The organism is Ensifer sp. Root954 (assembly GCF_001429005.1).
Taxonomy (GTDB): domain Bacteria; phylum Pseudomonadota; class Alphaproteobacteria; order Rhizobiales; family Rhizobiaceae; genus Ensifer; species Ensifer adhaerens.
This window is the reverse complement of sequence record NZ_LMJM01000014.1, coordinates 139,490-197,160: the sequence shown is the minus strand read 5'-3', so window position 1 is coordinate 197,160 and position 57,671 is coordinate 139,490. Positions and strand designations below refer to the sequence as shown.

Genomic DNA, 57,671 nt, shown 5'->3' with positions numbered 1-57,671 from the left:
GCCCCGATCGGAGAGAGAAGTAATGGTGTCGATTGTCCGCAAAGCGGCCCTCCTGGCCGCCGTTTCGACAAGCTTGCTGCTTGCACCGCACGCAGTACTGGCCGAAACGATCTTCGGCGCAATGGCCAAAGCCTACGCAAACAACCCTGACCTGAACGCCGCGCGGGCCGGCCTCAGGGCGACCGACGAGAGCGTGCCGATTGCCAAGTCCGGCTTTCGCCCCCAGGTGGCGGCATTCGCGTCCGGAACGCTTTCGACCATCGACAGAGAAAAGACCCTGAGCGAAGACCTCCACCAGGGACAGGTCGGCATCACCGTAAACCAGATGGTGTTTGACGGCTTTCAGACGCTGAACAATGTGCGCGCCGCTGAATCGAACGTCTTTGCGACCCGCGAATCGCTGCGCGCCAACGAGATATCGATTCTCCTTTCGGCCGCGACCATCTATTCCAACATCGCGCGCGACCAGCAGCTCGTATCGATCCGCAAGCAGAACATCGCCTTCCTTCAGGAGCAGGTTAACGCGGCGAAAGCCCGTCTCGATGTGGGCGAAGGCACCCGAACGGACGTGAGCCTCGCCGAAGCCTCGCTCGCCAACGCCCAGTCGCAGCTTATCGTCGCCGTCGCTCAGTTGAAGCAGAGCGAAGCGACCTATGTACAGATCGTCGGCGATGTGCCGCGTGGCATCAAGCAGGCTTCGCCGGCTTCGAAGGCCCTGCCGCGCACGCTCGATCAGGCCGTCGCGACCGGTCTGCGCGAAAGCCCGATCATTCTGTCGGCGCAGTACTCCGTTGATTCGGCCGGTTATCAGGTCAAGTCGGCGGAAGGCACGATGCTCCCCGGTGTGACGCTGCAGGGCCAGGTTGGCCGCACCACCGGCAATGCCAGCCAGTTCGATAGCAATGCATCGAGCATTACGGCTCGCCTCGAAGTTCCGATCTATCAGGGTGGCGCCGAGTACGGCCAGATCCGCCAGGCCAAGGAACGTCTCGGCCAGCAGCGCATCCTCGTCGATTCGGCGCGTGCGGCGGTACAGCAGACTATTGTCTCCGCCTATGCTCAGCTGGAAGCCGCGATTGCGCGCATCTCCGCCAACAAGGCGCAGATCTCCGCCGCCAAGCTGGCTCTCGATGGCGTGATCGAAGAGCGCAAGGTCGGCCAGCGTACGACACTCGACGTGCTTGATTCGCAGCAGGACGTGCTTCAGGCACAGGAACTTCTGGCCGTTGCCCAGCGCGACGCGGTCGTTGCGAGCTATTCGCTGCTTGCTGCCGCCGCGCGGCTGACCGTGAAGGATCAGGGCCTGCAGGTTGCCGAATACCGTGCCGAAGAGCACTACGAAGTGGTCAAGGACAAGTGGTTCGGTCTGCGAACCGTTGACGGTCGCTAAGGCGTCCGTTCGCATCATTGAGTACCTGCCAACGCCTCGGGTCTTCCCCGGGGCGTTTCTATTTTTTCCCCTGAAAACAAATCTGTGCAAGAATCCTTAGCGTTGATTCGTGGCGTATGTTTCGTTCGCGAACTCACTTAAGGTTTGTCGGAAATCGGCGCATGTCCAGTTTTGGGACACATGTCTGCCGCGTCAAACGAGGATGGAAATGGCACAGCTCAATGTCGCGCGTGAACCGTCGATGGATGAAATCCTGGCATCCATTCGCAAGATCATTGAGAGCAACGAACCCGGGCAAGCCGGATTTGCGCCGCAGGAGCAGTTCGAGGACGAGGGCAACGACGAGATCGAGCTGACTATCGACAGCGAGATCGAGACGATCGCCTTTGGCCGACGCGATGAGGCGCCCAAGGCCGCGTTTGTCGAACCGGTCGTGGACAGCCAGGCCGGGCTGTCGGAGCCGTCGCCGGCAGCGCAGCCGCCGCTTTCACTTGCCGATGTCGCAGCACGGGTTCGCGCCGCGTCCGAGCGTCATACGACGAGCTTTGCCGGACGTGAGGTGCCGCCTGCGCCGCAGGTCGTCGCTATTCAGGACAGTCCGGTCGTCACCTCGCGCATGGCAGCAGTTTCCGCGCCGAAAGCGCCGGTGATCGAGCCCGTTGCTGCAGTTGAGGCGCCGGCAGAGCCGGAAGTCGTAGCGCCGCCGCCAGTCGAACTCCCGGAAGTTCTAAGCGCGGTTCCGCCGGTGGCCGCCGTCGTTCCGCCGGAAGCGCCCGCGCCGGAGACGGCGCTTGCCGCGATCGTCTCGCCGGAGGTCGGCCGCAAGGTCGCTCAGTCGTTCGGCGATCTTGCCCACGCAGTGGATCAGGAATCGCGGCGTTCCTTTGATGAAATTGCCGAAGCGATGCTACGGCCGATGCTGCAGGAATGGCTCGATGACAATCTGCCGACGCTTGTCGAGCGGCTCGTCCGCGAGGAAATCGAACGCGTCGCGCGCGGCCCCCGCCGCTAAATGCCGAATCCGAACACGAAAGAAGCCGCGCGATCGTCGCGGCTTTTTGCGTTCGTGTTGACTTGCACCGGCCGTTCCGGTTTACAAGACGCTGACATCAATCTCGTAAATTGGCTCCAAAATGCTTGATAAGACCTACGATTCCGCATCCGTCGACCCGCGTATCGCCAAGAAGTGGGACGAAGAAAACGCGTTTCGTGCAGGGGCGGGTGCCAAGCCCGGCGCCGACAGTTTCTGCATCGTGATCCCGCCGCCGAACGTGACGGGTTCGCTGCACATGGGCCACGCGCTCAACAACACGCTTCAGGACGTGCTCGTGCGTTTCGAGCGCATGCGCGGCAAGGACGTGTTGTGGCAGCCGGGCATGGACCATGCAGGCATCGCCACCCAGATGGTCGTCGAGCGTAAGCTGATGGAGAGCCAGCAGCACCGCCGGCAGATGGGCCGCGAAGCCTTCATCGAGAAGGTCTGGGAATGGAAAGCCGAATCGGGCGGGCTCATCTTCAACCAATTGAAGCGTCTTGGCGCGTCCTGCGACTGGTCGCGCGAACGCTTCACCATGGACGAAGGGCTGTCCGAAGCCGTTCTCGAGGTCTTCGTTTCGCTCTACAAGGAAGGCCTGATCTACAAGGATAAGCGCCTGGTCAACTGGGACCCGAAGCTTCTGACCGCGATTTCGGACCTGGAGGTCGAGCAGCACGAGATCAACGGCAACCTCTGGCACCTGCGCTATCCGTTGGAGCCTGGCGTAACCTTCGATTACCCGGTCGCCTTCGATGAAGACGGCAAGGCGACCGAGTGGGAAAAGCGCGATTACCTCGTCGTCGCCACGACGCGTCCTGAAACCATGCTCGGAGACAGCGGCATCGCGGTCAATCCGGAGGATGAGCGCTACAAGCCTTTGATCGGCAAGCACGTCATTCTGCCGATCGTCGGTCGCCGCATTCCTGTCGTTGCCGACGACTATGCGGATCCGACCGCCGGCACCGGTGCGGTGAAGATCACGCCTGCGCATGATTTCAACGACTTCGACGTCGGCAAGCGCGCCGGTCTGCGCGCGATCAACATCATGACGATCGAAGGCCGCATCACGATCAAGGACAACGAGGATTTCCTCGAAGGGCTCAGCGATCCGGCTGCCCTGCACGGTGCCTGGGACGAACTCGAAGGCAAGGACCGCTTCGAAGCGCGCAAGATCATCGTTCGCATCTTCGAAGAGGCGGGCCTGCTCGACAAGATCGAGCCGCACAAGCACATGGTTCCCCATGGCGACCGTGGCGGCGTGCCGATCGAACCGCGTCTGACGGAGCAATGGTACGTTGACGCGAAGACGCTGGCCAAGCCCGCGATCGCCGCCGTCAAGGAAGGTCGGACCAACTTCGTTCCAAAGAACTGGGAGAAGACCTACTACGAGTGGATGGAAAACATTCAACCCTGGTGCGTTTCGCGCCAGCTGTGGTGGGGGCACCAGATCCCGGCCTGGTACGGTCCGGACGGTCAGGTCTTCGTCGAAAAGACCGAGGAAGAGGCGTTGCACGCGGCGATCCAGCATTATCTGGCGCATGAAGGCCCGATGAAGGCCTATGTCGAGGATCTGCTCGAGAACTTCAAGCCGGGCGAAATCCTGACGCGTGACGAAGACGTTCTCGACACCTGGTTCTCCTCGGCGCTTTGGCCGTTTTCCACGCTCGGCTGGCCGAACGAGACGCCGGAACTGGAGAAGTACTATCAGACCGACGTGCTGGTCACCGGTTTCGACATCATCTTCTTCTGGGTTGCCCGGATGATGATGATGGGCCTGCATTTCATGAAGGATGCCGACGGCACTCCGGTCGAGCCTTTCCATACGGTCTATGTCCATGCGCTCGTTCGCGACAAGAACGGCCAGAAGATGTCGAAGTCGAAGGGCAACGTCATCGATCCGCTCGAACTGATCGACGAATACGGTGCTGACGCCTTGCGCTTCACGCTGGCGATCATGGCGGCCCAGGGGCGTGACGTGAAACTCGACCCGGCCCGCATCGCCGGCTACCGCAACTTCGGCACCAAGCTGTGGAACGCGACGCGTTTTGCCCAGATGAATGGCGTTACCAGCAGCGATGGTTTCATTCCCGAAACCTCATCGCTCACCGTCAACCGCTGGATCCTGACGGAGCTGTCGCGGACCATCCGCGACGTCACCGAGGCGCTCGATGCCTATCGCTTCAACGACGCGGCCGGCAGCCTCTATCGGTTCGTCTGGAACCAGTTCTGCGATTGGTACCTCGAACTGCTGAAGCCGATCTTCAGTGGCGAGGACGAAGCGGCAAAACGCGAGTCGCAGGCCTGCGTCGCCTACGTTCTCGACGAGATCTACAAGCTGCTGCACCCGTTCATGCCGTTCATGACGGAAGAGCTCTGGGCGCAGACGGCAGGCGAGGGCCAGGAGCGTTCGACGCTGCTGTGCCACGCCGAATGGCCGGCGCCGTCCTATGCTGACGACACGGCGGCCGACGAGATCAACTGGCTGATCGATCTGGTTTCGGGCATTCGTTCGGTCCGTTCGGAGATGAACGTCCCGCCGGCGGCAACCGCGCCGCTGATCGTTGTCGGTGCCAACAACCTGACGCGCGAGCGCCTGCAGCAGCATGCCCAGGCCATCGGTCGTCTGGCGCGCGTCGAGCATATCGACCACGCCACTGTTGCGCCGCGCGGCAGCGCCCAGATCGTCGTTGGCGAGGCAACGGCCTGCCTGCCGCTCGGCAACCTGATCGACCTTTCCGCCGAGAAGGCCCGACTTGAGAAGGCGATCGCCAAGGTGGAAGCCGAGCGCGAGCGCATCCTCGGCAAGCTGGCCAATGAGAAGTTTGTCGCCAACGCAAAGCCGGAACTGGTCGAAGCGGAACGTGAACGCCTCGTAGAGCTCGATCTCCAGAAGGAATCGCTGAGCGTTGCGCTGACGCGCGTCGCCGAGGCCGGTTGAGGCCGTTAATCGACGGATTCAACGAGAGGGCGTTCAAGAGAATGCCTGACCGTCAGAAATCGAAATCCGCGGCAGAAATGCCGCGGATTTTTTATTTTAGAAATGCAAGATAGACTTCAGCCTATCGAGATTTGGCATTGATTCGATCAGTTGAATCTGCTGCGCGGGTCATTAAGCGCGCGTGGCGTTTCAGCGGAACTTCAACGGAGTTTTTCGCTGTTCTACCGCAAAAAGCGATAATGTTGTTCAGGCGACACAGGTTTTCGATGGTTTGGAAATCCATTCTAATTCAGTGGATTTCATCCATGATTTTGGAAAAATGGTTCCGATCTGGCGCCATTGTGGCTAAATCATGAGAATCTTACGTAAATTCTGTGACCGATCGAGCCTGCTAACTGCTAGATCTCGCATTTGCGATTTCACGGGATCGTGAGAATACTTCGGCCCACACGACATGAGGTGGAATGTCGCAGTTTTGCAGTGCAGGGGGAGGAGCTGGATGGCTCACATGAATTTAAAGCGGGGTGTTCTGTCGGTAGCAGCGGGTTTGCTGTTTGCCTCCGCCGCGCACGCGGGCGGTCTTGAGCGCGGCGGTTACAACATCGATCTGCTGTTCGACCCGTCGGATTATGCGGGGGAAGCGTCGGCGACCTACGTCAATCCGCAGCGCGAATTGAAGAACGTCCGTGATACCGATACCGGGAACACCAACATCCTTACCGGGACTTTTGGTGGCGGCAATCTCAACAACAGACCGAATACTGCTGACGACACCGAGAGCTACTGGGTTCCGCGCGTCGGCGTTAAGGCGGCCTTTGGTGACAGCGTCGACTGTATGGCTGACTACTCCCAGCCCTGGGGTGCCCACACCAATCCGGGGCAGAACTGGGCCGGTGCCAACAGCAATATCGAAACGAAGGTAGAGAGCGACAACTACGCCGCGACCTGCTCCTACAAATGGGACATGGGGCCAGGCCAGTTCCGTGTGATCGGCGGCGTCTTCTATCAGGAAGTCAACGGCTTCAAGGAACGGCTGGTTCAGGATTATACAGGCACGCCGCTCGCTGGTGCCTTTACCGGCATTGGCAGGCTCGAGCTTGGAGGGCATGGCTGGGGCTGGCGCGCAGGTGCTGCCTACGAAATCCCCGAGTATGCCTTGCGAGCGAGCCTCGTCTACAACAGTGCTGTCGATCTGGATAACCTCTCGGGCTTCATCGACCTTCGCCAGTTGGGCTTCGTTGTACCGGGTGTGGGCCTTGTGACCGGTACGAAATACGACGTAAACGGTGCGGCTTCGATGCCGGACTCGCTGGAACTCAAGCTGCAGAGCGGCTTTGCACCCGGTTGGGCGGCATTTGGCTCGGTGAAGTGGACGGACTGGAGCCAGCTTCAGGTCCTGAAGTTCTGCCCCGCCACGGTCTCCCGTACTACGCCATGCACGAGCCTTGATCTTCTCTACCGTGACGGCTGGACGATCACCGGCGGTGTCGGCCACAAGTTCAATGATCAGTGGAGCGGCGCCGTCAGCCTGACCTGGGACCGCGGCACCAGCCACGGTTATGGAACGCAGACCGACACCTGGACGCTGGGAACCGGTGTTTCCTACACGCCGACCGAGAACCTTGAGTTCCGTCTTGCTGGTGCTGTCGGCATCATGACCGGCGGCAGTTCCGGTGCGGTGAAGTATGGTGACGACGTCATTGGTGACGACGTTTCCTACGATTTCGACGACGACTTTGTCGGTGCCATTTCGACATCGATCAAAGTGAAGTTCTGATCCTTCGTCATCTGATCCTGCAAGGCCCGGTTTTACCGGGCCTTTCTTATGTGTGGAGCCTCTTAACCACGCGTCCGCACTGTCCCGCAATGTGACGATTCAGCAACACTTTTAATGCTAGAGTTTGCTAGGATCAGACTCGTTCCGGCTATGTCCATTTCCCGCCACAAACAGGGAGCAGCGATATAGGGACAAGCCTGCAATGTGAGTGCGATACCTGCAGCGTTTGGGGTGAAATGAAACTTGGATCGATGACCGTCATGAGAAATGTGGCCTCCGGCACGCCAGTGCAAGTGGTCCATCAAAATGACTGCTTCGGGGACTATGTCGAAGTTTCATTGTGGAAAGGTTGCGCCGACTTTGTCGGCGGAGTTGGTGCAGTTCCCGGCGGCGGGTCGTCCGGGCTTGTGTGTTTGCAGCGGTGATGGGTTCGGCGTGGCCGGCTGGAACGGAAGAATTAGACTGTGATGCTTGCGGGTGAACTAAAGTCACTAAAGGTTGCGATACTCGGCGTGTCGCTGGCGGTCTGTGGGACCTTCGCCATGCCGGCCTACGCTTTTGATCCCGGTGCGGGCGTCACCAAAGAATCAGGTCCGTTCGCGCTCTTCAAGTTCGGGTTTTCCGCCTACAAGAATGGCCGCAAGGACGAGGCTGTAGAAGCTTACAAATACGCGGCCGAGAAGGGCCACACCGGATCCCGCTGGGCCCTCGCCAACATGTACGCCTATGGCGACGGCGTCGCCGAGAACGACCTTGAAGCCTTCAAGATCTATAGCGAAATCGCCCAGGAGGGCGTGGAGCCAGGCTCGGAAGACACCGGTTACTTCGTCAACGCGTTGATCTCCCTTGCCGGCTACTATCGTCGCGGCATTCCCGACAGCCCGATCAAGTCCGACATGTCCCAGGCGCGCCAGCTTTATTTCCAGGCGGCATCGACCTTCGGCGTCGCCGAGGCGCAGTTCCAGCTCGCGCGCATGCTCTTGTCGGGCGAGGGCGGTAGCGTGAACGTTCAGCAGGCCAAGAAATGGCTCAATCGTGCGCGCAAGAGCGGTCACGCCGGCGCCATGGGCGTCTTTGGCAATGTGATTTTCCAGGAAGGCCAGACCGTTCGTGGTCTCGCGTTCATGACTGCGGCACTCGACCAGTGTTCGCCGAAGGATCGGCCCTGGATGCAGTCGATGCAGGAGCAGGCCTTCTCGCTTGCCAGCGAGGACGATCGACGCACGGCAATCGCACTGTCGCAGAACCTGCACATGCAGGGCGACGACGACTGATTGTCATCGTCGAGCGGTCCCCGAACCGCCGCCGGCCCAGGGACCATTCTCCACACACTAAGATCTGGAAAAACGCGCCTTAAGCGGGCGCGAACGCAAACGTCCCGATGACGGGCACGTGGTCCGAAGGCTTCTCCCAGGCGCGGACATGCTTGTCGATGGATGTCGACACCAGCCGATCGGTCGCCTCCGGCGACAGCATCAGATGATCGATGCGGATGCCGAAATTTTTCGGCCAGCAGCCGGCCTGATAATCCCAGAACGTATAGAGCGGCACAGCGTCCGACGTCGCGCGCACAGCGTCGGTGAAACCGAGGTTGCGCAGCCGGCGAAATGCCGCGCGCGTTTCCGGCAGGAAGAGGGCATCGTTCTGCCAGACCTTGATATCCCAGCAGTCGTGTTCCTCGGGGATGACGTTGTAGTCGCCGGCAAGGATGAAGGGTTCTTCGAGCAACAGGCGCTGCTTCGCATAGGCCTCAAGCCGGCGCATCCAGGCGAGTTTGTAGGGATATTTCTCGCTGTCGACGGGATTTCCGTTCGGAAGGTAGAGCGAGCAGACGCGGATCACGCCGCCTTCGACCGAGAAGACACCTTCGATGAAACGTGACTGTTCGTCCGTATCGTCACCAGGCAGGCCGCGATTGACCTCGTCCGGCCGCAGCTTGGAAAGCAGCGCGACGCCATTGAAGCCCTTCTGGCCGTGTGTTTCGACATGATAGCCAAGCGCCTCGATCTCGAGGCGCGGAAAGCCGTCGTCGACCGATTTGATCTCCTGCAGGCAGACGATATCCGGTCCGCTTTCCTTCAGCCAGGCCAGCAGGCTGTCGATTCGCGCCTTGACGCCATTGATGTTCCAGGTGGCAATCTTCATGGCTCGAAACGCCCTTCCATGTCGGTTAAGTCCTTGGCGGGGTCATTTCTAGCCGCTCCGGATTCTTTTGACAAATCCGTTACCTGCGGGTTTTCAACAGCGCGCGAGCAGCACCGACGCTTCCCATGAGGGGGCAGCGGTCGATACGGTATACGCTGCAGGCGTCGAATTGATTCCGCCCGTTGGCGGGCTATAGTCCCGCCCATGATCGATCTCGTGCAGAATTATTGGCCGCATATCCTGGCGCTTTTGTCCTTCGCGCTGGGCATTCCTGCCGCCATTCATGCCGCGATGACGAAGGACGACGTGCGCGCCGCGGCGGGCTGGGTCGGTGTCGTCCTGCTTTCGCCGATCGTCGGCGCGCTGATCTATGCCGTTGCCGGAATCAACCGTATCCGGCGCTCCTCGATCGGCTCGCAACGCGCTCTGTTGCGCGGGCAGGGGCCGGATCAGTTCGGCCGCTTCGACGTTTCGGATGCCGACATATCGGTGCAGTTCGGAGAACGATTTGCGGCGATGAAGATCCTCGGCGACCGCGTTTCACGCCATCGTATGTGCACGGGCAACCGTATTTCGGTGCTCGCCGGCGGCGATGCCGTCTATGCCGCGATGCTGGAAGCGATCGCCGGCGCCCGGCGCTCGATCCTGCTCGAAAGCTATATCTTCGATCGCGACGTCATCGGCCTGCGCTTTGCAGACGCCCTGATCGCGGCGGTGGCGCGGGGTGTCGAGGTGCGGGTGCTGATTGACGCCGTAGGCGCGCGCTACTCGGTGCCGAGCATTGTCGGTCATCTTGAGGCGGCGGGCGTTCCGACGGCGGTTTTCAACGGCAACATCATCATGGGGCTACGGCTGCCCTATGCCAACCTGCGCACGCACCGCAAGATCCTCGTGGTCGACGGTCAGGTTGCCTTTGCCGGCGGCATGAACATCCGGGTGGGCTTCACCAGCGAGATCGCCGGTCAGGCGCCGGCACAGGATACGCATTTCCGCATGGCCGGACCGGTGGTCGCCGATATCTTCCAGGTCTCGTCCGAAGATTGGCAATTCTCAAGTGGCGAGGTTCTGGCGGGCCCCGCATGGGCGATCGAAGAGGCACCGCTGCCGGCGGATGGGCCGTCGGTACTGATGCGCGCCGTGCCATCCGGACCTGACGCCACCAATGAGACCAATCACAAGATGCTCATGGGGGCGTTTTCGGTCGCGCAGAAGAATATCCGCGTGATGTCACCCTATTTCCTGCCGGACCGCGAACTGATCAGCGCGCTCGTCACCGCCGCGCGCCGCGGCGTCGAGGTGGATATCATCGTTCCCGCAGTCAACAATCTGCTGCTGGTCGACAGGGCGATGACTGCGCAGTTCGATCAGGTGCTGAAGGGCCATTGTCGCGTCTGGCGGGCGAAGGGCGCCTTCAACCACTCCAAGCTTTTGACCGTGGACGAGCGTTGGGCCTATGTCGGGTCCACCAATCTCGACCCGCGCTCCCTGCGCCTCAACTTCGAGTTCGACCTTGAGGTTCTCGACCATGGCTTCGCCGAGGCGATCAATGGCACGATCTCCGACATTCTCGCATCAGCCGAGCCGGTCACGCTCGAAAGGTTGCGCAAAAAGTCGTTCGCGGATCGATTGGCGAACCGCATTCTCTGGCTCGGATCGCCCTATCTCTGACGCAAACGGCTCCGTTCGTTGTTGAAACGGAGCCGGCTAAGAGAGACGTGGGGCGCTGGCGTCAGATGGAGAAACTCGTTCCGCATCCGCAGCTTGCAACCGCGTTCGGATTCTTGATCTGAAACGACTGGCCGAGCAGGTTGTCGACGAAGTCGATTTCCGAGCCGCCCATATAGACGAGCGACAGGCTGTCGATCAGGACCTTGGCTTCGTTCTTTTCCAGCACCAGGTCGTCGTCATTGCTGCTGTCGACCAGGTCGAACTTGTAGGAGAAGCCCGAGCAGCCGCCGCCCTCGACGGACACTCGCATGGCGTTGTTGTGGCTGTCGGAACGCAGGATCGTGGCGATCCGCTTCGCTGCAGCGTCCGAGAGGGTCACGGTTTCATGCGTCATATCTGCCTCCTGCCGGGGTCAAGAACCGGAGAGAATTGCCCTGTGTTAAAGCATGCGATCTGGTCGGTTTCGGGGCCTCTTTCAAGACCCGCGGCCAAGCCGTTGCTTCCGCTTGCGGAATCGGTCGATCTTGCATCACGCGTTTCCGTAGCTTTCACTATAGGTATGAAGGCTTGAATGTCCCGTCAATGGGACGACGAATTAGGTGGAAGATGACATTCGACAAAAATGCGCTCGGCTTCGGTTATGGTGAACATGCGCCGTTCGCGTCGAATCCCTGGATGACGCGCGGCAGGCTCTTTCCCGAAGCGACGAGCGCGACGCGCTCCGATTTTCAGCGCGACCGCGACCGCATCGTGCACACCACTGCGTTTCGCCGCCTGAAGCACAAGACGCAGGTCTTCATTGCCGCTGACGGCGATCACTACCGCACCCGCCTGACGCACACGATCGAGGTGGCGCAGATCGCCCGGGCTCTGGCGCGCGCGCTCAAGCTCGACGAAGATCTGGCCGAAGGCGTCGCTCTCGTGCATGATTTCGGCCACACGCCCTTTGGCCATACGGGAGAGGATGCCCTTCACGAGATGCTGAAGCCCTATGGCGGCTTCGATCACAATGCCCAGTCGCTGCGCATCGTCACCAAGCTCGAGCGGCGCTACGCCGAGTTCGACGGGTTGAACCTGACCTGGGAGAGCCTGGAAGGCCTGGTCAAGCACAACGGGCCGTTGCTGACCGCGGACGGTGAGGGCACGCGAGGGCCCGTGCCGCAGCCGATCCTCGACTATTGCGCGCTGCATGATCTGGAACTGGCGAGTTTTGCGAGCCTCGAAGCGCAGGTCGCGGCCATTGCTGACGATATCGCCTACAACACCCATGATATCGATGACGGTCTGCGGGCTGGCTATCTCACCTTCGAAATGCTCGAAGACGTGCCGTTTCTCGCGCGCCTGATGCGCGAGGTCCATGACCGTTATCCCGGTCTTGAAAGCAGCCGCTTCACGCATGAGATCATGCGGCGTCAGATTACCGCGATGGTCGAGGACGTCATCGGCGTCGCGCAGCAACGGATCGGCGAGATAAGGCCGCAAAGTGCTGCCGATGTGCGCCAGGCCGGCACCGTGATGGCAACCTTCTCTGAGGAGATGGGCGAGACGGACAAGCAGATCAAGCGCTTGCTGATGACCCGGATCTACCGGCACCCGGAAGTCATGCGCGTGCGCGAAAATGCAGCCTCGATCGTCTGCGATCTCTATCATGCCTTCATGGACGACCCGCAGCTGATGCGTGAGCACTATTGGATCGACCAGATTGCCGGCATGGCGGAGCCGGCGCGGGCGCGGCACGTCGGCGACTACCTCGCCGGCATGACCGACACTTTTGCGATCAGCGTGCACAAGCGCTTGTTTGACCATACGCCCGATTTGCGCTAGGGACCCCCCGCCCGGAGGCTTGCGGTTCGGCCGAACCGAGCCTCCTTTTTGAGTTTTGCGCCGGTCACTTGTGGCCGGGAAAAGCGGACGGATCAGATGAATCTCTTCACGGACTTCGAATCAAGAATTAAGGACATTCTCGAAACGCTTGAAAGCGTTCGAGAAAAGCGATCCGAGCTTGACTTCGGCCGTGTCAATGTCGAGCCGCCACGTGATCCGAGCCATGGTGATGTTGCGACCAATGCTGCGATGGTGCTGGCAAAGCCGCTCGGCATGAATCCGCGCGCGCTTGCCGAACTCATCGTCGAGAAGCTCAAGCAGGATCCGGAAGTCACCGACGTCTCCGTCGCCGGTCCGGGCTTCATCAACGTCCGCCTTTCTGTTTCCTACTGGCAGAAGCTGCTGTCAGGCATGGCGCGTGCGGGCGTCGACTACGGCCGTAGCGCTGTCGGTGGTGGCCGCAAGGTCAACGTCGAATACGTATCGGCCAACCCGACCGGCCCGATGCATGTCGGCCATTGCCGCGGAGCCGTTGTCGGCGACGCGCTGGCCAACCTTTTGGCCTTCTCCGGCTATGAGGTCACGAAGGAATACTACATCAACGATGCGGGGTCGCAGATCGACGTTCTCGCGCGGTCCGCATTCCTGCGTTATCGCCAGGCGCTGGGCGAAGAGATCGGCGAGATCCCGCCGGGCCTTTATCCGGGCGACTATCTCGTGCCAGTCGGCGAGGCGCTCGCCGACGAATTCGGCACGAGCCTCAGGCTGATGCCTGAAGACAAGTGGATGCCGCTCGTCAAGGACCGGACGATCGACGCGATGATGGCGATGATCCGCGAGGATCTCGCGGCGCTGAACGTCAATCACGACGTCTTCTTCTCCGAGCGCACGCTGCACGCGAACGGTGCTGCCGCCATCCGCACGGCGATCAACGACCTGACCTTCAAGGGCCACGTTTACAAGGGCACGCTGCCGCCGCCGAAGGGCCAGCTCCCGGAGGATTGGGAAGACCGCGAGCAGACGCTGTTCCGCTCGACTGAGGTCGGCGACGATATCGACCGGCCGCTGATCAAGTCGGACGGCAGCTATACCTACTTCGCCGCCGACGTTGCCTACTTCAAGGACAAGTTCGACCGCGGCTTCGACGAGATGATCTATGTGCTCGGTGCCGACCATGGCGGCTACGTCAAGCGCCTTGAGGCGCTGGCGAGGGCCGTCTCCGGCGGTTCGTCGAAGCTTACGGTTCTGTTGTGCCAGCTGGTCAAGCTCTTCCGCGACGGCGAGCCGGTGAAGATGTCGAAGCGCTCTGGCGACTTCGTCACGCTGCGCGATGTCGTCGATGAAGTCGGCCGCGATCCGGTTCGATTCATGATGATCTATCGGAAGAACTCGGAACCGCTCGACTTCGATTTTGCTAAAGTAACAGAACAGTCGAAGGATAACCCGGTCTTCTACGTGCAGTATGCGCATGCGCGCTGCCGCTCGGTCTTCCGCCAGGCCGCGGACGCATTCCCGGATCTGAACCTCGAATCGGTCGATCTCGCCAGTGCCGTTCTGGGCCAGATCACGGATCCGACGGAGCTCCAGCTCGTCGCCAAGCTCGCAGAATATCCGCGAGTCATCGAGGCTGCGGCACTGGCTCAGGAGCCGCATCGCATCGCGTTTTACCTGTATGATCTTGCCGCCGCCTTCCACGCACATTGGAACAAAGGTAAAGAGAATCCGGAATTACGTTTTGTTAACGATAAAAATAGAGAATTAAGTACTGCCAGACTCGGGCTGGTGCATGCTGTCGCTTCGGTATTGAGATCCGGCCTGTCTATTACAGGCACCTCCGCACCGGAGGAAATGCGATAAGTATTGTCACCATTTTCCCACAATGCACTGGCACAGCGATACAGGCAATTGTGAGTGGAGAGCATGGCAGACAAACAATTCGCACGAAGCGGGCCGGCTGAATTCGATGTATTGGCAGACGATGATCCGTTGGCCGAACTCGCCCGGATCGTCGGTTACGATGCCCGGCCGGCCGTCCAACAGTTGCAGGAACTGCAACGACACCAGGAGGCGGTGCGTCAAGATCCCGCCTTCGATCTCGAAGACGAGCTGCTTCGCGCGTTCGACAGCTACGACGCGCCGCGGTCCGCGCCGCAGCCGGCTCCAATCCAGCCGGCTCCGATCGAAGAGCCCCGGTTCGAGCCGGTAGCCGAACACGTCGTCGTTCACGAAGAGCCGGTGGCGGAGCCCGTCGCCGAGCTTGACGAGCCGGTGTTTGTCCAGCCCGAACGCGTCGAAGCGGCGCCAGCCCCCGTCGCTGACGAGGACTATGCCGAGGTTCACGCCTTCTCCGTGGCGCCGCAGGTTGCCGAAGACGGCAACGCCGAGGCCGTCGTCGACGAGCCGGCGTTTGACCTTGAGCGCGAACTCGAGTTGTCGCTTGGCGAAGCCGATCTGTTGTCGGACGACATTGCCGAGGTTGCGGTGCACGTCGAACCGCAGGATATCGATCCGCGTGATCAGTTCGTCGATGCATGGCAGGCGCCGGCCGTCGAAGCCGCTCCGGTCTTGGCCGAGCCGGCTCCGGTTGCGGATGCATTTTCGGCCTATGAACAGCCGCGCTTCGATGTCGCGGCCGAAGAGCGCGAAATTGAGCCTCCCTATCAGGAAGACGTGGTCGCAGCTCAGGCAGTCGTCGAGCAGGATGCTGGCCGCGACGATCTTCTGGCGGACATCGAACGGTTCCCGGTTCCGCCGGTCTCAGCAATGGTTGCCGCTGCGGTCCAGTCGCATCCGGCTCTCCATGTGGAAACACAGCCCGTCGTGGCGCCGGTGGTCACGCCAGCGCTTGCCACTGCCGCTCCGATAAAGAAGAGCCCTTATCCCTTTACGCCCACCTTCAGCCGTGCGACGCCGGTTGCGTCCGCCTCGGGCGCCAGCCAGCAGCGTGCCTTTGCCGGCCCGTTGGTATCGTCTGTCGCAGCACCGGTGGCCGCTGTCGCAGCGCCGGTTGCGGCAGTAGCTGCTGCCCCCGTTCAGGTCGCGGAACCCTTGGTCGAGCTGGCCAAGCCAATTGCGCAGCCGGAGCACGAGCCGAGCTTCGACATCGAGAACTTCGAAATTGAGCTCTCCGACGAGGCACTGAAGCTCGACTTCGCAGACGTCACCGTAGATGAGCCGGTCGTAGCTGCCGTCGTGCCGCAAGCACCGGTGCGGCCGGTCGCGCAGGCGGCCGTTCCGCCGCGCGAGCCGGAGCGGTTCGTCGAGCCTTACGTCGCTCCCGCGCCGGTCGAGCGCCAGGAAGCACAGCCCGAGAGCACGCTGCCCTTCGATCCGTCGATGATTGCCGAAGCCGAGAACGGCGTCGCCCCGATCGCGGATATGGACGTGCCGCAGCTGCCGGTTATAGAGACCGAGAAGCCGGTCGCTTATCCGGCCGACTACGATCTCGACATCGACGCGGAAATGGCCCAGCTCTTCGGAACGCCGGCTCCGGTCAAGGAAAGCCGTCCGGCGGCCGTCGAAAAGGTGGAGCCGGCCCGTCCGGCACCGGCCGCTGCCGCTGCTCCGGCCTTCGGTCAGGGGTCGCTTGACGATTTCGACGAGTTTGAAAAGGCGATGGAAGAAGATTTCCGCCGCTCGATCGTCGAGCGTCCGGCGGTTGCCCGCGATGCCGAACGGCTTTCAGCGGCGCAGACCCAGCAGGATGCCGGCGAATACCGCGAATATGGCACCGGCCGTCGCTCGCAGCGCACGATGCTGCTGGCAGCAAGCGTTGCCGGCGTCATCATCCTTGGTGGCGCTGCCGTCTACGCCTGGATGGGCGGTAGCGGCGCGGTCAGCTCGGCCGAAGGCCCGAAGATCATTCTGGCCGACAAGGCCCCGGTCAAGGTCGTGCCCGAGGAAAAGGGCGGCAAGACCGTGCCGAACCAGGACAAGGCGGTCTATGACCGCGTTGCCGGTGCTCAGGCTGGTGCCCCGCAGCAGGAAGCCCTGGTGTCTTCGACCGAGGAGCCGATGGATGTCGTCCAGAGGACGCTGACGCCGGAGACCCTGCCGCTCGAAGGCAGCAACGAGGCCGAAACCCTGCAGACGGCATTGCCCAACGAAGAGGACGGCGATCGCCTGCTGCCGGATGGCGCGAACGGCGAGACCGCTGCCCAGGAAGAAGACAAGACGCCGGCCGTCGCACCGAGGAAGGTGCGCACGATGATCGTCAAGCCGGATGGAACGCTGGTTGCTCGCGAGGAGCCGGTTGCAGCACCGGCAACCGATGTCGCCGGCATGACCCAGCCGTTGCCCGCAACGCCTTCGAACGAAGTCGCAGCTGCAGGCCAGGCTGCAGCCAACACCGACCAGGTTGCGCTTGCCGCAACGGGTAACGCCAACATCGAACAGGTTCCGGTGCGCAGCGTCACGACGACGGCTTCTGCCGGTGGCGACAAGGCGCCGACGCCGCAGACCCGTCCGGCCGCACAGCCTGCCGAAATCGCCCGTCCGGCGGAAGAGCAGGCCGCTCTCCCGGCTGAGACGCAGCCTGCGCAGCAGGTTGCCACGGCATCGGTTCCGGCCGGTGGCTACTTCATCCAGGTCGCATCTCTGCCGTCGGAAGCCGAGGCGCAGAAGTCCTACAACAGCCTTTCGAGCAAGTTCGGAAGCGTCATCGGCGGCCGCGGCGTCGACATCCGCAAGGCGGAGATCGCCGGCAAGGGTACCTACTACCGCGTCCGCATCCCGGCCGGTTCGAAGGACGAGGCCAATGCCCTTTGCTCCAAGTACAAGGGCGCTGGCGGAAGCTGCCTGGTTACCAAGTAAACGGGCATAATGATCGAGTTGACGAAGGGCGCGGCCGAGGAGGCCGCGCCTTTCGCGTTTTCGGGCTTCCGATTGCCCCATGACCTTGTGCATGAGTGGGGGGGCGCTGTCTTTGTGGCTTCGCGCCGGGCAGCCCGCGCTCTATGCTTTTGGGATGAGCGAATCAAAAGCATTTATCTCCGGCTGCAAGGGCCTTTCCCTCACGAGCGACGAGCGCGATTTCTTTGCAGGAGAACGCCCCTGGGGCTTCATCCTCTTCGGTCGCAACATTGGCGAGGAGCAGCAGATCTCGGATCTGGTGGCAGCCCTTCGCGACAGCATCGGCAATCCCAATGCGCCCGTGCTCATCGACCAGGAAGGCGGACGCGTTCAACGCATCCGCCCGCCGCTCGTTCAGCAGTATCCGAATGGCGCGGCGATCGGCGAAATCTACCGCCGCGACGCGGAGCTCGGTCTGCGCGCCGCCTGGCTGATGGGACGCCTGCATGCCTTTGACCTGATGCGCTTCGGCATCACCGTCGATTGCCTGCCTGTGCTCGACGTGCCCGTGCCCGGCAGCCACGACGTCATCGGCAATCGCGCCTATGGGCACGATCCCGAGACCGTCACGGCAATCGGCCGTGCGATGGGCGAGGGACTGAAGGCCGGCGGCATGCTGCCTGTAATGAAGCATATGCCGGGCCACGGACGCACCTTCGTCGACTCGCACCACAACCTGCCTGTCGTCAGCGCCACATTCGACGAGCTTGCCGCGAGCGACTTCCTGCCCTTCGTTGCGATGAAGGACGAGGTGATGGCGATGTCGGCGCACATGGTGTTCACCACGATCGATCCGGACAATCCGGCGACCACCTCTGCGAAGGTCGTGCGCGAGATCATTCGCGGCCATATCGGTTTCGACGGCCTGCTGATGTCGGATGACGTGTCGATGAACGCGCTTGCCGGCGACATGACGACCCGCGCGCGCAACATCATTGCCGCGGGACTTGATCTCGTCTTGCATTGTCATGGCATAATGGAGGAAATGAAGGCCGTCGCGGATGTAGTCCCGGTTCTGGCCGGCGAAAGCTTGCGCCGGGCGCGGGCCGCCGAAGCCGCGTTCCGCGCGCCTGACGATGCGAGCGAAGTCGATCTGCGGGCGGAGTTCAATGCCCTGTTTGCAACCGTCTGAGGCAAACTGAGGCTGACGGCAAACAGAGACTGAAGGAAAGGATCGGGCTGCCAGTGAGCAATGCGGGCGAAAGACAAGGCAAGCCTGCGTCGAAGGCGCCGATGGAGCCCTTGTGGCAGGACGAGACTGCCGAGCGCGGACTGCATGAGGAAGCGCTGGTGGTCGACATCGCCGGCTTCGAAGGTCCGCTCGACCTGCTGCTGCATCTCGCCCGAAGCCAACGCGTCGACCTTTCGCGCATTTCCGTCCTGGCGCTCGCCGAACAGTACATCGCCTTTATCGAACGCGCGCGCAGCATCCGCATCGAGCTTGCGGCCGATTACCTCGTCATGGCGGCGTGGCTCGCCTATCTGAAGTCGCGGCTGCTGATCCCGCAGCAGGCGAAGGATGACGGTCCTACCGGCGAGGAGATGGCCTCGGCGCTGGCCTTCCGGCTCAAGCGGCTGGAAGCGATGCGCGAGGCGGCGACGCGGCTCATCAACCGAAACCGGCTCGGCCGGGACGTTTTCGTCCGAGGCGCACCGGAGCATATCGTCACTGAGAGGAAATCCGGTTTCGACGCTTCGCTCTACGATCTGCTGAGCGCCTATGCGGGCCTGCGCCAACGACAGGCGATCACCCAGGTGACAATCGAGAAGCGCCACGTCTGGTCGCTGTCCGATGCGCGGCTGATCCTGGCCCGCATGATCGGTGGTCTCGACGACTGGACTGCGCTCGATCATTTTCTCGTGCGCTACATGACGACGCCGAAGGAGAGAGCGACGGCAATCGCCAGCTCCTTTGCCGCGTCGCTCGAAATGGTTCGCGAGGGCCGTCTGGAGATCCGCCAAGAGGAGGCCTTCGCGCCGATCTATCTCCGGCGCGGACCAAATCCGATCGATGCGGAGACTCTCGCCGAGATGGAGGCAGCCCGTGGCTGAAGCCCAGAAGTACCTGCCTGGCGTTCCCGACGAGGAGGACGAGATCGAAACGGCATCCCTCGACCCCCGGCTGGAGCAGGAAGCCGAGCGGATCGCCGAAGCCCTGGTGTTCGCTTCGGCGCAGCCTGTGTCCGAGGCCTATATCGAGAGCCGGTTGCCGCGTGGCGCCGATGTCCGCACGATCATGCTGCGGCTTAAAGCCGTTTACGCGACGCGCGGCGTCAACCTCGTTCAGGTGGCCGACCATTGGGCCTTCCGCACGGCCGCCGATCTCTCTTTCGTCGTTCAGACCGACGAACAGGAGGTCCGCAAGCTTTCAAGGGCAGCCCTCGAGGTTCTGTCGATCATCGCCTACCATCAGCCGGTTACGCGCGCCGAGATCGAGGATATCCGCGGCGTGCAGACCTCGAAGGGTACGCTCGACGTGTTGATGGAGGCGGGCTGGGTCCGGTTCCGCGGGCGCCGGCGCACACCGGGGCGTCCGGTGACCTTCGGTACGACGCGCGACTTCCTCGATCACTTCGGGCTTGAGGAACTGCGCGACCTGCCGGGCATCGAGGAATTGAAGGGCGCCGGGCTGCTCTCCGGCCGCGTGCCTTCGAACCTCAACATCCCCGTTCCGACCGGCGACGACGAACTGGCCGAGAACGAGGATCCGATCACCCAGCTCGACCTGGAGGAACTGGGGCTCTTGACACCGAAGGGCGAAGAAGCCGATTAGAAAAACCTGATTATAGATATCGGCTTTCCATGGCGTCGGGGCTCGCTGACCCTGCGCCACTGGTGTCAAGGAATGCAAGAGCATGGTTTCAGATCCGCAGGACGCTCCCGTCATGACCACGCGACGGACAGCGGGCGTCTCCTTCGCGGCGAGCCTGACCTTCGAAGATATTCACCACAGCTATCACGCCAAGGAAACGATCAAGGGCGTCAGCCTGGCGGCAAAGGCCGGCGAGGTCCTTTGCCTGCTCGGGCCTTCGGGATCCGGCAAGACGACCCTGCTGCGCATCGCCGCGGGTATCGAGAGGCAGAGCGCTGGGCGTCTGATGCTTAATGGCCAGGAAATTTCCGGCCCCTCTGTCTTCCTGCCGCCGGAAAAGCGTGGCGTCGGGCTGATGTTTCAGGACTTTGCGCTTTTCCCGCACATGACGATCCGCGACAATGTCCGTTTCGGTCTGACGGCGATCCCCAAGAAGGAAGGTCTGATCCAGGCGGATGCGGCGCTCGAGCGTGTCGGCCTGTCGCACTATGCCGATCTGTATCCGCACGTGCTTTCCGGCGGCGAGCAGCAGCGCGTAGCGCTTGCCCGCGCGCTCGCGCCGCGCCCGGCGGTGCTGCTCATGGACGAACCATTTTCCGGCCTCGACTCGCGCCTGAAGGATTCGATCCGTGCCGATACGCTGGCGATCCTCAGGGAAACGCGGGCAACGGCTATCGTCGTCACGCATGACGCCGAAGAGGCGATGCGCATGGCGGATCGCATCGCGCTCCTGAAGGACGGGCGCCTTGTTCAGGTCGGAACGGCCGACGAACTCTACCGCGAGCCGAGGGATCTTTTTGCCGCCGGCTTCTTTTCGGAGATCAACGTCTTCGATGCGCAGGTTCGTGACGGCCGCGTCGAAACGCCGGTCGGAAGCGTTGCAGCCGGCCCCCATCCGGAAGGCAAGCGCCTCTCGGTGGCCGTCAGGTTGTCTGGAGTGCGCGTCGGCGAAGAGGATGGCGACATTCCCGCCCGCATTCTCTCCCGTCGCTTCATCGGCGTGGTCGAGCTTCTGGAGCTCGCTGTGCCGCGTTGTGAGGAGGTGGTTCGGGCGCGCATCAGGGCGGACCGATTGCCGCATGGATTGCGTGATGTAATGCTTTCAGTTAACGAGCGGGATATATTACTGTTTGAAAAAAGCAGTTCGGCATCTTAGGTTCTGTCACAACGAGACGCGTGCTTGAGGCACGCCTGAAAATTGACATGTGATAGAGCCTAAATCGGGGAAGGCTCAGAGGAGTAAGAGCATGGGTTCGTTAAGCATTTGGCACTGGCTGATCGTTCTGGTCGTGGTGCTGCTCTTGTTCGGTCGCGGTAAGATCCCCGAACTGATGGGTGACGTTGCTAAGGGCATCAAGAGTTTCAAGAAGGGCATGTCCGACGATGAGGCGGCTGCTACCGACAAGACGCTCGACAGCAAGACCGTTGACCACAAGTCTGACGAAGTTCGCTAACAGTCTGGTGTCGGTGAAGCCTGTCCGGTGTCCATACCGGGCTGGCGGCATCAAGGGTTTGCAGGACATATCGCATGCTTGATATCGGCTGGACCGAGCTCGTCGTCATCGCAATCGTTCTGATCGTGGTTGTCGGGCCGAAAGACCTTCCGCCAATGTTGCGGGCTTTCGGCCGCATGACCTCGAAGATGCGCGGCATGGCATCGGAATTCCGTCAGCAGTTCGATGAAGCGCTGCGCGAAGCGGACCTTGACGAGGTTCGAAAGACCATCAGCGACGCGCAAAGTCTCAATCCGGCCAATGCGTTGCGCGATGCAATCAATCCGCTGCGCCAGATGGGCAACGATATCAAGGCGGACCTGCAGAAGGCGGCCACACCCGACCAGCCTGCGACACCGAACACCGTCGATACAGTTTCCGCCGTTGCGCCGGCCGCGGTCGAAGCCAAGCCCGCAGATGCGGTTGCCGCTGCGGCAATCGGTTCGGCCAATCGCCAGATCGAGCGCGCAGAGGTCGCATCCGTACCGGCGGAAAAGCCGAAGCGTACGACCAGGACGAAGGCCGATGCGACGCCGGCTGTAAAGAAGGCCGCGCCCAAGTCGACAACGGCAGCGCCCAAGACGGCAACAGCTGCATCCAAGTCGGCCACGGCAAAGTCTGCTGCCAAGGCGCCCGCGAAGCCGGCCGCTGAAAAGAAAAAAGTGACGCCGACAGTGGCAGAGCCTGCTGCCAAGACGTCAAAGCCGCGCACCAGTGCGCGCAAGAAAGGTGAAGCATGAGCGGCGATATCGAGGACCGGCCGCAGCCGCTGATCGAGCATCTGATCGAATTGCGCAAGCGCCTGATGTGGGCCATCGGCGCGTTCTTCGCTGCGTTCCTCGTCTGCTTCTACTTCGCCAAGGGCCTGTTCAACCTTCTGGTGCTGCCGTTCAAATGGGCCGTGAGCTGGGCGGGCCTCAACCATCGCAATGTCGAGCTCATCTATACGGCGCCGCAGGAGTTCTTCTTCACCCAGATTAAGGTCGCGATGTTTGGTGCGCTGGTCATCGCCTTTCCTGTAATCGCGGCACAGATCTACAAGTTCGTTGCACCGGGGCTCTATAAGAACGAGCGCGCGGCGTTTCTGCCGTTCCTGGTCGCGTCACCGCTCCTGTTTCTGCTTGGCGGCGCGCTTGTCTATTTCTTCTTCACCCCGATGGTGATGTGGTTCTTCCTGGCCATGGAGCAGGGCGGTGGCGAAGGGCAGGTGGCCATTCAGCTCCTGCCGAAGGTCTCGGAGTATCTCAGCCTGATCATGTCGCTGGTCTTCGCCTTCGGCCTTGTCTTCCAGCTCCCGGTCATCACCACGCTTCTTGCCCGCGTCGGCTTCGTGAGCTCGCAGGGTCTTGCCGAGAAGCGCAAATACGCGATCGTGATCGCCTTCGTTGTCGCGGCCGTGCTCACGCCGCCGGACCCGATTTCCCAGATCGGCCTTGCGCTGCCAGCCATCCTTCTCTACGAAATTTCGATCTATACGGCGCGACTCGTCGAAAGGCAGCGGGCAGCTGACGCGCTCAAGAGCGAGGCTGCCGAGTCGCAGGAAGGATCTTCCGGAGAGGTCGGCCCCGCCAAGGGCTGAGCATTCGAGATTTCGCGCCGTGATCTGACCAACGCGTGGAACGAAAATGCTTGATATCAAATGGATCCGTGAGAATGCCGAGATGCTGGACGCCGCCCTGGCGAAGCGGGGCGCGGAGCCTTTGTCGGCATCTCTGATCGCGCTCGACGAACGCCGCCGTACGAACCTTCAGGCGCTGCAGGACATGCAGTCGCGCCGCAATGCGGCCTCGAAGGATATCGGCGCGGCCATGGCGCAGAAGAATGCCGAGCTCGCCGATAAGCTGAAGGCCGAGGTTGCCGACCTGAAGAACGCCATGCCGGCGCTCGAAGAGGACAGCCGCAAAATCGAGGCCGAGCTCAACGACGCCCTGTCGCGCATTCCGAACATCCCGCTGGACGATGTACCCGTCGGTGCCGACGAGACCGGCAACGTCGTCAAGAGCGTGGTTGGCAAGAAGCCCACCTGGAACCACCAGCCGCGCGAGCACTTTGAAATCGGCGAAGCGCTCGGGCTGATGGATTTCGAGGGTGCGGCCCGCATTTCCGGTTCGCGCTTCACGATCCTCAAGGGCCAATTGGCGCGGCTCGAGCGCGCGCTCGGCCAGTTCATGCTCGACCTGCACACCCAGGAACATGGTTACACCGAAGTGCAACCGCCGCTTCTGGTGCGCGACGATGCGATGTATGGCACCGGCCAGCTGCCGAAATTTGCCGAAGACCTCTTCCGCACCACGGATGGCCGTTGGCTGATTCCGACGGCGGAAGTGCCGCTGACCAACATCGTCCGGGAGCAGATCCTGGAAGGCGAAAAGCTGCCGCTGCGTTTCACCGCGCTGACGCCGTCCTTCCGCTCGGAAGCTGGTTCTGCCGGTCGCGATACCCGCGGCATGCTGCGCCAGCACCAGTTCAACAAGGTGGAACTCGTCTCGATCACCGATGCCGAAACGTCCGTTGCCGAACACGAGCGCATGACCGCCTGCGCCGAGGAGGTGCTGAAGCGCCTCGGCCTGCATTACCGCGTCATGACCCTTTGCACCGGCGACATGGGCTTTGGCGCCCGCAAGACCTACGACCTCGAGGTCTGGCTGCCGGGACAGGATACGTTCCGCGAGATTTCGTCCTGCTCGGTCTGCGGCGATTTCCAGGCGCGCCGCATGAACGCCCGCTACCGCACCAAGGAAGACAAGGGAACCCGCTTCGTTCACACGCTGAACGGTTCGGGCGTTGCCGTCGGCCGCGCGCTCATCGCCGTCATCGAGAACTATCTGAATGACGATGGTTCGATATCGGTGCCGGAGGTGCTGGTCCCCTACATGGGCGGCCAGACGCGCATCGAAAAGGTAGCCTGAGCGAACGTCGAGGGGAGTGCGGCATCATGCGGATCCTGCTGACAAACGATGACGGCATTCACGCCGAGGGCCTGTCGGTACTTGAACGCGTCGCCCGGACGATTTCGGACGATGTCTGGGTCGTCGCGCCCGAAGCGGACCAGAGCGGCCTTGCCCATTCGCTGACCCTGTCGGAGCCATTGCGGCTGCGGCAGATCGCGGAAAAGCGCTTCGCACTTCGCGGCACGCCGACCGATTGCGTCATCATGGCCGTCCGCAAGGTACTCGATCGCAAGCCCGATCTCGTGCTGTCCGGCGTCAACATTGGCGCCAACATGGCCGACGACGTGACCTATTCCGGTACCGTCGCCGGCGCCATCGAAGGAACGTTGCAGGGCATCCGCTCGATCGCGCTGAGCCAGGCCTACAATCACGCCGTCGGAAAGACCGTACCGTGGGATGTCGTCGAAATGCACGCGCCGGCCTTGGTCCGCAAGCTGATGAAGGTGGATCTGCCCGACGGCACGCTGCTCAACGTCAACTTCCCCAATTGCTCGGCGGACGCTATTGCCGGTACGGAGGTGACGTCGCAAGGCAAGCTCGACTTCGGCCTGTCGATCGACGAGCGAACCGATGGCCGCGGCTTTCCCTATTTCTGGCTGCGTTTCGGCGAACGCTTCGGCGATTTCCGCGCCGGAACCGACATTCACGCCCTGCGTGAAAACATGATCTCGGTCACGCCGCTCAAACTCGACCTTACCGACTACAGTGTCCAGGATCGCCTGGCGCGGGCGCTCAACGAGGGAGCCGTTGCTTGAGTGCGCGGGTGACCGAACAGGAAGGCTTTGCCAAGATGGTGCTGCGTCTGCGCGCCGAAGGCATCACCAACCATGATCTGTTGAAGGCGGTTGAGCAGACGCCGCGAAGCCATTTCGCGCCGCCGCAGTACCAGGCCGAAGCCCATTCGCAGCGGACGATCCCGCTCGATTGCGGTTCGTTCATGGAGGGATACGACTTTGCGGTCCGTCTGCTGCACAGTCTCAATCTGAAATCCGGCCAGCGTGTTCTCGAAGTCGGCACCGGCAGCGGCTTCACCGCCGCGGTCATGGGACGCGTTGCCGAGCGGGTGCTGACGATCGACCGCTATCAGACGCTCGTCGGCATGGCCCAGAAGAACCTCGAAAAAACAGGTGTTCGCAATGTCATCGTCCGGCATGCCGACGGCAGTGCCGGCGTGCCGGGTGAGGGCACCTTCGACCGGATCCTGATCACCGCCGCCTTCAACAGTCTGCCGCGCATGTTTTCGGATCACCTCGTTTCGGGCGGCACCCTGCTGGTTCCGATCATGATGAGCGAGACCCATTGCCGGGTCGTGCGCGTCAGCCGCACGGGCAGCCGCTTCGATCGCGAGGATCTGTTCGACGCGCCTTACCTTCCGATCGTGCAGCAGCTGGCGTCGTTTCTCTAAATATTGAATTCCCGTCCGCGCGGGTGAGGAGCGCCGGTCGCGCCGGCGTCGACTACTAACGACCCCTTAACTTTCTCCAGTCTCGCGCAAGCTTCGCGCCATACGCCTGCCGTGCACGGACAGGGTTCCGCCTGCGAGTCGTCGCTTGCCTTGCGACGTCGGCGGACACCGGTCGCGAGGTACGGAGACGGCACATGCAGATCGCGAACAGGTTGACGGCGGCAGCATCCGGCGACGGGCTGAACAATCTTGCCGGGCGCAATGCCGGCCAGACGAATTCCGCAGGCAAGGATGAGCAGGCGGCACAGGCGCTTGCCGCGACCTTCTTTGATCCGACGCCACGCATCTCGCTTTCGGCCGATGCCCTGCTTTATCTAGGCCAGACGAAGAAGGGATCCGACGGCCAGCCGGCACTCACCCGCGAGGAATGGAACAACCGCCTGTCGCCGCAACTGGCCTCGCGCGAATACCAGGCCTTCGGCAAGTTTCTCGATTCCGGCGATCACCAGGCCTATTACAAGAACTTCATCGACTACTACGACGGCCTTCGTCCGGAGGACCAGAACAGTTTGCGCTATTTCGGGACACGCGAGGCGGCGGTGGCCGGTCTGCGGTCGCTCGAATATGAAGAAGCAAGTGGTGCGGACGGAGACGCGGCGTTCCAGACTTTGGTGAGCGTCCTGCTCGACGAAGACAAGACGGCGCAGTCCGAAACCCTGGCGCAGCCGGCCGGTCGCCAGATTTTTGCCTGGGACCTGACGAGCATCAGCTACGAAGAAGACCAGACGGAGCGGCGATCCGTGTCCGAGATCGAGCGCCTCTATTCCGAACTGATCTAGCGCTAGGCTCCTCGTGCCCGGGCGGCAGCTGTGACGCTGCCTCTAGCATGCCCTTGACGGGCGACGGTCGACCTATGGTTAGCATTTGGTCAAATTAGTCCTTTGGTGGGGTCTGCCTTAACCACGCGGTAACTCTAATACGCTTTAATCAATCCACATCGAGTTGCGTTCGGAGTGGGTAAGCGTCATGCGTAAGTTTGTATCTCCCGGGGTTGGAAAGTCGACGATCCGCCTTTGCGTGGCGGTCCTGCTGGCAGGCGTCGCAACAGGCTGCAGTTCGGATGCAAGCCGGTTTGACGGCCTGTTCTCCCGGTCCGACAACATCACCACAAATTCCATCCCCCGAGACGCAACGCCGGTCCCGCGCGGCGATGTGTCCGTGGGTCAGATGGCGGCAGCGCCGGTTGATAACCGTGGTTCAGCCCTCGGTCAGCCCTATCCGGCGGCAGCCGGGCAGGGTGCCTACGATCCGGTAAACACGGCCTCCACGCCCGTATCCAACGCCCGCGTCGCCTCGACCCCGATCTCCGTTCAGCGCACCACTCTGGCTGACCCGAGCGCTGCTGGAAACCAGCGCGCCGAAGCCCAGCCGTTCCCGGCAGCACGCCAGCAGGCCGCACTCGCCACGCAGCAGACGCTTCCCGCAACGGTCAAGGAAACCGCAAGCAAGAGCGGCTGGACGACGCAGAACGCTCCGACGATCATGGTTCGCCCGGGTGACAATGTCGCCGTTCTCTCCAAGCGTTTTGGTGTCCCGGAAAAGGAAATCCTGAAGGCCAACGGTCTGCAGTCCGCAGCGCAGGTCGAGACCGGTCAGCGTCTCGTCATCCCGACCTTCGGCGTCGCAGGCAGCGCTGCCAAGGCGGCAGCCACGAACTCGATCGCCGATCTCGATGGCAACAGCCGCCAGCCGTCGCCGCTGCCGGTCAATCAGCGCGACGTTGCAATCCTGCCGGGTTCGGCCCAGTCCCGCGAAAAGGGTGAAGGCAAGTCTGACGTCGTTGCAGACAAGCCGGCAACGAACGGCGAGGGCGCCGGCGGTGGATCCTACACCGTCAAGCCGGGCGACTCGCTCAACCGTATCGCCAAGACGACGGGCGTATCCGTTGCCGCCCTCAAGCAGGCAAATGGCCTGACGGCCGAATCGATCCGCGTCGGCCAGACGCTGCAGCTGCCGGGCGCAAATGGTGCCGCTCCGGATCAGCTCAAGACGGCCTCGGTTCCCAAGAAGGCCGAGCAGCCGCAGGTTGCGTCGCTCGACAAGAACAAGCCGGCTGAATACCAGGCGCCGGTTGCTAAGCAGAGCGTCAGCGAAGTCGCCAGCAAGACGACGGATATCGACGACGATTCTCCGAAGTCGACCGGCATCAGCAAGTACCGCTGGCCTGTGCGCGGCGCAGTCGTCGCCGGCTACGGCGCCAATGTCGATGGCAACCGCAACGACGGTATCAACATCTCGGTGCCCGAGGGCACGCCGATCAAGGCGGCTGAAAACGGTGTCGTTATTTATTCGGGCAGCAGCCTGAAGGAACTCGGCAACGCCGTCCTGGTGCGCCACGACGACGGCACGGTCACGGTTTATGGTAACGCTTCCGAACTCAAGGTTCAGCGCGGCCAGAAGGTTCAGCGCGGCCAGACGCTCGCTGCTTCGGGCATGACCGGGCGGGCAAGCCAGCCGCAGGTTCACTTCGAGGTGCGCAAGAATGCCACCGCGGTAAACCCGGCGACCTTCCTCGAATAGTCTCGATCGGTCGCAAAGCCGATCCGGATCCGATGTTTGCACCGCTTGCCCTCTCGGGCAGGCGGCGCTTTCTATTTCAGGATGTCGGCAAGGCGTGCGGTTCGCGACGCGCCCGGTTACCCGTCGAGCCTGTGGCGCAGGCGGCCGGCGAGATCCTGGATGAACTGCCAGGCGACACGGCCGGACCTTGCGCCACGGGTCGTTGCCCATTCCAGCGCTTCGGCGTGCAAGGTGTCGCGATCGAGCTTGAAGCCATAGTGCGCGGCATAGCCGTCGATCATCGCCAGATAGTCGTCCTGGCTGCACTTGTGGAAGCCGAGCCACAGGCCGAAACGGTCGGACAGCGAAACCTTCTCCTCGACCGCTTCCGACGGGTTGATCGCGGTCGACTGCTCGTTCTCCATCATATGCCGCGGCAGCAGGTGGCGCCGGTTCGAGGTGGCGTAAAGGAGCACGTTGGAAGGGCGTCCCTCGACGCCGCCGTCGAGCACGGCCTTCAGCGACTTGTAGGACGTATCGTCGTGATCGAAGGACAGATCATCGCAGAAGACGATAACCGGGACCGGTGCCGACTTCAGAATGTCCATCAGCGCCGGAAGCGTGGCAATATCTTCGCGATGCACCTCGACCAGCTTGACCGCAACACCGGTGTCGCGCGCAACCTGCGCATGAACCGATTTTACCAGCGAGGATTTGCCCATGCCGCGTGCGCCCCAGAGAAGCACGTTATTGGCCGTGTAGCCCTCGGCAAAGCGCAGCGTGTTGTCGAGCAGGATGTCACGGACATGGTCGACCCCGGTGATCAGGGACAGTTCGATGCGGTTCGGCTTGGCGACCGGCTGCAGATGGTGTGTCGCCGGGGCCCAGACGAAGCACTCGGCAGCGGTCCAGTCGTTCGCTGCAGCGGCGGGTCCGGCCATGCGCTCGATCGCCGCGGAAAGCTTCTGCATTTCCCTGATGAGAACGTCGATCTTGGCTTCCGGCATATGTCTCTCTCCACTCGCTGAATCAGGTGTTTGGCCGTGCCGTCATGATTCGAGGCGGCGTGGCCCTGGTGTTTACCGTAACCGCGTCGCGGCCAGGTCCCACCAGAAACCCGGTAGCACGCAGGTTTACGCTGGAAAAGGTCACCGAGGCCCGCGCGAGGGGTTCTCCTCTTGTGTAAATTGTGTCAGAGGCACAGGAACGGGTACGGGTGCCCGCGGCTTTGCAGAGCGGCGGGGCGTCCCTATATTCCGGCCGATTTGGCGCGGAGGAACCGCCGATATTTGAACTCAAGGAGTGATCGATGTTCATTACCGAAGCTTTTGCGCAGACTGCCGGCGCCCCTTCCGCCGGCGGCGCGGACATTCTCATGTCCATCCTGCCGTTCCTGCTGATTTTCGTCGTTATGTATTTCCTGATCATCCGTCCGCAGCGCGCTCAGATGAAGCGCCGCGAGGAACTCCTGAAGAACATCCGTCGCGGTGACCAGGTCGTGACCGGTGGCGGCATCGTCGGCAAGGTCACCAAGGTCGTTGACGACAGCGAACTCGAAGTCGAAATCGCCGATGGCGTGAAGATCCGCGTCGTCCGCAGCGGCGTGTCGGAAGTTCGCGTCAAGGGCGAGCCTGTCAAGGAATAAGGCAGGAACAGCCACCACCAGCCGAGCAACTGGAGCGTTTGAGGCATGCGCAGATTACCGCCGTTGAAACGTATCCTCGTCTGGTTGGTGGCACTTGCCGGCATCGCCTTTGCGCTGCCGAACGTTCTAAGCCGGGAAGAGGCAGCCGAACTTCCGTCTTGGCTGCCCCATCGCCAGGTGGCGCTCGGGCTCGATCTCCAGGGTGGCTCCCATTTCATGCTGCGGGCGGCGCGCAGCGACATCGTCGCTGAACGGCTCGAGACGATCGCCAACGAGGTCGGCAAATCGCTGCGCGATGCCGACATCGCCTATATCGGCCTTTCCGGCGAAGGCCAGTCGATCGCCTTCCGCGTTCGCGACCGGTCGCAACTCTCTGCCGCTCGCGAGCGGCTGAGGCCGCTGACGGCGCCCGTCGATATCGGGGGGTTCGGCTCCGAGCCGATTTCCGAGGTCGTTTTCGACAGTGCAGAACCGGATGAACTGGTTCGCCTGCGCCTCACGGACGAAGGCATCGACTACCGGCTCTCGCTGGCCGTGGCGCAGTCCATCGACGTCGTGCGCCGCCGCGTCGCCGAAGTTGGCGCCATCGAGCCGCTGATCCAGCGCCGTGGCGATGACCGGCTGATCGTGCAGGTGCCTGGCCTCGGCGATCCGCAGCGGTTGAAGGATCTGCTCAGCCAAAGGGCCAACCTGGCCCTGCGGATGCTGGATACCTCCGTGCCCGTGCAACGCGCCGTGGAGGGCCAGCCTCCGTCCGGCACGGAAGTCCTATATTCCTTCGACGACCCGCCAGTGCCCTATCTCGTCGAAAAGGCACCGCTGCTTGCAGCGGCGAATTTTGTTGCAGCCCAGCCGGAACCTGATGCTTCCGGCGAAAGCGCGTCGGTCGCCATCAAGATCGATACCGCTTCGCAGCAGCGTGTTGCCGCCCTTGCGGCGCAGCAGCCGCCAAAGGATGCAGCGATCGTTCTCGATGGACAGGTCATCGCGACGCTCAAGCTGTCGGAGGCTGTCAACGGCGACACCTTGCGCATCTCCGCAGACCTGCCGACCGAAGGTGCGACCGACCTTGCCGCTCTCGTGCGCACAGGGCCACTCGCGACGCCCCTGACCTTCGTCGAAGAGCGAACGGTCGGCCCCGGCGTCGGTGGCGACGCCATCGCAGACGGCCTGAAGGCGGGTCTGGTTGCGGCTGTCGCAGTCGCCGCATCGATGATCTTTTTCTACGGCGTCTTCGGCGTCTTTGCGGTCATTGCGCTCGCCCTGAACATTGTCCTGATTATCGCGGCGCTTTCCCTTTCGGGCGCGACGCTGACCCTTCCGGGCATTGCCGGCATCATTCTGACGATCGGCGTGGCCGTCGATTCGAACGTGCTGATCTACGAGCGCCTGCGTGAAGAGGTTCGCGGCGCCGAGCCCCTGCGGCGCACCATCAACAACGCCTTTTCGCGTGTCTTCAGCAGCATCTTCGATGCCAACCTGACGATGCTGATTGCGAGCGCCATCCTCTTTTATCTTGGCTCCGGATCGGTGCGCGGCTTTGCCGTTACGCTTGCGATCGGTAGCGTGACGACGCTCTTCACCGCTTACACGGTCACCCGCCTGATCGTGAAGCGCTGGCTGCGCCAATGGAAGTCGGAACGCTTGCCGAAGGGTATTAGGACCGGCCGCTTCAGCGACCTGGACATCCGCTTCATGCGGATCCGCAACCCGGTCTTCATCCTGATGGCGGCGCTGTCGCTCGCCTCCGTCCTGCTGCTTGCCGGCATCGGGCTCAATCTCGGCGTCGACTTCAAGGGCGGCTCGATCATCGAGCTGCATTCCAAAGGCGGACCGGTCGATGTCGCCGATCTTCGCGCGCGCCTCGACGAGCTGAATTTCGGCGAGGTCCAGGTGCAGCAACTCGGCTCGGGCGAGGACGTTCTGGTGCGGGTACCGTCGCAGGAGGCGGGAGACAACGCCGAACAGACGGCCGCCGGCGTCATCCGGTCGGAACTTTCGGACGAGTATGATTTCCGCCGCGTCGAGGTGGTCGGCCCCGTCGTATCCGGCGAACTGACACGCGCCGGCACTATCGGGCTTGCTGTTTCGTTCCTTGCTATCCTGCTCTATGTGTGGCTGCGCTTCGAGTGGCGCTTCGCCGTCGGCGCGATCATTGCCACGACGCACGACGTCCTGCTGACGATCGGTTTCCTCGTGCTGACCGGCATCGAGTTCAATCTCGGCAGCATTGCCGCGGTTCTGACGATCGTCGGCTACTCGCTGAACGACACGGTCGTCATCTACGATCGCATCCGCGAAAACCTTGCACGCTACAAGCGCATGCCGTTGTCGGTGCTGATCGATACGTCGATCAACCAGACACTGTCGCGCACCATCCTGACAGCGCTGACGACCGTTCTGGCACTGACAGCGCTTTATCTCTTCGGTGGCGGCCTTATCCGCGCCTTCAGTGTTACAATGCTGTTTGGCGTTATCGTCGGAACGATCTCGTCCATTTACATCGCCGGGCCGATCCTCATCCTCTTCAGAAAGCGCACCGACCACATTCCGGGGGACGAGAACGCCTCCGGCGCGGATACGGGTGCGGCGGGCGCGGCAAAGGGTGCTGTTTGAAATGCCTAAGGGAATTGAAATTCGCGAAGCCCATTTTCCGGGACGTGCGCCCATCGATGCCTACGGCAATGGTGGCTTTCGCTTCGCAGACATGTCGCATCGTGGCTCGATCCTGATGCTGCCCTCGGGCGTCTATGCATGGGACGTCGCGGAGGGCGATGCGCTGACGGTCGAGAAGTTTTACAAGGTCGTCGATGAGGCGAAGGACATTGAGGTGCTGCTGGTCGGCACCGGCAAGGACATTCGCCCGCTGCCGGCCGATGTGAAGACGGCTTTACGCGCCGCCAACATATCGTCGGATCCCATGAGTACCGGGGCCGCTGTCCGCACTTACAATGTGATGCTGGCCGAATCGCGCGCAGTCGCCGTCGCACTGATCGCAGTCTGATCGGGCCTGGGGAAGACGACGTGCACGACAATTCTGCCCAGATTCTGGCTGACCTGCGGGACACGGACCGCGACCGCTATCTCGCCTGCCTGCTTGCGCCGGCCGACAAGCAGCCCGCGCTTGCCGCACTCTATGCCTTCAGTGCGGAGATCGCCCGCATCCGCGATCTCGTGCACGAGCCGATCCCCGGTGAGATCCGCATGCAATGGTGGCGGGACCTCATCGGCAACGACGCGTCGACCGGAGAAGGGCATCCGCTCGCTGAAGCGCTCCTTGGCTGCATTCGCGCGCATCGGCTGCCGGTCTCCGTGTTCGAGAACATGATCGATGCCCGGATCTTCGATCTCTACGACGATCCGATGGAAGACCGTTCGGCGCTCGAGGGCTATGCCGGCGAGACCGCCTCGGCGCTGATCCAGCTCTCATCCCTGGTCCTTGATCCAGAGAATGCCGCGAAATCGGCCGAAGTCGCCGGTCACGGCGGTGTCGCGCAGACGGTCGCGGGCCTCCTCATGCTGTTGCCGCTGCATTTGCGCCGTGGCCAGGTCTACCTGCCGGCCGAACTGCTGCGCGCCACCGGTCTCGATCGCGAAACGCTGATCGCCGGCGAAGACAGCGCCGCGATCAGCCAGGCGATCCGGGCCTTCGCGGGCTTCGGGCGAGATCATCTCGCCAGGGCGCGTGCGCAAATGGCAGCGATCGCGCCGTCGAATTTCCCCGCCTTCATACCGCTTGCGCTTGTCGAGCCTATCCTCAACCGCGCGGAGGCTGCGGGCGCCGGGCTTCTGCAGAAACCCATCCGCCCGGCCCAATGGCAACGGCAATGGTGGATGTGGCGCGCGGCACGGCGCCGCCGCTTCTGATACGTCAGAGGTTCGGTCTGCTCGGGGCTTTGGCGCAGACGCACACGCCGTGACGACAAATTGGCGCAAGCCTCGCAGCGTATAGAAGCGCTTTATCGGCGTCATGCCGAGCGAAGGGGAGCGCCCGCGGATGCTTTGGTTATTGCTCATCGCCGTCATCGTCTTGGTCGGCGCATTCTACATGTGGATGAACGCCCGCGCCGAGCGGGACTGGGACAATCCCGATGCCGGCTCTGCGATGGTGGAGTTCGGCCGTGCCTTTCCGGACGAGGCGATCCGGGCGCTGCACTCGACGGCGGACCGCACGGCGATCTTCCTGCGGCTGCATGACGGCAAGGCGGGCTTCATCCAGTCGCACGGCACCCACTATGTCTGCCACGTGATCCAGCCCGGGAAGGTTCGGGTCAATAGCTCCGAGACCGGCCGAGGCCTCATCGTGCATTTCCCCGATTTTGCTTATCTCGACAACGACTTCGAGTTTCAGAGCGCCGGCGAGGCGGCCGAGGTTTCGCTCTGGCTGCTTGGCAGCTTCAGTCCGAAATCGGAGTTCGAGCAGCCCGCCGCCGAGCCGCCGCATACGGCACAGGCGACCGAGTAGCTCTCACCGCGTTCTTCCATAAGAAAAGGCCCGCCTGCATCACTGCAGGCGGGCCTTTTGTCGTGGAACAAATGCGTGTCCGCCTGTCAGGCGGACTTGCCGAGCCAGGCGGCGCAATCGGCGAGCGCGCGCGACGCCGTCGCCTGCTTCTTGGCGACTGCCTTTTCCTTGCCACGGAAGCGCTTGACGCCTTCCGGCTTGGTGATCGCGCCCGGATCGAGCGGCGGGAACAGGCCGAAATTGACGTTCATCGGCTGGAACGAGCGCTTGCCCGGTTCATCGTCGGAAACGATGTGGCCGCCGGTGATGTGGTTGAGCAATGCGCCGAAAGCGGTGGTCGCCGGCGGGGTCGCCAAAGTCTCGCCTTTGCGTTCGGCGGCGGCGAAGCGGCCGGCGAGCAGGCCGATGCTGGCGCTTTCGACATAGCCTTCGCAGCCGGTGATCTGTCCGGCAAAGCGCAAGCCCGGCCGCGACTTCAGCGTCAGCGTTCCGTCGAGCAGCGTCGGCGAGTTGATGTAGGTGTTGCGGTGCAGGCCGCCCAGACGGGCGAATTCGGCATTCTCGAGGCCGGGAATCATGCGGAAGACTTCGGCCTGAGCGCCATACTTCAGCTTCGTCTGGAATCCGACCATGTTGTAGAGCGTGCCGAGCGCATTGTCCTGGCGCAGCTGTACGACGGCATAGGGCTTGACGGTGGGGTTATGGGCATTGGTGAGGCCCATCGGCTTCATAGGCCCGTGGCGCAGCGTCTCGCGGCCGCGTTCCGCCATCACCTCGATCGGCAGGCAGCCGTCGAAATAGGGCGTGCCTTCCCATTCCTTGAAGCCGGTCTTGTCGCCGGCGATCAACGCATCGACGAAGGCATTGTACTGCTCCTCGGTCATCGGGCAGTTGATATAGTCCTTGCCGGTTCCGCCGGGGCCGACCTTGTCGTAGCGCGACTGAAACCAGCAGATGTCCATGTCGATCGTCTCGGTATAGACGATCGGCGCGATGGCGTCGAAGAAGGCGAGCGCATCGGCGCCCGTTTCCGCGCGGATCGCTTCGGCAAGACCGGGTGCGGTCAGTGGGCCGGTCGCGATGACGGCGAGATCCCAATCTTTCGGCGGCAGACCGGTGACTTCTTCGCGCACCACCGTGATCAGCGGATGAGCGGCGATCGCCGCGCTGACCGCGTCGGAGAAGCCGTCACGGTCGACCGCAAGCGCACCGCCCGCAGGCACCTGGTTGGCGTCGGCGGATTTCATGATCAGCGAGCCGGCAAGGCGCATTTCCGCATGCAGCACGCCAACCGCGTTGCTGGTCGCGTCATCCGAGCGGAAGGAATTGGAACAGACGAGTTCGGCAAGGCCGTCGGTCTTGTGGGCGTCAGTGCCGCGCACGCCGCGCATCTCATGCAGGATGACCGGTACGCCGGCTTCGGCGATCTGCCAGGCGGCTTCCGATCCGGCAAGGCCGCCGCCGATGACGTGGATGGGGGAGTGGGAAGAAGTGTCTTTGCTCATGGCCGGCTTCCTATCACGGCTCGGCCTTTCGTTCCAACGCCTATAAACGAAAACGGCGCCCTGAAGGCGCCGTCTTGGAAGTCCTGGTCGTTCGTTCCGATTAACGGAAGGAACGGGCCGCAATGTTGCGGATGTCGTAACGGGTGATGCCGATGTCATTGAGAGCGTGGTTCGACAGGTTGCCGAGCTCGCTGACGGTGCGGCGGTAGTTGATCCAGCTTTTTGCGATACGAATCGGGTTCATGGTCATTTCCTCAAAATCAGGTTGTCGCGACAGCCATCTGTCTGCGTCGTTGAGGTTCTTATACGCTTGTCTAATTAGAAGGTGGAGTGCAAAGAAAATGCAGCTGCTATGCATTTGTGCAGTGCATCGCCGCATAGATGGGCACCGCTTCAAAAGGCGGCATCGATTAATGATTGATTAAAATCTTAATTGCCCGTTGATAAGCGATTGTTTTCAAAGGGACTTACGAGCCGATGCTGAGCAAGGACGCAGCGTCTGTCGATGGACGCGGTTCGGCCGCATGGGCAGTCGCAGATGGCGAAGCATCCGGTGCCTCTCGCAAGTGCGAAAGCGTCACCTGGATCGTACTCGCTGCGACAAAAGAAAACGCCCCCCGGAACGAACCGGAGGGCGTCTTACTTGGAGGTCGGTTGCGCTTGACGCGCAGCCTGAATTACTTGATCGCCTGGCGAGCAACGTACGGGATGTCGCCACGGCCGATGCCGAGGTCAGACAGTTCGCGGTCGGTCATACGGCCGAGTTCGTTGCAGGTCTGACGATACTTGCGCCAATTGTTGAAAGAACGTGCGAGGTTCATGATCCTATCCTTTCTAGGGTCGTGTGCCAGCGCTCATCTCTCTTGCTGGCCGTCATCTGATGCTCTGAAATATAATCTTTTTGAGCAGAAGTTACAGAGACAATGCTGCATCGCACCCATGCAGGCCGTGCAAGCCTCTACGCGATGGCGTGTTCGCGGCTGGCGCCTAAAACGCGCGGCGCAATCGAGTTGTCGTGGCTGGAAAGCTGCCCGAAATGTGAGGGCCAAAAACAAACAACGCCCGCTGGGGGAGGAGATCCAGCGAGCGTCGCTTTGTTCTGATCGGCAACCGGGAGGAGGAGTGTCGCCGATCCAAATCGAGGGGCGCTGGGAGGAGGAGTGCGCCGCCCCGATCGATGAGTTGAAGATAGTACGCAGGCGGGTGGAAGGGTAGCGCTGTTCCAGAATGGCACCTATGCATCCAGTGCATGGCGCAGGGCGAGCGCAGCGAAATTATGCAGGAATATTGTGCAGGTGCGCAGACGCAGGCTTCTTTGTGGAGAGGAGGGCTGAAAAGAATAACGCCCGCTGGGGGAGGAGGTCCAGCGAGCGTCATTAGGGGTGATTGGCAACTGGGAGGAGGAGTGTTGCCAATCTGATCGGAAGAGCGCTGGGAGGAGGAGTGCGCTCGTCCGAATTCCGTCGGTTTTACCCGGGCCTTTCTCAGCAAACTGAGGCGGCTGGCCATTTCCGCTGGCGACCGTCTGGCTTCATGCCTTCGTTCGCCTTTGATGATTTGAATATAGGACCTTTAAATCGATTTGTGCAGTGCAATATCTGCATGGAAGATATGCGCATTGCGCAAGCCGTTCGTTCGTCCTCATCGGTTTGGTGCGCAGTCGCGAGTGAGCGATTGTGTTTCCGCGCCGATACGTGATTAGTTGGGAGCTGAACCGGACCATTTCAAGCATCGGATTCTAGGCTGGGGGCAGGATGTACCGCGCGCGTCTCGAACGAGACTTCAAGCACTGGATGGACAAGGGGCTGCTGCAGGAGAATGCAGCACGCGCAATGCTGGCCGAATATGACGGTCGCGAGTCCACGTTCCGGGCAGGGCGCGTCCTGCTCATTCTCGCCGCACTCCTGTTGTCCGCCTCAATCCTGCTGCTTGTCGCCGCCAACTGGGAGGCGCTGCCACGCCTTGCGCGGGTGGCCGGCATCGTCGCTCTGGTCTGGGGCTTTCATTTCGCCGCTGCCTGGCTGACCCAGACCGGCCGCACGACGCTTGCCGCAGCGGCCCTCGTTCTGGGGGTGGCCGCCTTTGGGGGCGGCATCGCGCTGATCGGGCAGATGTATCACCTGTCGGGTGACGCGGCCGATGCCGCGCTGCTGTGGTTTGCCGGCGCCGTCCTCTCTGCCTTGGCATTTCGCTCAGCAGCAATGACCGCAGTTGCGGGTGGGCTTGCCTGGTTCTATTTCGGAACGGTGCTGCAGGACAATGGGTTCGGCGCCACGCCGGACTGGCGCGTGTGGTCCGTTCCGGTGCTCGCGGTGATCGTCGTTCTGCTGGTGCGCTTCACGGCCGCCGACCGGGCCCGTCATCTCGCCTATCTGCTGGTCCTGTCGTGGCTGGCCTGGCTTTACCTCGACAACGCGTCGCTTGCCTTGGCAGGTGGCCTTGCGGCGTTCGGCCTCGTGGCCTTTCTGGCGGCGACGCTGCCAGGCTCTCCGCTTCGCGCCCTGGCGGTCGATGCCGGTTCGGCACCCGCTTTCTATTCCTTCGCGCTCGCCTTGCTCGGATTTACCGCTCTTCAATTCGAAGCCGTCGGAGTGACAACGGAGGTCGCGACCGGGGCGGGCACGCTGCTGGTGGCCCTCCTTGGGATCGCGCTTGCCGGGGCGCAGAACGGCGCCGTGCGCTATCTCGGCTACGTCGCCTTTGCCGGTGAGCTTCTCTATCTCGCCTTCGAAACCCTCGGCTCCATGCTCGGCACCTCCGGTTTCTTCCTGATCTCCGGATTGGTGGTTGCCGGCATCGCCTGGCTCGTCATCCGCATCGAGGGGCACTTGGCAAATGCGCGCGGGACGGAGGCGCCACGATGACCACCGCAAAGACCCGTTGGTTGAACCCATTGCTGGCGGCCCTGCTGGTTGCGGGCGTACAGACGGCGGCACTTGGCTATATGATCGAGAGCAGGGCCTCGATCCTCAGAAGCGGCCGTGACGTGCTGTTGAAGACCGTGCCTGTCGATCCCCGCGATCTGCTTCGGGGCGACTACGTGATCTTGAGCTACGACATTTCAAGGCTCCAGCCGGAATTGTTCAAGGGCGATACGCCGAAGCAGTCGGAAGAGGCTAAGGTCTACGTTCGGCTGGAAAGGCAGCTTGACGGCTTCTGGGCGGCAACCGAAGCGTCCTTCGCGCCGCTTAGCCCTGCCGGCGACAGCGTCGTCCTTCGCTCTCTGCCATTTACCTACTATCCCTCGTCTGCGCTCTCGTCCGTCAATGTAGAATACGGGATCGAGCGTTTCTATGTGCCGGAAGGCGAGGGACGGACGCTGGAGGAGGCGCGCAACGCCGAGGCGCTCTCCGTCAATATCCGCGTGGACGCCAAGGGAAAGGCCCAGATCCGCGAGATCGCAGTCAATGGCAGCCCGGTCTATGAGGAGCCTCTCTATTGAGGCACGCCGTGCCAACCCGCTTGGTCGTGGAATTCCCGCATTTTCCCTTTGATCCCGCGAAAACGAGTGATATAGAGACGCCGCGCTCGGGAAAGCCCTGAACTTTCAGCATGCCCATTCTATCCGCGGTATTCCGCTGGTTGGTCTTGCGGGAATACGGTCAGGCGGTGCGATTGTCTGAACGCGGGTATGGTGAAATTGGTAGACACGCCAGATTTAGGTTCTGGTGCCGTAAGGCGTGGGAGTTCAAGTCTCTCTACCCGCACCAGATCAGCGATCGCGCCCAAAGTCCGGATTCTGCGAGGATGAGGGGGGCTGGAGTGCCATTTTGCTTGCAAAACGGTTGCAGAACTGCGTAAAGCCACTCCCGGCAAATGGATCGGCTCACGTGCTCGCCAGACCTTTCGAAGGGGAAGAGCACAGTCAACGTGAAATGAAGGTTTGAACATGCAGGTTATCGAAACGCTCGCTCAAGGGCTGAAGCGCGAACTCAAGGTCGTTATCCCGGCCAAGGACATGGAAGCTCGGATGAACGAGCGTCTGGCCGAAGTGAAGGACCGTGTGAAGATCAACGGCTTCCGTCCCGGCAAGGTGCCGGTTGCGCATCTGAAGAAGGTCTACGGCAAGTCGATCATGGCTGACCTGGTCAACGAGATCGTTCGCGACAAGCCGACCGAGATCCTGTCGGGCCGTGGCGAAAAGTCGGCCACCCAGCCGGAAATCGCGATGACCGAGGACGAGGCCGAAGCCGACAAGATCCTCAACGCTCAGGCCGACCTCGAGTTCACCGTTGCCTACGAAATCATCCCGGCGATCGAACTCAAGGACGTCAGCGGCATCAAGGTGACCCGCGAAGTCGTCGAGATCGCTGAAGACGAAGTCAACGAGCAGATCCTGAAGATCGCCGAAAGCGCCCGCAGCTACGAATCGAAGAAGGGCAAGGCCGCCAACGGCGACCGCGTCACCATCGATTACCTCGGCAAGGTCGACGGCGTCGCCTTTGACGGCGGCAAGGACGAAGACGCTGAGCTGGTTCTCGGTTCCAACCGTTTCATCCCGGGCTTCGAAGAGCAGCTCGTTGGCCTGAAGGCTGGCGACGAGAAGGTCATCACCGTGACTTTCCCGGCTGAATACCCGGCTGCAAACCTTGCTGGCAAGGAAGCCACCTTCGACATCACCGTCAAGGACGTGGCTGGCGCCCAGGACATCGAAATCAACGACGAACTGGCCACCAAGCTCGGCCTCGAATCGGCTGACAAGCTGAAGGAAATCGTCCGCGGCCAGATCGAAAGCCAGTACGGCAACCTGACCCGTCAGAAGGTCAAGCGTCAGATCCTCGACCAGCTCGACGAACTCTACCAGTTCGAAACGCCGGAGCGCCTCGTCGAGGCCGAATTCGAAAACATCTGGCGCCAGATTAACACCGACCTGCAGCAGGCCGGCAAGACCTTCGCTGACGAAGAAACCACCGAAGAAGAAGCCCGCGCTGAATACCGCAAGCTCGCTGAGCGTCGCGTTCGCCTCGGCCTCGTTCTCTCGGAAATTGGTGAAAAGGCCGGCGTTCAGGTCAGCGACGACGAACTGCAGCGTTCGCTGTTCGAACAGCTCCGCCAGTTCCCGGGCCAGGAGAAGCAGATCCTCGACTACTTCAAGAACACCCCCGGCGCTGCTGCTTCGCTGCGCGCTCCGCTGTTCGAAGAAAAGGTCGTCGACCACCTGCTCGGCGAAATCTCGGTAACCGACAAGACGGTTTCCAAGGAAGAGCTGACGGCTGACGACGAAGAGACTGAAGGCAAGGCTGCCAAGAAGGCTCCGGCCAAGAAGAAGGCCGCCGCCAAGGCTGAAGCCACGGAAGGCGAAGAAGCCGCTGCTCCGAAGAAGAAGGCTCCGGCCAAGAAGAAGGCCGCTGACGACAGCGCCGAGTAATCGGATCGAAGCCTTAGGAATCGAAAGGCCCTGCCGCTTGCGGCAGGGCCTTTTTCGTTGCGGGAGGCGAGCTCTTCGTCCAGCGCTGGCCGAGAGCATCCTGCTTTCAGCGACACACGGAAGTGTCAGCTGATTCAGCCAGAGCCGACTTCGTGGCTCAGTGAAACCCGCGGCGCGCTAAGCGATGTCGAGGAGGAGGGCGCGATGGTCGGAGACTTCGGGCTCTGCGACGACATCGAAGCGAGCGACGCTGACTGCACCGTTCGCCAGCATATAATCGGCAAAGCGGCCGCTCTTTAGATAGTGCGACGTGCGCGTGTCCGTGTGGCCGCGGGAAACGACGAGGTCGACGAGCCCCAACTGGCCGAGCGTCTGAAACGTTTGGCTGTCGGGGAACACATTGAAATCACCGCACACGACAAGCCGCTCGTCTCCGGGCCAGACCTGGTGGACGAGACCTACCAGCGCCTCCGCCTGCGCGCGGCGTGCCGGACTGTCGTTCTTGCCGCCGACCTCCCGCAGGCCGTGCATCTGCGCGATGGTGATGGGAGTGCCGGCGTCGTGATCGAACAGGCGAATGCAATGGGCGTTGCGCGCGCGCGGATGCGGCCCCCAGCTGTTGGGCGAAAAACTTCCATGCACGAAACCGAGGGCCTGGCCGATGACGGAATAGCCCCGCCGAACGAATGTTGCCAGACCGAATTCCGATGCCACGGGCGTGTCTCCAGCAAAGAGCGTCCCTCGCGCGGTCGGGCAGAAGAATCCATCATGTCCCGGTAGTACGGCGGCGATCTCGTCGAAGAGGTTGGCGCGTTGCGGCAGTTCCACATCCGCATCGCGATAGCTCAGCCATTCGGCCTCGGTCGTCGGTGATCGCGCGATCTCCTGCAGGCACAGGACATCGGCGTCGACATCGGCGAGATATTTCATCAAGGGCGAATGGAGCTTGCCGCCCCAGGCATTGAGCGAAAGGATGCGCATGGTGTTCGGCTCTCTTGATCGGGAGAGGTGAAGCTAGCCGATTCGCCGGCGTCCTGCGCACTTCAGATGCGGTCTGTGGGATGGCAAACCCGGAGAGATCGGTTCGGCAACGCGGAACCAAAATCGTTGCCCTCTAGGCACGTGGCCGCCGCCGTCAGCGTTGACGGCGGTCAGCTCTGTCGCTGGATGCTTACGCTTTCGGCGCTTCCTGCTTGATCTCGCCCATACGGTTCCAGGCGTCGAGGCCGGCGATCTTGTAGGCCTCGGCCAGCGTCGGGTAGTTGAAGGTGTTTTCGACGAAGTACTCGACCGTGCCCTTGAGGTTCAGCACGGCCTGGCCGATATGCACCAGCTCTGTCGCGCCTTCGCCGATGATATGCACGCCGAGCAGGCGGCGGGTCTTCAGCGAGAAGATCATTTTCAACAGGCCGGAATCGAGCCCCATGATGTGGCCGCGCGAGGTCTCGCGGAAGCGGGCGATGCCGCATTCGTAGGGGATGCCGCGTTCCTTGACCTCTTCTTCCGAGAGACCGCAGGTGGAGATCTCAGGCACGGCGTAGATGCCGTAGGGGAAGTATTTCTGCGGCTCCATCGCGATCGCGCCGATGGCGACCCGGGCGGCGATGCGCCCCTGTTCCATCGAGGTTGAGGCGAGGCTCGGGAAGCCGACGACGTCGCCGGCGGCGTAGATGTTCGGGACGGAGGTCTGGAACGTCTCGGGATTGACCTTGAGGCGCCCTCGGTTGTCGGCTTCGAGCCCGGCTGCGGGCAGGTTCAGCGTATCGGTGGCGCCCATGCGGCCCGCGGCAAAGAGCACCATGTCGGTTGTGATCTTGCGGCCGTTGTCGAGCGTCAGCAGCACCTTACCATCGTCGAGCCGCTCCACCGTGTCGGCCTTCTGCCCGAGGTGCAGCTTCATGTTGCGGTCGCGCAGCTGGTAGATGAAGTCTTCGACGATTTCCTTGTCGATGAAATCGAGCATCGTCGTCTTCGGATCGATAACCGTCACCTGGGTGTCGAGCGCGCTGAAGATCGTCGCGTATTCGATGCCGACGACTCCGGCGCCGATCACCACCATGGAGCGCGGCAGGGTCTCGATATCGAGCAGTTCATCGCTGTCGAGCACAGTCTTGCCGTCGAACGGCATGTAATCCGGGCGGAAGGGCTTGGTACCGACGGCAAGCATGATGCTGGTGCCGGACACGAGCATGGTCTCGCCGTCGTCCTTGACGACTTCGAGCGTGGTCGGATTGACGAAGCTGGCTTTCCCGCGCATCTGCTGCACGCGGTTGCGCGCGAACTGATGTTCGAGAACCTCGACTTCATGATTGAGGGTGATGATCAGGCGCTGCCGGAGGTCATCGGCGCTGATCTCCTGCTTGACGCGATAGGAGCGCCCGTAAAAGCCGCGCTCGCGCCAGCCCGAAAGATTGAGCGCCGTTTCGCGCAGCGTCTTGGAGGGAATCGTACCGGTGTGAACCGAAACGCCGCCAACGCGTTTTCCCTGTTCGATGACGAGGACCTTCTTGCCGAGCTTGGCTGCCTGGATGGCGCCGCGGCGGCCGGCAGGTCCGCTTCCGACAACGATGAGATCGAACTGGTTCATAGGCGTTTCCGTTAGAAGGTGGAATCGTTGTGCGTTGCGAAAACTCTCGCTCGCAAGCCTCTATACCGTCAATGGCACGGTTTGATGAAGTGGTTTTCATAGCCGAAACAGTCGGATGAGAATATATAAGGGAGTGCGCGTATGCTTGGCTTCGTTACGACATGCGGAGCCCGTCGGTGTCGTATTTGCCTGGGAGGCTGACGATGGGATTGGAGCTGACGAACAGGGCTTTGCCACAGTCTGGCGCTGAGGGCGTCATGCCGCATTCGCAGCCGCAGCCGGGCGTCGTAGCGGCCGCGGTCTACGAGAACGGCGTGCGCGTCCGCGATATCCGCATCGAAGACGCAGGCAAGTGGCGCGATCGCCCGGGCACAGTGATCTGGATCGGCCTGCATGAGCCCGATGCCGAACTCTTGCGGCAGATCCAGCAGGAATTCGATCTGCATGACCTGGCGATCGAGGACGCCTGCAAGGCGCACCAGCGGCCGAAACTGGAGATCTATGGCGACTCGATCTTCGTCGTCGCCCGCACCGCGCATATGGTTGGCGACGAGATCGCCTTCGGCGAGACGCATCTGTTCGTTGGGCGCGGTTACGTCATCTCGGTCCGGCACGGCGCGTCGACCTCCTACATGGCCGTGCGCCAACGCTGCGAAGCATCTCCTGCAGCCTTGGCCCACGGCGAAAACTACATCCTCTATTCGATCCTCGATTTCATCGTCGACAACTACATGCCGGTGATCGAGGCGATCCACGAAGAGGTCGAGGAACTGGAAGACCGGCTGCTGCGCGAGCGGCTGGTCAAGGGCGACATCGAACGCCTCTATCTGCTGCGGCGCAATCTCTTGCGCCTGCGAAACGCGGTCGTGCCGCTGGTCGACGTCTGCCGACGGCATGAGCACATCGATCTACCGGGCATGGAGGCAGCACTGCAGCCGCTCTTCCGCGACGTTACGGACCACGTGCGCCGCGTTCAGGAGGATATCGACGCTTTGCGTGAGGTTCTTGCCTTCACCTTCGAGGCGAGCCTGATGGTCGGTCAATCCGAGCAGACGGAAATCTCGCGCAAGCTCGCGTCCTGGGCCGCGATCCTCGCGGTGCCAACGGCGATCGCCGGCATTTACGGCATGAACTTCGACGACATGCCGGAACTGAAGTTCCGCTACGGCTACTTCGTCGTCCTTGCAGTGATCATCGGTCTTTGCGGCACGCTCTACCGGTTCTTCCGCCGCGCGAAATGGCTTTAGGCCGGAGCACCGACCGGCAGACCTTACCAATTCCCGAACTCGGAGGATGTGGTGGCAACCCTTCTGCAAACGCTCGGCGACCTGATCGGTACGAACTGGAAACATCGCGAGGTACCCAAGCGGTACTCGCGCACCTTTGTGTGTCGCTGTGGCAGTCACGTGTTTTTCGGCAACATGTTTTGTAACAGCTGCCAGACGCCGCTCGGATATCTGCCAGGTGAAGATGCGTTGCTGCCGCTCGACCCCGGCCCACAGCCAGGTATCTGGGCCGCAGGCGAGGAACGGCCATTGCTGAAGTATTGCGGCAACCGTGACACGCCGGCGCAGTGCAACTGGATGCTGATGGCCAGCGAGCCGGGGGAACTTTGCATCGCCTGCCGGCTGAACCGGACAATTCCGAATCTCGATCGCGAGGACAATGCCAGCTACTGGGGTCTGCTTGAGGTGGCGAAGCGACGGCTCGTGTCGCAGTTGCTGGCACTCGGCTTGCCCGTGAAGTCCAAGGTCGACGAGGACGAGAAACACGGTCTGATGTTCGATTTCCTGCGTTCGCCACCGAACGGGCCGCGCGTGCTGACCGGGCATGCCGACGGTTTGATTACGGTCAACATCGAGGAGGCGGATTCGGTCCAGCGTGAGAAGATGCGGCTCGAATTCTACGAGCCCTATCGGACGCTGCTGGGCCATCTTCGACATGAGGTCGGTCACTACTACTGGAACCGGCTCGTTTTCAACGGACCCTGGCTGGAGCCGTTTCGCACGCTGTTCGGCGATGAGCGGGCCGATTACGCGGCGGCATTGAAGGCGAACTATGACAATGGCGCACCCCCAGACTGGGCCGATCGGTACATCAGTTCCTATGCTTCCACACATCCCTGGGAAGACTGGGCCGAAACTTGGGCGCATTACCTGCATATGATCGATAGCCTGGGCACGGCACTCGGCTTTGGGCTCGATGCAGAGGATCTTGAAGCGATTGTCGAGCCATTCGAGCGCGACGCCTTGTATGCGCCCGACGACACCGGCGCCGACGGGTTTCTGTCGCTGTTGAACTCCTGGATCGAAATGACGATGGTGCTTAACGAGTTGGCGCGCAGCATGGGCCAGCCGGACTTCTACCCCTTCGTAATGTCGAAACCGTCAGTGGCGAAACTGCAGTTCGTGCATATGGTCGTCGAGGCTTCACGCTCGGCGGGGACGGAGTCTGTCGAAGCCGGCTTTTTGGGGTAAACGCCTTCGCCACTGTTTGCGGCAGGGCGGCGTCACCACCGGGCTGCTACCTCCGCCGCGCGAAACGGCTGGGTGCCAGCGCGCTCAGAACAGCCGCAGCCCTTTCAGGCTCACGTGGCCGTCCTTGCCGATGATGATGTGGTCGTGCACGGCGATCCCCAGCGGTTTCGCCGTTTCGACGATCAGCTTCGTCATGTCGATATCGGCGCGCGACGGGGTCGGATCGCCGGATGGATGGTTATGCACCAGGATGATCGCGGTGGCCGAGAGTTCCAGCGCGCGCTTGACCACTTCACGCGGGTAGACCGGCGTGTGGTCGATCGTACCTTTCTGTTGCACCTCGTCGGCAATCAGCGTGTTGCGCTTGTCGAGGAACAGGATGCGGAACTGTTCCTTCGTCTCGTAGGCCATCGCCGCGTGGCAATAGTCGATGACGGCGCTCCAGGACGAGAGAAGCTGCTTCTGGCGAAGTTCGCTCTTCAGCGTGCGGTGACCAATTGTGGAGATCAACTTGAGGTCGAGGGCGACGGCCTCGCCGATACCGCTCACCTCCTGCAACAGCGCGATCGGGGCGCCGAAGACACCGGCGAGCGTGCCGAAGCGCGCGAGCAGAGCCTTGGCGATCGGCTTGGTATCCTTGCGTGGGATCAGCCGAAACAGCAACATTTCCAGGATTTCGTAGTCGGCGAGTGCGGCATCGCCGCTTTCGCGGTAGCGCGCCCTGAGGCGATCGCGATGACCGTGATAGTGCGCCTCGGGTGCCGGCGCCTTCTTGGCGGCCGGCGAGTTATCTAACTGCAATTGCGGAAAAAACGTCCTCTCGTCCGCCGATGGCACAAAGTCGCCGTCAGGGGAGATCGAGCGTTTCGTCATGCGGCGCCGAGCGTGCTGACGCCGGGCTTGAACAGGCCGGCGGGCGAAAGCGTGAAGATCTCGCAGCCATCGGCGGTGACCCCGACCGTGTGCTCGTATTGCGCCGACAGCGACCGGTCGCGGGTCACGGCGGTCCAGCCGTCCGAGAGCACCTTCACATGCGGGCGGCCGAGATTGATCATCGGCTCGATGGTGAAGATCATGCCCTCGCGCAGTTCCGGCCCTTCATTGGCGCGGCCGTAGTGCAGGATGTTCGGCGCGTCGTGGAAGAGCTTGCCGACGCCGTGGCCGCAGAAATCGCGCACGACGGAGCAGCGCTCCGCTTCGGCATAGACCTGGATCGCTTCACCGATGGCGCCGGTGCGGGCGCCAGGGCGCACGGCGGCAATGCCGCGCATCAGGCTCTCGTGGGTGACGTCGAGCAGTCGCTCGGCCGCACGCTTGATCTCGCCGACCGGATACATCCGGCTCGAATCGCCATGCCAGCCATCGACGACGTAGGTGACGTCGATGTTGACGATATCGCCCTCGCGCAGCGGCTTGTCGTTCGGGATGCCGTGGCAGACGACGTGGTTGATCGAGGTGCAGGACGATTTCGTGTAGCCGCGATAGTTGAGCGTCGCCGGCAGCGCGCCATTGTCCATGCCGAACTCGAAGACGAACCGGTCGATCTCGTCGGTGGTGACGCCCGGCTGTACCCGCGAGACGAGCTCGTCCAGACAACGCGCAGTCACCTGGCAGGCCCTTCGCATGCCCTCGAAACCTTCCGGTCCATAGAGCCGGATTACGCCGGTGTTCTTGTAGGGCGCAGACCCTGCCTCGATGTAAGTCACCATTCCAAAGCTTTCAGTTGTTCCAGTCGGATTTCATAGAGCAGCGAGGGCCGCTTCGTCCACTGTCATCAATCCGGTTGGGCGGATTTGCGTTGGCGAAACCTGACATTTGACCGCATAGGCCTCAACCCCACGTGACATCGCGCGGTCGAATGCGCGCGCATAGGCGGGATCGAACTCGCGGCAGATCCTCAACCGGTCACAATCGTCGCGCTGCACGAGATAGATCATCACCGCGCGGTGACCGGCCTCAACCATATCACCGAGTTCGTCGAGATGTTTCGCCCCCCGCGTCGTCGGACTGTCAGGAAATTCGGAAAGACCGGGCGAGCGGCTGAAATGCACGTTCTTGACTTCGACATAGGCACGGCCGCGCTCGGGATCGCTGAGGAGAATGTCGATGCGCGAGTTGCGTCCGTATTTCTGCTCGCGTGCACTATGCTCATAGGTATGCAGGTCGGAAACGAGCCCCAGCCGGATGGCTTCTTCCGCAAGCCGGTTGGGCAGGCCGGTGTTGATGCCGACCATGGTTCCGTCGGCTTCAACGATTTCCAGCATGTGGCGGTACTTCCGCGTCGGGCTGTCGTGTTCCGACATCCAGATGCGTGAACCGGGTGTCGTCAGCCCGCGCATCGATCCCGTATTGGGGCAGGATCCGGTCATGGCCGTGCCATCAGGCAACAGGGCATCGAAGAGAAAGCGCTTGTAGCGCTGCACAAGGATTGCGGTCGTCAGCGGAGGATCGAAGATCAAGGCAGGTCCTGCGAATGATTCAGGCGCGGGCGCGTACGTAGGAGCCCGGCGCTTCCTCGAGCGAGTTCAGCGGACCGCCCGGCTTGCGGGGCGCAACGCGTCGCTTGTCGAGTTTCTCGATCCATTGGTGCCAATGCGGCCACCAGGATCCCGGTGTTTCCTTGGCGGCCTTGAACCAATCGTCGAAGTCACCCGTGGGCGCGCCTCCGGTCCAGAACTGATACTTGCCCTTGTCCGGCGGATTGACGACGCCGGCAATGTGGCCCGAACCCGAGAGAACATAGGTGACCTTGCCGCCGAACGAAGCGCTGCCGAGAAATACAGAGCGCGGCGGGGCGATGTGGTCTTCCTTGGTCGCGAGATTGTAGATCGGGATCTTCACGTCGCCGAGCGATACCTGCTTGCCGGCAAGAACCATCTCGCCCTTCGAAAGCTTGTTATCGAGGTAGCAGTTGCGCAGATAGAAGGAATGGTTGGCGGCCGGCATCCGCGTCGAATCGGAGTTCCAGTAGAGCAGGTCGAAGGGCAGGGGTTCCTGGCCCTTGAGGTAGTTGTTGACGAAGTAGGGCCAGATCAACTCCGAGGCGCGCAGCATGTTGAAGGCGGTCGCCATCTTCGAGCCGTCGAGATAGCCGGTCACGCTCATGTTCTGTTCGATCTGGCTTATCTGGTCCTCGTCGACGAAGACCTTGAGGTCGCCAGCGTGAGTGAAATCGACCTGCGTCGTGAACAGTGTCGCCGAGCGGATGCGATCGTCGCCCTCGGCAGCATGCAATGCGAGCGTCGCGGCAAGCAGGGTGCCGCCGACGCAATAGCCGATGGCGTTGACTTCCCGCTCACCGGTGGCCTGCTCGACGATATCGAGCGCAAAGCCGATGCCTTCGCGGGCATAGGCTTCCCAGTCCTTGGTCGCGTGCCGTTCGTCCGGGTTCACCCAGGAGATGACGAAGACCGTGTGTCCCTGATCGACCGCCCATTTGATGAAGGATTTCTGCGGGTTGAGATCGAGCACGTAGAATTTGTTGATCCAGGGCGGGCAGATCAGCAACGGCCGCTTCAGCACGGTTTCCGTCGTCGCCTCATATTGCAGCACCTGGCAGACGTCGCTCTGGGCGATGACCTTGCCCGGCGTCATCGCGATATTCTCGCCGATCGCAAACTTGCTGGTGTCGGTTTGCCGGAGCTTGAGGTCGCCGCGACCGGCGGCGATGTCCTCGGCAAACATCTGCATGCCCTTGACCAGATTGGCGCCGCTTGAGGCAACCGTCTCGCGGTAGAGCTGCGGATTGGTGGTGACGAAGTTGGTCGGAGACAGCGCGCTCGAAACCTGGCGAACGTAGAAAGCAGCCTTGTGTTTCGTGTGGTCGTCGAGCCCCTCGGCGTCTTCGACCATGCGCTCGGCCCAGTCCGACGTTACGAAATAGGCCTGGCGAATGAAGTCGAAGAACGGGTTCTTCACCCAGTCCTCGTCGGTAAATCTCTTGTCGTTGCGCTGGAGGCCGGCCGGCTCCGCCGTCTCTTCGCCGGACATGCGGTGCAGCGTGCGCGACCAGATCTCGAAGAAGCTGCCCATCAGGTGAGTCTGCGCTTCGAGCGTGCGGCGCGGATCGGAAAGCCAGTACTCCGAGACCTTGGACAGCGTCTTGACCATGTCGGTGACGGGTTCGGCGAAGGTATCGGACTTCTGGCCCGATTCCCGCGGCGCCAGCCAGGCGGAAGCCGCTTTGCCAAGCTGTTCCATGGCGCGGGCGAGGTTGACTGCGAGGCTTTCCGGATCCTTGACGATATAAGGTTCGACGGATTTGGGATCGAAGCCTGCGTAGCCGTCCTTGCCTTCCGCATTCCTCTCTGCTGTCACCCGGCGTCCTCCACAGCATCTTGTTTGTTTTGTATTTTTACATTCTGCCCGAAAATGATTACAAGGGCTAGCGCATCGTCGCGCCATCAAAATAGAGGTCGTCTCCAGTATGCTTGCCGTCGGAAAACAGCGTTCCATCACCTGGGTTGCCGGGATCGTTCTGCTCGGCACGCTTGCAGGCTGCAACAGCCACGGGACCAACTTCGAGAACTATCCGTCGGTTTACGGCCAGAAGCCGGCCGCAACGTCGCAGATGACCAACGATGAAGCGGCAAGCATGCAGGCGCGCCTGAGCTCTCTCGGCGCTGCACGCAAGTCCGGCGCGATCTCCGAAGCCGAGTATCAGCGTCGCCTGAAAGCAATGCGCGCGCTGGCCGAACAGCACGGCGCCGACACGCTGAAAGAGATCCAGAATTAGCGCTTGCCTTTCCGGTGATTTGGACGCAAAGCGTTCAATGGCCGCATGGACGGCCGTTCACCACAGCGCACGGTTTCGCAAAGGCTTGAGCCGCTGGCGGGAGCGTGCGCCAAACGAGGTTTGGAGATGGAAGAGTTTCACAAAGTCCGGCGTTTGCCGCCCTATGTTTTCGAACAGGTCAACCGTTTGAAAGCAAGCGCGCGAGCGGCCGGTGCTGACATCATCGACCTCGGCATGGGCAATCCGGATCTACCCACACCACAGTCGATTGTCGACAAGCTCTGCGAGGCCGTTCAGGACCCGCGCACGCATCGTTATTCGTCGTCGAAGGGCATTCCCGGGCTGCGTCGTGCCCAGGCCGCCTATTACGCCCGCCGCTTCGGCGTCAAGCTCAACCCGGATACCCAGGTCGTCGCTACCCTTGGCTCGAAGGAAGGCTTCGCCAACATGGCGCAGGCGATCACCGCACCTGGCGACGTCATTCTGTGCCCGAACCCCACCTATCCGATCCACGCCTTCGGCTTCCTGATGGCAGGCGGCGTCATCCGCTCGATCTCGGTCGAGCCGGACGAAACCTTCTTCGGGCCGCTGGAACGCGCAGTGCGCCACTCGATCCCCAAGCCACTGGCGCTGATCCTCAACTATCCGTCGAACCCGACGGCGCAGGTTGCGACGCTCGACTTCTATAAGGACGTGATCGCCTTTGCGAAAAAGCACGACATCATCGTGCTTTCGGACCTTGCCTATTCGGAGATCTACTTCAACGACGCGCCGCCGCCGTCGGTGCTGGAAGTTCCGGGCGCGATCGACTGCACGGTCGAGTTCACCTCGATGTCGAAGACCTTCTCGATGCCGGGCTGGCGCATGGGCTTTGCCGTCGGCAACGAGCGGCTGATCGCAGCACTGACACGCGTGAAATCCTACCTCGACTATGGCGCCTTCACGCCGATCCAGGTGGCCGCCACCCAGGCGCTGAACGGCGACGGCAGCGACATCGCCGAAGTGCGCAACATCTACAAGCGCCGCCGCGACGTGATGGTCGACAGCTTCGGCAAGGCCGGCTTCGAAGTACCGCCGCCGGCAGCGACGATGTTTGCCTGGGCAAAGATCCCGGAGAAGTTCCGTCATCTGGGCTCGCTCGAATTCTCCAAGCTCCTCGTCGAGAAGGCGGATGTCGCTGTGGCCCCGGGCATCGGCTTCGGCGAACAGGGCGACGACTACGTGCGCCTCGCTCTCGTCGAGAACGAGCACCGCATCCGCCAGGCGGCGCGCAACATCAAGAAGTTCCTGTCGACCGCCGACGAGACGATGCACAACGTCATCTCGCTCAACGCTCATAGGTAAGAAGTCGGGAGGCGTGCTTGACGCGCGCCTCCTTCCACACTGGCCCCGCTGTTCTCGCGGCGCGCCCTCTACATGTTAGGAAATGGCTATGGCAGATGCCCTCAAAATCGGCATTGCGGGCTTGGGTACCGTCGGTGCCTCGCTCGTGCGAATCCTCCAGGATCGTCACGAGATGCTTGCGACAACGTGCGGACGGGCAATCGAGACCACGGCCGTAACGGCGCGCGACCGCAACAGGGACCGCGGCGTCGATCTTTCGAAGACCGCCTGGTTCGACGATGCCATTTCGCTTGCGCGTGACGCCGATATCGACGTTTTCGTCGAACTGATGGGCGGTGCCGGCGATCCTGCCTATTCGGCCGTCAAGGCGGCGCTGCAGCGCGGCATTCATGTGGTGACCGCCAACAAGGCGCTGCTGGCTGCCCATGGCATCGAACTTGCAAAGATCGCCGAGGAGAAGGGCGCGCTGCTCAACTACGAAGCGGCTGTTGCCGGCGGTATCCCCGTCATCAAGGCGCTGCGCGAATCCATGACCGGCAATACGATCTCGCGCGTCTATGGGATCATGAACGGCACCTGCAACTACATCCTGACGAAGATGGAGAAGGAACAGCTTTCCTTCGAAGCCTGCCTCAAGGAGGCGCAGCGCCTCGGCTATGCCGAAGCCGATCCGGCCTTCGACATTGAGGGCAACGACACGGCGCACAAGCTGTCGATCCTGACGAGCCTTGCATTCGGTACGGCGATCGCTGCCGACGACATCTACCTCGAAGGCATCACCAATATCTCGATCGACGACATTCATGCAGCCGCCGATCTCGGTTATCGCATCAAGCTCCTCGGTGTCGCCCAGCGCACCGAAAGCGGCATCGAGCAGCGCGTCCACCCGACGATGGTGCCTTACGATTCCGTCATCGCCCAGGTCGATGGCGTGACCAATGCCGTTGCGATCGAATCCGACATTCTCGGCGAGCTCCTGATGGTCGGCCCAGGTGCCGGCGGCAACGCGACGGCGTCGGCCGTGCTCGGCGATATCGCCGACATTGCCAAGAGCCGCCCGGGCGCCCAGCACGTTCCGGCCTTCGGCCGTCCGACCAATGCGCTGCTGCCCTATAAGCGCGCACAGATCCAGAGCCACGAGGGCGGCTACTTCATCCGCCTGAAGGTCGTTGACCGCACCGGCGTCTTCGCCAGCATCGCGACCCGCATGGCCGACAACGGCATCTCGCTGGAATCGATCATGCAGCATTCCAAGCATCTGATGGACACGGGCGAGCCGCAGACGATCATCCTGGTCACGCACGCGACATCGGAGCACTCCGTTCGCGATGCGATCAAGGCGATCAAGGGCGAGGGCTACCTCGTCGGCGAACCGCAGGTCATCCGCATCGAACGCCCGAAGGCAAACTAAGGGCGACAAGCGCCCTAGACCGTTCGGCACGGCGTCGCGCAGTGCCGTTTGCCGCCGAAAGATTGGAAGCCTCGCCGCGCAAGCAAGCCGGCGAGGCTTCTTTCTTTAAGAGTTAAGCGCCTGCAGCACCGCGATTCCCTGCGAAACGTGGATCTCTGTGCATGCCGTTCCGAAAACGGTCACGATTTCCAGGGTTATGCGCTAAGAGGAACGAAGCGCCAAGCGGATGGACGAGCATGGAAGAATTGGTGGATCCGGTACAACGGGCCTTTCTGAATGTCGAGCGGTCGGTCAGCGGCCAGCGATGGGTGTCGCGTCTCGACCAGGCGGGCCAGAACCGGGCGCTCGCAATCAGTCAGGTCCATGGCTACTCCGACCTGCTCGGTCGCGTCCTTGCCGGCCGAGGCGTCGTGCTCGACGATGCCGCAAGTTTTCTTGATCCGACGCTTCGCTCGCTTATGCCGGACCCGGACACGCTTACCGATTGCCGCAAGGCTGCAGAGCGTCTGGCGGCCGCCATCAAGCGCCGTGAAAAGACGGTGATCTTCGGTGACTATGACGTCGACGGTGCCGCGTCTTCGGCTTTGATGGCGCGTTTCCTGCGCCATTTCGGCGTCGACGCGGAAATCTACATTCCCGATCGGATCTTCGAGGGCTATGGCCCGAACCCGACGGCAATCGAGCAGCTGATCGACAAGGGCGCCGATCTCATCGTCACCGTCGACTGCGGCTCGACCAGCCATGAGGCGCTCGCCGTTGCAGATAAACGCGGCGTCGATGTCGTCGTCATCGACCATCATCAGGTCGGCTCGGCGCTGCCGCCCTGCCATGCGCTCGTCAATCCCAATCGGGAGGACGATCTTTCGGGGCAGGGGCATCTTTGTGCTGCCGGTGTCGTTTATCTGGTTCTCGTCAATACCTTGCGCGTTTTGCGCAACGCCGGCGACAGCCGCGTTTCTTCGTTCGACCTGCTGTCCCAGCTCGATCTGGTGGCTCTGGCGACGGTCTGTGACGTGGTGCCGCTCAAAGGGCTCAACCGCGCCTATGTCGTCAAGGGACTGATCGCGGCGCGTCACATGGGCAATGTCGGGCTTTCGGCACTGCTGCGGAAAGCTGCGATCGGCGGCCCCGTCACGCCCTATCACCTGGGCTTTCTCGTCGGCCCGAGAATCAATGCCGGCGGACGCATTGGCGATGCTGCGCTCGGCAGCCGCCTGCTGGCGATGGAGGATGCGGCCGAGGCAGAGAAGATCGCCGCGCAGCTCGATGAGCTCAATCGCGAGCGGCAGGCGATGGAAGCCATCATGCTGGCCGAGGCGGAGGCTGAGGTTCTGGCCGAATACGGCACGGGCGAGGGCGCTTCGGTAATCGTTACCGCGCGCGAAAATTGGCACCCGGGCATCGTCGGACTGCTCGCCGCCCGCATCAAGGAAAAATTCCGCCGACCGACTTTTGCCATCGCTTTCGACCCGAACGGCCGCGGCACCGGCTCCGGCCGCTCGATCAACGGTTTCGACATGGGCAAGATGGTTCGGGCCGCCGTCGACGGTGGCCTGCTGGTAAAGGGTGGCGGCCATGCCATGGCTGCTGGTCTCACCGTCGAGCGCGCGAAACTCGGCAAGCTCAGGCAGTTTTTCGAGGGACGCGCGGAAGCGGCGGTGCGCGAACTCGTCGCCATCCAGACGCTCAAGGTCGACGGCGCGCTTGCAGCCTCCGGCGCGACCCTGGAACTCATCGATCTCCTGGAGCAGGCCGGCCCCTACGGCTCGGCCCACCCGCAACCGGTCTTCGCCTTCCCGCAGCATCGCCTGCGCGACAGCAGGCAGGTCGGCGCCAACCACGTCAAGGTGACGCTGGAGGGGCAGGACGGCAGCCGCCTTGACGGCATTGCTTTCCGGGCGACCGAGACACCGCTCGGCGACTTCCTGCTGTCGAGCCGCGGAACATCCATCCACGTCGCGGGATCGGTGTCCGCCGATCTGTGGCAGGGCCAGCGACGGGTACAACTGCGCGTCACGGACGCGGCAAAGGCGCTGTAGCACCCGTCGCGAAGTGTGCTGACAGATATTTCGCTGGGCCGTGTTATGGCTGACCGTATCGCACACGCTTCAAAACATCTCGAGGATTCACAGCGAGGATGGTGTTGAAGAACGTCGTTTCGACGATGGTGTCGCCATCGGCTTGCAGGCGAAAATGCACGCTCTTGTTGCCGCCACAGTTCGTTGCGTCGATCATCGCGATAACTCTTTCGACCTCGTCGGGCGTCTTTTCGTCCAGCCTGACAAGGGCAGGATAAAGGGGGGCGCAACTTGCACCGCCGTCGCGAACAAGTTCTCCTTGTCGATCAAAGAGATAGCTGAGGCGTGCGAACTCTCCCTTGTGCGAGCCGCGATGGGCGCTGCCCCACATGGCACTTAGGTACTGAGCCACAGCGCTCAAAGATCCGAGATCATTGAATGGCCGCAAGGCTTCAACATTGTAAACCACGGAGTAGAGGTGACTGCCGCTGAGTGGCGAATTCAGTGTGAGCGAGTAGGTTCGACGAAGACCTTGTTGCTGGTCCGGTCGGGTAATGTGTATTCGCTGCAGATAGGGTGCTTTGGCAGAGGCTGGGAGCTTCGGGTCTTTGCGATTGTTCAGTCTTCGCGTGGTTTCGGAGCGTTCCCAGCCTTTGAAATCCCGCGCAAGCAACGTTTCTAACTCTCAATTGGCATCCCCAGCCTGAACACCGGACTCGGTACCAAGTCTGCAGGCGTCAGCGTCTGCTCGCCAGAAATCACGTTGGAACGAGCGGCCGCAGGCGATCCGGGATAGGACGAAATTGTGATTGCGGCGAGCCCCGCAGCAATGACGCGAATCAAAAATAGATTCCCCTGTTTCGAAAGATTGTTGGTGCCGTCGCCTACTTGTGACCGACTCGGGTGGTTAGGGCGCTGCAGGACCTTACAAATCCGCGGTTGCCGGTCAAATGGCACGAGGGACTAGGTGCAAGCGTAGCTGTCCACGCGTTCGCCGCCGTCGGGAGAATTTTCCGAGCCGGCCTTGGCACGCCCAACGGGACTCGAACCCGTGTTACCGCCGTGAGAGGGCGGCGTCCTGACCGCTAGACGATGGGCGCCTTTAGGCTCGCTTCGCGCTGACAATTGCGGCGCATGCCGCATACTAAGCCTTTTCCGCGAAATCGACGATAGGCTTCCTCTGACGCCGGGTAGGGCGCTTGAAACGGGACCGTTCAGTCACGCGCCCAAACTGGCGGTGTTGATAAAGCTTGGAATGTCGGGGAGA

General features: G+C 62.0%; 48 protein-coding genes and 2 tRNA genes. 36 read left to right on the top strand and 14 right to left on the bottom strand.

Annotated elements, in window-relative coordinates; genetic code table 11:
- Positions 1-22 precede the first annotated feature (22 nt).
- From ASE71_RS08220 to exoR, 5 genes are all read left to right on the top strand, one after another.
- The gene (locus ASE71_RS08220) at positions 23-1,390 is read left to right on the top strand and encodes a TolC family outer membrane protein (RefSeq protein WP_034796676.1); all 1,368 of its coding nucleotides are present in this window, start codon (positions 23-25) and stop codon (positions 1,388-1,390) included.
- 208 nt (positions 1,391-1,598) lie between these two features.
- Positions 1,599-2,402, top strand: a complete 804-nt coding sequence (locus tag ASE71_RS08215; RefSeq protein WP_060516970.1) for a PopZ family protein — start codon at positions 1,599-1,601, stop codon at positions 2,400-2,402.
- A gap of 121 nt (positions 2,403-2,523) precedes the next feature.
- Positions 2,524-5,364, top strand: a complete 2,841-nt coding sequence (locus ASE71_RS08210; protein ID WP_060516972.1) for a valine--tRNA ligase — start codon at positions 2,524-2,526, stop codon at positions 5,362-5,364.
- A 499-nt stretch (positions 5,365-5,863) separates the two neighbouring features.
- Positions 5,864-7,141: an outer membrane protein transport protein gene (locus ASE71_RS08205; RefSeq protein ID WP_034796673.1), complete on the top strand. Its 1,278-nt coding sequence runs from the start codon at positions 5,864-5,866 to the stop codon at positions 7,139-7,141.
- Positions 7,142-7,608: 467 nt separating this feature from the next.
- Positions 7,609-8,415 (top strand): exopolysaccharide production regulator ExoR, encoded by an 807-nt coding sequence (gene exoR / locus ASE71_RS08200; RefSeq protein ID WP_034796672.1) that lies wholly within the window; start codon positions 7,609-7,611, stop codon positions 8,413-8,415.
- A gap of 79 nt (positions 8,416-8,494) precedes the next feature.
- On the opposite strand, the gene xth is transcribed toward exoR, so the two are convergent.
- Positions 8,495-9,286: an exodeoxyribonuclease III gene (gene xth / locus ASE71_RS08195; protein ID WP_060516974.1), complete on the bottom strand. Its 792-nt coding sequence runs from the start codon at positions 9,284-9,286 to the stop codon at positions 8,495-8,497.
- 204 nt (positions 9,287-9,490) lie between these two features.
- Between xth and ASE71_RS08190 the strand changes: the two genes are divergently transcribed.
- Entirely contained in the window at positions 9,491-10,954 is a 1,464-nt protein-coding gene (locus ASE71_RS08190) for a phospholipase D-like domain-containing protein (protein ID WP_060516977.1), read from the top strand.
- 61 nt (positions 10,955-11,015) lie between these two features.
- Here the strand turns inward: ASE71_RS08190 and erpA are convergent, their stop codons facing one another.
- The gene (gene erpA / locus ASE71_RS08185) at positions 11,016-11,348 is read right to left on the bottom strand and encodes an iron-sulfur cluster insertion protein ErpA (protein ID WP_034796669.1); all 333 of its coding nucleotides are present in this window, start codon (positions 11,346-11,348) and stop codon (positions 11,016-11,018) included.
- A gap of 212 nt (positions 11,349-11,560) precedes the next feature.
- On the opposite strand from erpA, the gene ASE71_RS08180 reads away from it, so the two are divergent.
- The 15 genes from ASE71_RS08180 (at position 11,561) to ASE71_RS08110 (ending at position 28,870) form a co-directional block, all read left to right on the top strand.
- Positions 11,561-12,778, top strand: a complete 1,218-nt coding sequence (locus ASE71_RS08180; RefSeq protein ID WP_034796668.1) for a deoxyguanosinetriphosphate triphosphohydrolase — start codon at positions 11,561-11,563, stop codon at positions 12,776-12,778.
- A gap of 96 nt (positions 12,779-12,874) precedes the next feature.
- Positions 12,875-14,635, top strand: a complete 1,761-nt coding sequence (argS, locus tag ASE71_RS08175) for an arginine--tRNA ligase (RefSeq protein WP_060516979.1) — start codon at positions 12,875-12,877, stop codon at positions 14,633-14,635.
- A gap of 63 nt (positions 14,636-14,698) precedes the next feature.
- Positions 14,699-17,590, top strand: a complete 2,892-nt coding sequence (locus ASE71_RS08170; RefSeq protein ID WP_060516981.1) for an SPOR domain-containing protein — start codon at positions 14,699-14,701, stop codon at positions 17,588-17,590.
- A 154-nt stretch (positions 17,591-17,744) separates the two neighbouring features.
- Positions 17,745-18,761: a beta-N-acetylhexosaminidase gene (nagZ, locus tag ASE71_RS08165; RefSeq protein WP_060539238.1), complete on the top strand. Its 1,017-nt coding sequence runs from the start codon at positions 17,745-17,747 to the stop codon at positions 18,759-18,761.
- 53 nt (positions 18,762-18,814) lie between these two features.
- Positions 18,815-19,681, top strand: a complete 867-nt coding sequence (locus ASE71_RS08160; protein ID WP_371813562.1) for a segregation and condensation protein A — start codon at positions 18,815-18,817, stop codon at positions 19,679-19,681.
- The gene (scpB, locus tag ASE71_RS08155; protein ID WP_060516985.1) at positions 19,674-20,402 is read left to right on the top strand and encodes an SMC-Scp complex subunit ScpB; all 729 of its coding nucleotides are present in this window, start codon (positions 19,674-19,676) and stop codon (positions 20,400-20,402) included. The genes ASE71_RS08160 and scpB overlap by 8 nt, the downstream gene beginning before the upstream one ends.
- Positions 20,403-20,484: 82 nt before the next feature.
- Positions 20,485-21,597: an ABC transporter ATP-binding protein gene (locus tag ASE71_RS08150; protein WP_060516987.1), complete on the top strand. Its 1,113-nt coding sequence runs from the start codon at positions 20,485-20,487 to the stop codon at positions 21,595-21,597.
- Between the two features lie 91 nt (positions 21,598-21,688).
- Positions 21,689-21,895, top strand: coding sequence for a twin-arginine translocase TatA/TatE family subunit (locus tag ASE71_RS08145; protein ID WP_034796642.1), 207 nt, complete (start codon positions 21,689-21,691; stop codon positions 21,893-21,895).
- A gap of 74 nt (positions 21,896-21,969) precedes the next feature.
- Positions 21,970-22,674 carry a Sec-independent protein translocase protein TatB gene (gene tatB, locus ASE71_RS08140; protein ID WP_060516989.1) on the top strand — a complete coding sequence of 235 codons (705 nt, stop codon included), beginning with the start codon at positions 21,970-21,972 and terminating at the stop codon, positions 22,672-22,674.
- The gene (tatC, locus tag ASE71_RS08135; RefSeq protein ID WP_060516991.1) at positions 22,671-23,513 is read left to right on the top strand and encodes a twin-arginine translocase subunit TatC; all 843 of its coding nucleotides are present in this window, start codon (positions 22,671-22,673) and stop codon (positions 23,511-23,513) included. The genes tatB and tatC overlap by 4 nt, the downstream gene beginning before the upstream one ends.
- A 46-nt stretch (positions 23,514-23,559) precedes the next feature.
- The gene (gene serS, locus ASE71_RS08130; protein ID WP_060516993.1) at positions 23,560-24,843 is read left to right on the top strand and encodes a serine--tRNA ligase; all 1,284 of its coding nucleotides are present in this window, start codon (positions 23,560-23,562) and stop codon (positions 24,841-24,843) included.
- 26 nt (positions 24,844-24,869) lie between these two features.
- Positions 24,870-25,640, top strand: a complete 771-nt coding sequence (surE, locus tag ASE71_RS08125) for a 5'/3'-nucleotidase SurE (protein ID WP_060516995.1) — start codon at positions 24,870-24,872, stop codon at positions 25,638-25,640.
- Positions 25,637-26,290: a protein-L-isoaspartate(D-aspartate) O-methyltransferase gene (locus ASE71_RS08120; protein WP_034796623.1), complete on the top strand. Its 654-nt coding sequence runs from the start codon at positions 25,637-25,639 to the stop codon at positions 26,288-26,290. Before surE ends, ASE71_RS08120 begins: the two co-directional genes overlap by 4 nt.
- Before the next feature lie 194 nt (positions 26,291-26,484).
- Positions 26,485-27,129, top strand: a complete 645-nt coding sequence (locus tag ASE71_RS08115; protein ID WP_034796617.1) for a hypothetical protein — start codon at positions 26,485-26,487, stop codon at positions 27,127-27,129.
- A 187-nt stretch (positions 27,130-27,316) separates the two neighbouring features.
- On the top strand, positions 27,317-28,870 hold the full coding sequence (locus tag ASE71_RS08110; RefSeq protein WP_060516997.1) for a LysM peptidoglycan-binding domain-containing M23 family metallopeptidase: 1,554 nt from the start codon (positions 27,317-27,319) through the stop codon (positions 28,868-28,870).
- Between the two features lie 116 nt (positions 28,871-28,986).
- On the opposite strand, the gene ASE71_RS08105 is transcribed toward ASE71_RS08110, so the two are convergent.
- A complete protein-coding gene (locus ASE71_RS08105; protein WP_034796613.1) occupies positions 28,987-29,856 on the bottom strand; it encodes an ATP-binding protein in 870 nt (289 codons plus the stop codon).
- Between the two features lie 302 nt (positions 29,857-30,158).
- Between ASE71_RS08105 and yajC the strand changes: the two genes are divergently transcribed.
- The 5 genes from yajC (at position 30,159) to ASE71_RS08080 (ending at position 34,959) form a co-directional block, all read left to right on the top strand.
- Entirely contained in the window at positions 30,159-30,494 is a 336-nt protein-coding gene (gene yajC / locus ASE71_RS08100; RefSeq protein WP_034796611.1) for a preprotein translocase subunit YajC, read from the top strand.
- 45 nt (positions 30,495-30,539) lie between these two features.
- Positions 30,540-33,110: a protein translocase subunit SecDF gene (gene secDF / locus ASE71_RS08095; protein WP_060516999.1), complete on the top strand. Its 2,571-nt coding sequence runs from the start codon at positions 30,540-30,542 to the stop codon at positions 33,108-33,110.
- 1 nt (position 33,111) lies between these two features.
- The gene (locus ASE71_RS08090; RefSeq protein WP_034796607.1) at positions 33,112-33,498 is read left to right on the top strand and encodes an Mth938-like domain-containing protein; all 387 of its coding nucleotides are present in this window, start codon (positions 33,112-33,114) and stop codon (positions 33,496-33,498) included.
- A 20-nt stretch (positions 33,499-33,518) separates the two neighbouring features.
- On the top strand, positions 33,519-34,361 hold the full coding sequence (locus ASE71_RS08085) for a phytoene/squalene synthase family protein (RefSeq protein ID WP_060517001.1): 843 nt from the start codon (positions 33,519-33,521) through the stop codon (positions 34,359-34,361).
- Between the two features lie 130 nt (positions 34,362-34,491).
- Positions 34,492-34,959: a hypothetical protein gene (locus ASE71_RS08080; RefSeq protein ID WP_034796603.1), complete on the top strand. Its 468-nt coding sequence runs from the start codon at positions 34,492-34,494 to the stop codon at positions 34,957-34,959.
- 86 nt (positions 34,960-35,045) lie between these two features.
- Here the strand turns inward: ASE71_RS08080 and trmFO are convergent, their stop codons facing one another.
- The 3 genes from trmFO to ASE71_RS35000 form a co-directional block, all read right to left on the bottom strand.
- On the bottom strand, positions 35,046-36,464 hold the full coding sequence (trmFO, locus tag ASE71_RS08075; protein WP_034796601.1) for a methylenetetrahydrofolate--tRNA-(uracil(54)-C(5))-methyltransferase (FADH(2)-oxidizing) TrmFO: 1,419 nt from the start codon (positions 36,462-36,464) through the stop codon (positions 35,046-35,048).
- Positions 36,465-36,564: 100 nt separating this feature from the next.
- On the bottom strand, positions 36,565-36,708 hold the full coding sequence (locus tag ASE71_RS35005; RefSeq protein ID WP_064816989.1) for a DUF1127 domain-containing protein: 144 nt from the start codon (positions 36,706-36,708) through the stop codon (positions 36,565-36,567).
- A 433-nt stretch (positions 36,709-37,141) separates the two neighbouring features.
- Positions 37,142-37,285, bottom strand: a complete 144-nt coding sequence (locus ASE71_RS35000; RefSeq protein ID WP_064816990.1) for a DUF1127 domain-containing protein — start codon at positions 37,283-37,285, stop codon at positions 37,142-37,144.
- Between the two features lie 933 nt (positions 37,286-38,218).
- Between ASE71_RS35000 and ASE71_RS08070 the strand changes: the two genes are divergently transcribed.
- The 4 genes from ASE71_RS08070 to tig all read left to right on the top strand — a co-directional run bounded on the left by ASE71_RS08070 (position 38,219) and on the right by tig (position 41,832).
- Positions 38,219-39,328 (top strand): DUF2157 domain-containing protein, encoded by a 1,110-nt coding sequence (locus ASE71_RS08070; protein WP_060517003.1) that lies wholly within the window; start codon positions 38,219-38,221, stop codon positions 39,326-39,328.
- On the top strand, positions 39,325-39,906 hold the full coding sequence (locus tag ASE71_RS08065; RefSeq protein WP_034796596.1) for a GDYXXLXY domain-containing protein: 582 nt from the start codon (positions 39,325-39,327) through the stop codon (positions 39,904-39,906). The genes ASE71_RS08070 and ASE71_RS08065 overlap by 4 nt, the downstream gene beginning before the upstream one ends.
- 183 nt (positions 39,907-40,089) lie before the next feature.
- A tRNA-Leu gene (locus tag ASE71_RS08060) sits at positions 40,090-40,174 on the top strand.
- Between the two features lie 179 nt (positions 40,175-40,353).
- Positions 40,354-41,832, top strand: coding sequence for a trigger factor (gene tig / locus ASE71_RS08055; RefSeq protein WP_034796594.1), 1,479 nt, complete (start codon positions 40,354-40,356; stop codon positions 41,830-41,832).
- A 177-nt stretch (positions 41,833-42,009) separates the two neighbouring features.
- Here the strand turns inward: tig and ASE71_RS08050 are convergent, their stop codons facing one another.
- Both ASE71_RS08050 and sthA read right to left on the bottom strand, forming a co-directional pair.
- On the bottom strand, positions 42,010-42,813 hold the full coding sequence (locus ASE71_RS08050; RefSeq protein ID WP_060517005.1) for an endonuclease/exonuclease/phosphatase family protein: 804 nt from the start codon (positions 42,811-42,813) through the stop codon (positions 42,010-42,012).
- A gap of 190 nt (positions 42,814-43,003) precedes the next feature.
- Entirely contained in the window at positions 43,004-44,419 is a 1,416-nt protein-coding gene (gene sthA / locus ASE71_RS08045; protein ID WP_034796590.1) for a Si-specific NAD(P)(+) transhydrogenase, read from the bottom strand.
- A 257-nt stretch (positions 44,420-44,676) separates the two neighbouring features.
- Here sthA and ASE71_RS08040 point away from each other — a divergent pair, with 257 nt between their 5' ends.
- Positions 44,677-45,666 carry a magnesium and cobalt transport protein CorA gene (locus tag ASE71_RS08040; RefSeq protein WP_244496862.1) on the top strand — a complete coding sequence of 330 codons (990 nt, stop codon included), beginning with the start codon at positions 44,677-44,679 and terminating at the stop codon, positions 45,664-45,666.
- A gap of 51 nt (positions 45,667-45,717) precedes the next feature.
- A complete protein-coding gene (locus ASE71_RS08035) occupies positions 45,718-46,896 on the top strand; it encodes a putative zinc-binding metallopeptidase (protein ID WP_060517009.1) in 1,179 nt (392 codons plus the stop codon).
- An 84-nt stretch (positions 46,897-46,980) separates the two neighbouring features.
- Here ASE71_RS08035 and radC read toward each other — a convergent pair whose 3' ends face one another.
- From radC to phaC, 4 genes are read right to left on the bottom strand one after another with little or no spacing between them, the layout of a single operon-like run.
- Positions 46,981-47,769, bottom strand: a complete 789-nt coding sequence (gene radC / locus ASE71_RS08030; protein WP_060517011.1) for a RadC family protein — start codon at positions 47,767-47,769, stop codon at positions 46,981-46,983.
- Positions 47,766-48,605, bottom strand: coding sequence for a type I methionyl aminopeptidase (gene map, locus ASE71_RS08025; protein WP_060517013.1), 840 nt, complete (start codon positions 48,603-48,605; stop codon positions 47,766-47,768). Before map ends, radC begins: the two co-directional genes overlap by 4 nt.
- A gap of 30 nt (positions 48,606-48,635) precedes the next feature.
- Positions 48,636-49,355 carry a DNA/RNA nuclease SfsA gene (gene sfsA / locus ASE71_RS08020; protein WP_060517015.1) on the bottom strand — a complete coding sequence of 240 codons (720 nt, stop codon included), beginning with the start codon at positions 49,353-49,355 and terminating at the stop codon, positions 48,636-48,638.
- 19 nt (positions 49,356-49,374) lie between these two features.
- Entirely contained in the window at positions 49,375-51,213 is a 1,839-nt protein-coding gene (gene phaC, locus ASE71_RS08015) for a poly(3-hydroxyalkanoate) polymerase subunit PhaC (protein ID WP_060517017.1), read from the bottom strand.
- Positions 51,214-51,322: 109 nt separating this feature from the next.
- Here phaC and ASE71_RS08010 point away from each other — a divergent pair, with 109 nt between their 5' ends.
- The 4 genes from ASE71_RS08010 to recJ all read left to right on the top strand — a co-directional run bounded on the left by ASE71_RS08010 (position 51,323) and on the right by recJ (position 56,425).
- The gene (locus ASE71_RS08010) at positions 51,323-51,631 is read left to right on the top strand and encodes a hypothetical protein (protein WP_060517018.1); all 309 of its coding nucleotides are present in this window, start codon (positions 51,323-51,325) and stop codon (positions 51,629-51,631) included.
- Between the two features lie 126 nt (positions 51,632-51,757).
- Positions 51,758-52,975 (top strand): LL-diaminopimelate aminotransferase, encoded by a 1,218-nt coding sequence (locus ASE71_RS08005; RefSeq protein ID WP_034796568.1) that lies wholly within the window; start codon positions 51,758-51,760, stop codon positions 52,973-52,975.
- Positions 52,976-53,063: 88 nt separating this feature from the next.
- Positions 53,064-54,386 carry a homoserine dehydrogenase gene (locus ASE71_RS08000; protein WP_034796566.1) on the top strand — a complete coding sequence of 441 codons (1,323 nt, stop codon included), beginning with the start codon at positions 53,064-53,066 and terminating at the stop codon, positions 54,384-54,386.
- Between the two features lie 236 nt (positions 54,387-54,622).
- The gene (recJ, locus tag ASE71_RS07995) at positions 54,623-56,425 is read left to right on the top strand and encodes a single-stranded-DNA-specific exonuclease RecJ (protein WP_060517020.1); all 1,803 of its coding nucleotides are present in this window, start codon (positions 54,623-54,625) and stop codon (positions 56,423-56,425) included.
- A gap of 43 nt (positions 56,426-56,468) precedes the next feature.
- On the opposite strand, the gene ASE71_RS35670 is transcribed toward recJ, so the two are convergent.
- Both ASE71_RS35670 and ASE71_RS07985 read right to left on the bottom strand, forming a co-directional pair.
- The gene (locus ASE71_RS35670) at positions 56,469-57,077 is read right to left on the bottom strand and encodes a hypothetical protein (RefSeq protein WP_156400713.1); all 609 of its coding nucleotides are present in this window, start codon (positions 57,075-57,077) and stop codon (positions 56,469-56,471) included.
- 352 nt (positions 57,078-57,429) lie between these two features.
- Positions 57,430-57,504, bottom strand: a tRNA-Glu gene (locus ASE71_RS07985).
- Positions 57,505-57,671 lie beyond the last annotated feature (167 nt).

Excerpts from the sequence above, each read along its gene's own strand:
- ASE71_RS08150 (WP_060516987.1), top strand. The coding sequence starts at position 20,485 with ATGGTTTCAGATCCGCAGGACGCTCCCGTCATGACCACGCGACGGACA.
- ASE71_RS08090 (WP_034796607.1), top strand. The coding sequence starts at position 33,112 with ATGCCTAAGGGAATTGAAATTCGCGAAGCCCATTTTCCGGGACGTGCG.
- ASE71_RS08145 (WP_034796642.1), top strand. The coding sequence starts at position 21,689 with ATGGGTTCGTTAAGCATTTGGCACTGGCTGATCGTTCTGGTCGTGGTG.
- map (WP_060517013.1), bottom strand. The coding sequence starts at position 48,605 with ATGGTGACTTACATCGAGGCAGGGTCTGCGCCCTACAAGAACACCGGC.
- ASE71_RS08190 (WP_060516977.1), top strand. The coding sequence starts at position 9,491 with ATGATCGATCTCGTGCAGAATTATTGGCCGCATATCCTGGCGCTTTTG.
- tatC (WP_060516991.1), top strand. The coding sequence starts at position 22,671 with ATGAGCGGCGATATCGAGGACCGGCCGCAGCCGCTGATCGAGCATCTG.
- ASE71_RS08050 (WP_060517005.1), bottom strand. The coding sequence starts at position 42,813 with ATGCGCATCCTTTCGCTCAATGCCTGGGGCGGCAAGCTCCATTCGCCC.
- ASE71_RS08115 (WP_034796617.1), top strand. The coding sequence starts at position 26,485 with ATGCAGATCGCGAACAGGTTGACGGCGGCAGCATCCGGCGACGGGCTG.
- ASE71_RS08080 (WP_034796603.1), top strand. The coding sequence starts at position 34,492 with ATGCTTTGGTTATTGCTCATCGCCGTCATCGTCTTGGTCGGCGCATTC.
- ASE71_RS08215 (WP_060516970.1), top strand. The coding sequence starts at position 1,599 with ATGGCACAGCTCAATGTCGCGCGTGAACCGTCGATGGATGAAATCCTG.
- ASE71_RS08170 (WP_060516981.1), top strand. The coding sequence starts at position 14,699 with ATGGCAGACAAACAATTCGCACGAAGCGGGCCGGCTGAATTCGATGTA.
- erpA (WP_034796669.1), bottom strand. The coding sequence starts at position 11,348 with ATGACGCATGAAACCGTGACCCTCTCGGACGCTGCAGCGAAGCGGATC.
- exoR (WP_034796672.1), top strand. The coding sequence starts at position 7,609 with ATGCTTGCGGGTGAACTAAAGTCACTAAAGGTTGCGATACTCGGCGTG.
- ASE71_RS08180 (WP_034796668.1), top strand. The coding sequence starts at position 11,561 with ATGACATTCGACAAAAATGCGCTCGGCTTCGGTTATGGTGAACATGCG.
- serS (WP_060516993.1), top strand. The coding sequence starts at position 23,560 with ATGCTTGATATCAAATGGATCCGTGAGAATGCCGAGATGCTGGACGCC.
- sthA (WP_034796590.1), bottom strand. The coding sequence starts at position 44,419 with ATGAACCAGTTCGATCTCATCGTTGTCGGAAGCGGACCTGCCGGCCGC.
- nagZ (WP_060539238.1), top strand. The coding sequence starts at position 17,745 with ATGAGCGAATCAAAAGCATTTATCTCCGGCTGCAAGGGCCTTTCCCTC.
- ASE71_RS08105 (WP_034796613.1), bottom strand. The coding sequence starts at position 29,856 with ATGCCGGAAGCCAAGATCGACGTTCTCATCAGGGAAATGCAGAAGCTT.
- ASE71_RS08220 (WP_034796676.1), top strand. The coding sequence starts at position 23 with ATGGTGTCGATTGTCCGCAAAGCGGCCCTCCTGGCCGCCGTTTCGACA.
- recJ (WP_060517020.1), top strand. The coding sequence starts at position 54,623 with ATGGAAGAATTGGTGGATCCGGTACAACGGGCCTTTCTGAATGTCGAG.
- radC (WP_060517011.1), bottom strand. The coding sequence starts at position 47,769 with ATGACGAAACGCTCGATCTCCCCTGACGGCGACTTTGTGCCATCGGCG.
- ASE71_RS35005 (WP_064816989.1), bottom strand. The coding sequence starts at position 36,708 with ATGAACCCGATTCGTATCGCAAAAAGCTGGATCAACTACCGCCGCACC.
- ASE71_RS08005 (WP_034796568.1), top strand. The coding sequence starts at position 51,758 with ATGGAAGAGTTTCACAAAGTCCGGCGTTTGCCGCCCTATGTTTTCGAA.
- ASE71_RS08010 (WP_060517018.1), top strand. The coding sequence starts at position 51,323 with ATGCTTGCCGTCGGAAAACAGCGTTCCATCACCTGGGTTGCCGGGATC.
- ASE71_RS08210 (WP_060516972.1), top strand. The coding sequence starts at position 2,524 with ATGCTTGATAAGACCTACGATTCCGCATCCGTCGACCCGCGTATCGCC.
- yajC (WP_034796611.1), top strand. The coding sequence starts at position 30,159 with ATGTTCATTACCGAAGCTTTTGCGCAGACTGCCGGCGCCCCTTCCGCC.
- ASE71_RS08000 (WP_034796566.1), top strand. The coding sequence starts at position 53,064 with ATGGCAGATGCCCTCAAAATCGGCATTGCGGGCTTGGGTACCGTCGGT.
- xth (WP_060516974.1), bottom strand. The coding sequence starts at position 9,286 with ATGAAGATTGCCACCTGGAACATCAATGGCGTCAAGGCGCGAATCGAC.
- ASE71_RS35000 (WP_064816990.1), bottom strand. The coding sequence starts at position 37,285 with ATGAACCTCGCACGTTCTTTCAACAATTGGCGCAAGTATCGTCAGACC.
- tatB (WP_060516989.1), top strand. The coding sequence starts at position 21,970 with ATGCTTGATATCGGCTGGACCGAGCTCGTCGTCATCGCAATCGTTCTG.
- ASE71_RS08065 (WP_034796596.1), top strand. The coding sequence starts at position 39,325 with ATGACCACCGCAAAGACCCGTTGGTTGAACCCATTGCTGGCGGCCCTG.
- ASE71_RS08070 (WP_060517003.1), top strand. The coding sequence starts at position 38,219 with ATGTACCGCGCGCGTCTCGAACGAGACTTCAAGCACTGGATGGACAAG.
- ASE71_RS08040 (WP_244496862.1), top strand. The coding sequence starts at position 44,677 with ATGCCGCATTCGCAGCCGCAGCCGGGCGTCGTAGCGGCCGCGGTCTAC.
- ASE71_RS08110 (WP_060516997.1), top strand. The coding sequence starts at position 27,317 with ATGCGTAAGTTTGTATCTCCCGGGGTTGGAAAGTCGACGATCCGCCTT.
- secDF (WP_060516999.1), top strand. The coding sequence starts at position 30,540 with ATGCGCAGATTACCGCCGTTGAAACGTATCCTCGTCTGGTTGGTGGCA.
- tig (WP_034796594.1), top strand. The coding sequence starts at position 40,354 with ATGCAGGTTATCGAAACGCTCGCTCAAGGGCTGAAGCGCGAACTCAAG.
- surE (WP_060516995.1), top strand. The coding sequence starts at position 24,870 with ATGCGGATCCTGCTGACAAACGATGACGGCATTCACGCCGAGGGCCTG.
- ASE71_RS08205 (WP_034796673.1), top strand. The coding sequence starts at position 5,864 with ATGGCTCACATGAATTTAAAGCGGGGTGTTCTGTCGGTAGCAGCGGGT.
- argS (WP_060516979.1), top strand. The coding sequence starts at position 12,875 with ATGAATCTCTTCACGGACTTCGAATCAAGAATTAAGGACATTCTCGAA.
- trmFO (WP_034796601.1), bottom strand. The coding sequence starts at position 36,464 with ATGAGCAAAGACACTTCTTCCCACTCCCCCATCCACGTCATCGGCGGC.